55 protein-coding genes, 1 tRNA gene and 1 pseudogene (1 of these 57 running past the window's edge) are annotated in these 57671 nt (G+C 41.2%); 16 read left to right on the plus strand and 41 right to left on the minus strand.

Translation table 11 applies throughout. The features are described from left to right. The 15 genes and pseudogenes from LRM41_RS03510 to LRM41_RS03580 form a co-directional block, all read right to left on the minus strand. Window positions 1–190: pseudogene (locus tag LRM41_RS03510) on the minus strand (hypothetical protein); the annotation flags it as partial. Then, window positions 190–921: a DNA methyltransferase gene (locus tag LRM41_RS03515; protein ID WP_320414632.1), complete on the minus strand. Its 732-nt coding sequence runs from the start codon at window positions 919–921 to the stop codon at window positions 190–192. The gene LRM41_RS03515 and the pseudogene LRM41_RS03510, both read right to left, overlap by 1 nt. Window positions 922–957: 36 nt before the next feature. Next, window positions 958–2103, minus strand: a complete 1146-nt coding sequence (locus LRM41_RS03520) for a site-specific DNA-methyltransferase (RefSeq protein ID WP_243819482.1) — start codon at window positions 2101–2103, stop codon at window positions 958–960. Next, window positions 2087–2392: an STAS-like domain-containing protein gene (locus tag LRM41_RS03525; protein WP_243819483.1), complete on the minus strand. Its 306-nt coding sequence runs from the start codon at window positions 2390–2392 to the stop codon at window positions 2087–2089. The genes LRM41_RS03520 and LRM41_RS03525 overlap by 17 nt, the downstream gene beginning before the upstream one ends. Further along, entirely contained in the window at window positions 2389–3354 is a 966-nt protein-coding gene (locus LRM41_RS03530) for an ATP-binding protein (RefSeq protein WP_243819484.1), read from the minus strand. The genes LRM41_RS03525 and LRM41_RS03530 overlap by 4 nt, the downstream gene beginning before the upstream one ends. 144 nt (window positions 3355–3498) lie before the next feature. Further along, a complete protein-coding gene (locus LRM41_RS03535; RefSeq protein ID WP_243819485.1) occupies window positions 3499–4068 on the minus strand; it encodes a JAB domain-containing protein in 570 nt (189 codons plus the stop codon). Window positions 4069–4165: 97 nt separating this feature from the next. Next, window positions 4166–6109, minus strand: a complete 1944-nt coding sequence (locus tag LRM41_RS03540) for a hypothetical protein (protein WP_243819486.1) — start codon at window positions 6107–6109, stop codon at window positions 4166–4168. Further along, a complete protein-coding gene (locus LRM41_RS03545; protein ID WP_243819487.1) occupies window positions 6106–6768 on the minus strand; it encodes a ferredoxin--NADP reductase in 663 nt (220 codons plus the stop codon). The genes LRM41_RS03540 and LRM41_RS03545 overlap by 4 nt, the downstream gene beginning before the upstream one ends. Further along, window positions 6753–7493, minus strand: a complete 741-nt coding sequence (locus LRM41_RS03550; protein ID WP_243819488.1) for an anaerobic ribonucleoside-triphosphate reductase activating protein — start codon at window positions 7491–7493, stop codon at window positions 6753–6755. Before LRM41_RS03550 ends, LRM41_RS03545 begins: the two co-directional genes overlap by 16 nt. After that, a complete protein-coding gene (locus tag LRM41_RS03555; RefSeq protein ID WP_243819489.1) occupies window positions 7444–9570 on the minus strand; it encodes a ribonucleoside triphosphate reductase in 2127 nt (708 codons plus the stop codon). Before LRM41_RS03555 ends, LRM41_RS03550 begins: the two co-directional genes overlap by 50 nt. Window positions 9571–9729: 159 nt before the next feature. Further along, window positions 9730–10269, minus strand: a complete 540-nt coding sequence (locus tag LRM41_RS03560; protein WP_243819490.1) for a kinase — start codon at window positions 10267–10269, stop codon at window positions 9730–9732. Then, window positions 10266–11276, minus strand: coding sequence for a hypothetical protein (locus tag LRM41_RS03565; RefSeq protein WP_243819491.1), 1011 nt, complete (start codon window positions 11274–11276; stop codon window positions 10266–10268). Before LRM41_RS03565 ends, LRM41_RS03560 begins: the two co-directional genes overlap by 4 nt. Before the next feature lie 26 nt (window positions 11277–11302). Further along, window positions 11303–12295, minus strand: a complete 993-nt coding sequence (locus tag LRM41_RS03570; protein ID WP_243819492.1) for a sensor histidine kinase — start codon at window positions 12293–12295, stop codon at window positions 11303–11305. Next, window positions 12292–12966, minus strand: coding sequence for a response regulator transcription factor (locus LRM41_RS03575; RefSeq protein WP_243819493.1), 675 nt, complete (start codon window positions 12964–12966; stop codon window positions 12292–12294). Before LRM41_RS03575 ends, LRM41_RS03570 begins: the two co-directional genes overlap by 4 nt. A gap of 40 nt (window positions 12967–13006) precedes the next feature. Then, window positions 13007–13282 carry a MarR family winged helix-turn-helix transcriptional regulator gene (locus LRM41_RS03580; RefSeq protein WP_243819494.1) on the minus strand — a complete coding sequence of 92 codons (276 nt, stop codon included), beginning with the start codon at window positions 13280–13282 and terminating at the stop codon, window positions 13007–13009. A gap of 139 nt (window positions 13283–13421) precedes the next feature. On the opposite strand from LRM41_RS03580, the gene LRM41_RS03585 reads away from it, so the two are divergent. Then, entirely contained in the window at window positions 13422–14669 is a 1248-nt protein-coding gene (locus LRM41_RS03585) for a glycoside hydrolase family 16 protein (protein ID WP_243819495.1), read from the plus strand. Between the two features lie 244 nt (window positions 14670–14913). Next, entirely contained in the window at window positions 14914–16605 is a 1692-nt protein-coding gene (locus LRM41_RS03590) for a glycoside hydrolase family 16 protein (protein ID WP_243819496.1), read from the plus strand. A gap of 64 nt (window positions 16606–16669) precedes the next feature. On the opposite strand, the gene LRM41_RS03595 is transcribed toward LRM41_RS03590, so the two are convergent. The 3 genes from LRM41_RS03595 to LRM41_RS03605 form a co-directional block, all read right to left on the minus strand. Further along, window positions 16670–17101: a hypothetical protein gene (locus LRM41_RS03595; protein WP_243819497.1), complete on the minus strand. Its 432-nt coding sequence runs from the start codon at window positions 17099–17101 to the stop codon at window positions 16670–16672. A gap of 28 nt (window positions 17102–17129) precedes the next feature. Beyond that, window positions 17130–19778, minus strand: coding sequence for a mannosyltransferase YkcB-related protein (locus LRM41_RS03600; protein WP_243819498.1), 2649 nt, complete (start codon window positions 19776–19778; stop codon window positions 17130–17132). A gap of 65 nt (window positions 19779–19843) precedes the next feature. Continuing rightward, window positions 19844–20221 (minus strand): hypothetical protein, encoded by a 378-nt coding sequence (locus tag LRM41_RS03605; protein ID WP_243819499.1) that lies wholly within the window; start codon window positions 20219–20221, stop codon window positions 19844–19846. A 204-nt stretch (window positions 20222–20425) separates the two neighbouring features. Here LRM41_RS03605 and LRM41_RS03610 point away from each other — a divergent pair, with 204 nt between their 5' ends. After that, the gene (locus LRM41_RS03610; protein ID WP_243819500.1) at window positions 20426–20680 is read left to right on the plus strand and encodes a hypothetical protein; all 255 of its coding nucleotides are present in this window, start codon (window positions 20426–20428) and stop codon (window positions 20678–20680) included. Here LRM41_RS03610 and LRM41_RS03615 read toward each other — a convergent pair. The 5 genes from LRM41_RS03615 to LRM41_RS03635 form a co-directional block, all read right to left on the minus strand. Beyond that, window positions 20651–21751, minus strand: a complete 1101-nt coding sequence (locus LRM41_RS03615) for a restriction endonuclease, SacI family (protein ID WP_243819501.1) — start codon at window positions 21749–21751, stop codon at window positions 20651–20653. The two genes, LRM41_RS03610 and LRM41_RS03615, sit on opposite strands and share 30 nt — an antisense overlap. Further along, on the minus strand, window positions 21748–22812 hold the full coding sequence (locus LRM41_RS03620; RefSeq protein WP_243819502.1) for a DNA cytosine methyltransferase: 1065 nt from the start codon (window positions 22810–22812) through the stop codon (window positions 21748–21750). The genes LRM41_RS03615 and LRM41_RS03620 overlap by 4 nt, the downstream gene beginning before the upstream one ends. Before the next feature lie 14 nt (window positions 22813–22826). Then, on the minus strand, window positions 22827–23018 hold the full coding sequence (locus LRM41_RS03625; RefSeq protein ID WP_243819503.1) for a helix-turn-helix domain-containing protein: 192 nt from the start codon (window positions 23016–23018) through the stop codon (window positions 22827–22829). Window positions 23019–23519: 501 nt separating this feature from the next. Continuing rightward, window positions 23520–23594 (minus strand) — tRNA-Asn (locus LRM41_RS03630). Window positions 23595–23635: 41 nt separating this feature from the next. Continuing rightward, window positions 23636–23968, minus strand: a complete 333-nt coding sequence (locus LRM41_RS03635) for a LexA family protein (RefSeq protein ID WP_146424139.1) — start codon at window positions 23966–23968, stop codon at window positions 23636–23638. A gap of 34 nt (window positions 23969–24002) precedes the next feature. Here LRM41_RS03635 and LRM41_RS03640 point away from each other — a divergent pair, with 34 nt between their 5' ends. The 4 genes from LRM41_RS03640 to LRM41_RS03655 are packed head-to-tail and all read left to right on the plus strand — an operon-like array spanning window position 24003 to window position 29028. Continuing rightward, a complete protein-coding gene (locus LRM41_RS03640; RefSeq protein ID WP_243819504.1) occupies window positions 24003–25400 on the plus strand; it encodes an O-antigen ligase family protein in 1398 nt (465 codons plus the stop codon). Beyond that, a complete protein-coding gene (locus LRM41_RS03645) occupies window positions 25384–26805 on the plus strand; it encodes a sugar transferase (RefSeq protein WP_243819505.1) in 1422 nt (473 codons plus the stop codon). The genes LRM41_RS03640 and LRM41_RS03645 overlap by 17 nt, the downstream gene beginning before the upstream one ends. Next, a complete protein-coding gene (locus LRM41_RS03650) occupies window positions 26805–27947 on the plus strand; it encodes a glycosyltransferase (RefSeq protein ID WP_243819506.1) in 1143 nt (380 codons plus the stop codon). Before LRM41_RS03645 ends, LRM41_RS03650 begins: the two co-directional genes overlap by 1 nt. Beyond that, window positions 27931–29028, plus strand: coding sequence for a glycosyltransferase family 4 protein (locus LRM41_RS03655; protein ID WP_243819507.1), 1098 nt, complete (start codon window positions 27931–27933; stop codon window positions 29026–29028). Before LRM41_RS03650 ends, LRM41_RS03655 begins: the two co-directional genes overlap by 17 nt. A gap of 2 nt (window positions 29029–29030) precedes the next feature. Here LRM41_RS03655 and LRM41_RS03660 read toward each other — a convergent pair whose 3' ends face one another. The 3 genes from LRM41_RS03660 to LRM41_RS03670 form a co-directional block, all read right to left on the minus strand. Then, the gene (locus tag LRM41_RS03660; RefSeq protein WP_243819508.1) at window positions 29031–30074 is read right to left on the minus strand and encodes a mannose-1-phosphate guanylyltransferase; all 1044 of its coding nucleotides are present in this window, start codon (window positions 30072–30074) and stop codon (window positions 29031–29033) included. Between the two features lie 66 nt (window positions 30075–30140). Beyond that, window positions 30141–30956 (minus strand): sugar phosphate isomerase/epimerase family protein, encoded by an 816-nt coding sequence (locus LRM41_RS03665; protein WP_243819509.1) that lies wholly within the window; start codon window positions 30954–30956, stop codon window positions 30141–30143. 3 nt (window positions 30957–30959) lie between these two features. Continuing rightward, window positions 30960–31721, minus strand: coding sequence for an NAD-dependent epimerase/dehydratase family protein (locus tag LRM41_RS03670; RefSeq protein ID WP_243809742.1), 762 nt, complete (start codon window positions 31719–31721; stop codon window positions 30960–30962). 105 nt (window positions 31722–31826) lie between these two features. On the opposite strand from LRM41_RS03670, the gene LRM41_RS03675 reads away from it, so the two are divergent. After that, on the plus strand, window positions 31827–33941 hold the full coding sequence (locus LRM41_RS03675) for a hypothetical protein (RefSeq protein ID WP_243819510.1): 2115 nt from the start codon (window positions 31827–31829) through the stop codon (window positions 33939–33941). A 34-nt stretch (window positions 33942–33975) separates the two neighbouring features. On the opposite strand, the gene LRM41_RS03680 is transcribed toward LRM41_RS03675, so the two are convergent. Genes LRM41_RS03680 through LRM41_RS03695 form a run of 4 tightly spaced genes read right to left on the minus strand, consistent with a single transcriptional unit; the run spans window position 33976 to window position 38256 of the window. Next, window positions 33976–34800, minus strand: coding sequence for a glycosyltransferase family 2 protein (locus LRM41_RS03680; protein WP_243819511.1), 825 nt, complete (start codon window positions 34798–34800; stop codon window positions 33976–33978). Between the two features lie 4 nt (window positions 34801–34804). Further along, window positions 34805–35794, minus strand: coding sequence for a glycosyltransferase (locus LRM41_RS03685; protein WP_243819512.1), 990 nt, complete (start codon window positions 35792–35794; stop codon window positions 34805–34807). After that, window positions 35772–36902, minus strand: a complete 1131-nt coding sequence (locus LRM41_RS03690; RefSeq protein WP_243819513.1) for an FAD-dependent oxidoreductase — start codon at window positions 36900–36902, stop codon at window positions 35772–35774. Before LRM41_RS03690 ends, LRM41_RS03685 begins: the two co-directional genes overlap by 23 nt. After that, window positions 36895–38256 (minus strand): hypothetical protein, encoded by a 1362-nt coding sequence (locus LRM41_RS03695; RefSeq protein WP_243819514.1) that lies wholly within the window; start codon window positions 38254–38256, stop codon window positions 36895–36897. Before LRM41_RS03695 ends, LRM41_RS03690 begins: the two co-directional genes overlap by 8 nt. A gap of 60 nt (window positions 38257–38316) precedes the next feature. Here LRM41_RS03695 and LRM41_RS03700 point away from each other — a divergent pair, with 60 nt between their 5' ends. Then, on the plus strand, window positions 38317–40470 hold the full coding sequence (locus tag LRM41_RS03700; RefSeq protein ID WP_243819515.1) for a glycosyltransferase: 2154 nt from the start codon (window positions 38317–38319) through the stop codon (window positions 40468–40470). Here LRM41_RS03700 and LRM41_RS03705 read toward each other — a convergent pair. Both LRM41_RS03705 and LRM41_RS03710 read right to left on the minus strand, forming a co-directional pair. After that, window positions 40467–43130, minus strand: coding sequence for a COG1361 family protein (locus tag LRM41_RS03705; RefSeq protein WP_243819516.1), 2664 nt, complete (start codon window positions 43128–43130; stop codon window positions 40467–40469). The genes LRM41_RS03700 and LRM41_RS03705 overlap by 4 nt on opposite strands. Continuing rightward, entirely contained in the window at window positions 43127–43711 is a 585-nt protein-coding gene (locus tag LRM41_RS03710) for a hypothetical protein (protein WP_243819517.1), read from the minus strand. The genes LRM41_RS03705 and LRM41_RS03710 overlap by 4 nt, the downstream gene beginning before the upstream one ends. A gap of 93 nt (window positions 43712–43804) precedes the next feature. Here LRM41_RS03710 and LRM41_RS03715 point away from each other — a divergent pair, with 93 nt between their 5' ends. Further along, the gene (locus LRM41_RS03715; protein WP_243819518.1) at window positions 43805–44788 is read left to right on the plus strand and encodes a glycosyltransferase family 2 protein; all 984 of its coding nucleotides are present in this window, start codon (window positions 43805–43807) and stop codon (window positions 44786–44788) included. Between the two features lie 26 nt (window positions 44789–44814). On the opposite strand, the gene LRM41_RS03720 is transcribed toward LRM41_RS03715, so the two are convergent. Continuing rightward, window positions 44815–45996 (minus strand): ABC transporter ATP-binding protein, encoded by a 1182-nt coding sequence (locus LRM41_RS03720; RefSeq protein WP_146475631.1) that lies wholly within the window; start codon window positions 45994–45996, stop codon window positions 44815–44817. Then, the gene (locus LRM41_RS03725) at window positions 45997–46803 is read right to left on the minus strand and encodes an ABC transporter permease (RefSeq protein ID WP_243819519.1); all 807 of its coding nucleotides are present in this window, start codon (window positions 46801–46803) and stop codon (window positions 45997–45999) included. Between the two features lie 49 nt (window positions 46804–46852). On the opposite strand from LRM41_RS03725, the gene LRM41_RS03730 reads away from it, so the two are divergent. From LRM41_RS03730 to LRM41_RS03745, 4 genes are read left to right on the plus strand one after another with little or no spacing between them, the layout of a single operon-like run. Then, entirely contained in the window at window positions 46853–48001 is a 1149-nt protein-coding gene (locus LRM41_RS03730) for a glycosyltransferase family 4 protein (protein WP_243819520.1), read from the plus strand. Window positions 48002–48004: 3 nt separating this feature from the next. Beyond that, on the plus strand, window positions 48005–49138 hold the full coding sequence (locus tag LRM41_RS03735; RefSeq protein ID WP_243819521.1) for a glycosyltransferase family 4 protein: 1134 nt from the start codon (window positions 48005–48007) through the stop codon (window positions 49136–49138). A 2-nt stretch (window positions 49139–49140) separates the two neighbouring features. After that, on the plus strand, window positions 49141–50091 hold the full coding sequence (locus tag LRM41_RS03740) for a glycosyltransferase family 2 protein (RefSeq protein WP_243819522.1): 951 nt from the start codon (window positions 49141–49143) through the stop codon (window positions 50089–50091). Further along, window positions 50060–50494 carry a GtrA family protein gene (locus tag LRM41_RS03745; protein ID WP_243819523.1) on the plus strand — a complete coding sequence of 145 codons (435 nt, stop codon included), beginning with the start codon at window positions 50060–50062 and terminating at the stop codon, window positions 50492–50494. The genes LRM41_RS03740 and LRM41_RS03745 overlap by 32 nt, the downstream gene beginning before the upstream one ends. Here the strand turns inward: LRM41_RS03745 and LRM41_RS03750 are convergent. From LRM41_RS03750 to rpmH, 4 genes are read right to left on the minus strand one after another with little or no spacing between them, the layout of a single operon-like run. Then, entirely contained in the window at window positions 50475–50936 is a 462-nt protein-coding gene (locus LRM41_RS03750; protein ID WP_129636891.1) for a Jag family protein, read from the minus strand. The genes LRM41_RS03745 and LRM41_RS03750 overlap by 20 nt on opposite strands. 9 nt (window positions 50937–50945) lie before the next feature. After that, window positions 50946–51866: a YidC/Oxa1 family membrane protein insertase gene (locus LRM41_RS03755; protein ID WP_243819524.1), complete on the minus strand. Its 921-nt coding sequence runs from the start codon at window positions 51864–51866 to the stop codon at window positions 50946–50948. Window positions 51867–51890: 24 nt separating this feature from the next. Next, window positions 51891–52238, minus strand: a complete 348-nt coding sequence (gene rnpA, locus LRM41_RS03760) for a ribonuclease P protein component (protein WP_129631947.1) — start codon at window positions 52236–52238, stop codon at window positions 51891–51893. Between the two features lie 59 nt (window positions 52239–52297). Further along, complete coding sequence (gene rpmH / locus LRM41_RS03765; RefSeq protein WP_129635430.1) at window positions 52298–52435, minus strand: 50S ribosomal protein L34; 138 nt, start codon at window positions 52433–52435, stop codon at window positions 52298–52300. Window positions 52436–52658: 223 nt separating this feature from the next. Here rpmH and dnaA point away from each other — a divergent pair, with 223 nt between their 5' ends. After that, complete coding sequence (gene dnaA / locus LRM41_RS03770) at window positions 52659–54014, plus strand: chromosomal replication initiator protein DnaA (protein WP_243819525.1); 1356 nt, start codon at window positions 52659–52661, stop codon at window positions 54012–54014. Window positions 54015–54259: 245 nt separating this feature from the next. Further along, window positions 54260–55357, plus strand: a complete 1098-nt coding sequence (gene dnaN, locus LRM41_RS03775) for a DNA polymerase III subunit beta (RefSeq protein ID WP_178143072.1) — start codon at window positions 54260–54262, stop codon at window positions 55355–55357. Here dnaN and LRM41_RS03780 read toward each other — a convergent pair. The 3 genes in view from LRM41_RS03780 to LRM41_RS03790 are tightly spaced (at most 2 nt apart) and all read right to left on the minus strand, a layout consistent with a single transcriptional unit that may run on beyond the window. Further along, window positions 55347–55997, minus strand: coding sequence for a hypothetical protein (locus tag LRM41_RS03780; protein WP_243819526.1), 651 nt, complete (start codon window positions 55995–55997; stop codon window positions 55347–55349). The genes dnaN and LRM41_RS03780 overlap by 11 nt on opposite strands. A 2-nt stretch (window positions 55998–55999) precedes the next feature. Continuing rightward, window positions 56000–56611 (minus strand): hypothetical protein, encoded by a 612-nt coding sequence (locus LRM41_RS03785; protein ID WP_243819527.1) that lies wholly within the window; start codon window positions 56609–56611, stop codon window positions 56000–56002. Next, window positions 56608–57671: the 3' portion of a phage tail tip lysozyme gene (locus tag LRM41_RS03790; protein ID WP_243819528.1), read on the minus strand. Its footprint extends 157 nt past the window's final position; only the last 1064 of its 1221 coding nucleotides appear in the window; its start codon lies beyond the right edge, outside the window; its stop codon occupies window positions 56608–56610. The genes LRM41_RS03785 and LRM41_RS03790 overlap by 4 nt, the downstream gene beginning before the upstream one ends.

The raw sequence follows: 57671 nt of genomic DNA on the forward strand, positions 1-57671 counted from the left end.
CCAATATTGCCTGAAGACCTGTTTCCTCGTCGGTGATTTTTTCATTAAGCTCGGTGGCTTGAGCTAGGTATTCTTCAATTTTTTTCTTGATTTCTAAAACAGAATTATAAGTTGACTCAATATCCTCAACTTTTGTCTTAGATTGATGTTGAAGCTCCTCTAACCTTTTACCGTAATCTCGTGCATTCATCACACCACCTCCACCTCAACACCTTGCCGTTCGGCTTGCAGGAGTAGGTTTACTTTTAGATTTATGTCGTCACCGAAGGCTCGGTCGAGGATGATGATGGATGATGGTTTAGTGGCGAGGATGGCTGTAAATAGCTCCTCTGTCATGGAGTACGCCAGGCAAATGACGAGCTTTTCGGGCGGGATGAAACAGAAGCTATCATACTGCTCAATCTTCGCCAATGGCGAGATGCCACGCTTGAGCAGGAGCTCGATTAGCAAGTCGTCATCGGTCGTGCCCTCCTCCAGCGGATCGAGATTGGCGAGCGCCTGCTGGCGAATTTCCTCCGGGTCGGAAACCAGCTCGTTCCACTGCTTGAAATTGCTATCACCCACCCGATACGCCCGAAAGCCAAGGTCAAGCGGAGCATTACGAGATGCCAACCTGTCCGCCTGGTCAGCCCGGATTTTGGCACCCGCCCGACGGATACGCTCACGAGCAATGTCTGCGATGGTGTGGTAACCAGCTTTATACGCCTCCGACTTCTCGTCAGTCAGCTCAGGCAGCTGCACACAAATCCAACGACGGTTGCCACCATCTTCGGCATTAAGCTGGGCAACGGCATGAGCGGTTGTGCCAGAGCCGGAGAAGAAATCAAGGATGATATCGTCGTTCGTCGTTCCCATTTCTATAGCCCTTTTGATAAGTCCTATTGGTTTGGGGAAATTAAAAAACTTCTTGCCTTCAAATATCGATTTGACAGCAAGAGTACCTTTCTCAGTATTAACTTACTTATCACTCCAGACGCTTCTTGCCATTCTTGTAGTTTTTCTATATTTTTCAATTATTTGATAACCGCCATCTTGCATAGCTTTTGCCTTAATTTCTTTATTGAGAAACTTTTTAGCTTTTTCTTTTCCCCATCGCCATACAGTATAAAAACCTTGAGATTCCTTTGGAAAAACTTCTACTGCATAGCCGTCATGTTTCTCAAGTGATATAGCGAACAAATCATTTTTATCCTTTTTCGTAGGATCTACAAAAAAGGGGTAGTAGAGATTTGGACGATTTATCTTATTAAAGGCAATGTTTCTATTTCTAAGTTCTCTAACTTCAAACCCGCCGTTTTCATCACTATAAGGAAATTTTTTGCCTTCTTCCGTCAGGCTATTGATCTCATTAAGATACGACCTTTGATACACGAGCATATATTCATGCATCAGCGCCACGCCGCCATAGTCTCTACCCCTAGGATTGCCAACAACTGCTATCTCTGCTACAAAATTCTCCTCCCCGAATATCTCATTCATCATCAGTCGGAGATTGTGGACTTCGTTGTCGTCGATCGAGACGAAGATGACGCCGTCTTGGCGGAGCAGGTTACGTGCCAGGAAGAGGCGTGGATACATCATGTTCAGCCAGTTGCTGTGCTTGTGTCCGCCGGTATTGGTACGCAAGCCATCGTCACGCACAACATTACCCTCATCATCAGTAATACCCGCTTCCTCCTCATAGCTACGGCGTGTCTGCTTGAAGTCATCATTGTAAATGAAATCATTGCCGGTATTGTAAGGCGGGTCGATATAGATCATCTTAACCTTGCCATAATACGCCTTGTGCAAAATCTTCAGCGTCGCCAGGTTGTCGCCCTCGATAAACATATTGCCCGTCGTATCCCAATCGACGGAATTCGCCCGGTCGAGGTGGAGCGTCTGGACAGTCTTCTCCTGGATGGCAGCAAAGACGTCGCTCTTACCCTTCCAGCCAAGCCCATAGCGCTCACCCAAATCAACCGCCTCGCCCAGTGTCGACTGGAGTTTCTGCCAGTCAATCTTACCTTCGGTGACCACCTCGGGGAAGAGCTGTACCAGCTTGTCAATTTGTTGTTGATGTATATTGTCGTTATAGCCGTTCATTTTATTCGCCGCTCCCACCGTCTAGGCTTTCTTGCATGTATCGGTAGACCGTAGATACGATTTCTTTCACATCTTCGTTGATATTTTTATAGTACAACTTATCGTAGGCTTTGTCGCCATACTTGCGGATTGGATCGCTGATGAGAGCGTGAATAAACGACTGGGTTGCACCATCAACGCCTTTGAAATCTAATGTGACTTTTTTTCGCTGAGCTAGGGTTGGCATAATTTTGTTTACACGCAGCTCCTTAGCCTTTTCTTTATTCTCAGCAAACGAGCCGACAACTGGCTGTAAATGGATGATCATATAAAATTTGGCCTCCTGTATTTTATTCTCTTTCGTTCACGAATCGCTTCGCCGTATACGCTGCCAATATGAGACATGATTGCTTTAAACTCTGGTGTGTTATCCAGCGCGATGTCTACAGCAACTAGCGTGCCGTGAAAATCTCCCAAATCATTAGTCCGCCTACTATTGTCGCGAAACGGGTCGGCGTATAATGTAATCGATTTTTGGTCGGTCCTATTTTTCAGCAGCGTATATTCTGCCTTGCCGCTGTATATCGTAAAATAACTGCGGGTAATCTTGGCAATTGATTTAATAAAAAACAATCCGGCACCAGCATTTTCACTCGTACCACCCTCTCGCGAAGTTGTTCCTGTTATGCCCGGAGTAAGACTGTACCGTACCGCTTCCAGATCATCTTTTGGATGCCACGTCTCGTTCATGCTTTTCCAGATTCCTATACCGGTATCACAGATGGCGATACTGACTTTATTCGTTTTTTTATAGTATTGCGCGGCAACGATAGCGCCGCACTTCGCGTTAGCATGCTCTAAAACATTGCGCACCAGTTCGCCAATAATATATTTGATAACCATCGCGTCCTTTTCCGGCAGGTGCAGCAATGGTATCATTTCGGCGATAAAATAAGATTGGTCTTCGGGTGTTTTTATGACAGTTAGCGGCACAAATCGCCCAGCTGCTTCTTTTTCTTGATATATAAATGGCGATACTGTGCTTGCTAAGCTGTAAAGCCCCATTCTATCAAGATAAATACCGGTAGCTGGGACTGTACCAATAATTTTCGTTTTATTCTTACCAACTTGCATGGCCAAAGCAGCCACCAAGGCAAGGTTAGCCGGGTGAACTGTTATCCATTTATCGTGCGTCGCAATTTCTAGCTCTTTAGGTTTAGACCAATCAATAGACCGCAAAAAGGTTTGTATATTGCGCAAGTTCCCCTGATTCGACAGAAATACCCTCATACTATAAACAGTATACCCGTAGGATACATTTCTTGTCAATATGTATCCTACGGGGAAATATACGTAATTTTATGTAATTGACTTGTACGAATGCTTTGTCAATATAATATGGTCAACCAAACTAATTCCTAACAGTTCACCCGCCTAGCGTAAACGGTGCGTTACTTCCCGGTCTGCTTGACTCGCCTCCAAACTCCCGCTCGGATGATTATGTGCCACGATGATGCTGGCGGCACGATCGGCGATGGCGTCGGCGAAAACCTCGCGCGGGTGTACCAGACTGGCCGTCAACGTACCGATAGTCACCACCCGCTTGACAATCAAACGATTCGCACCGTCCAGTGTCAGGCAAACAAAATATTCCTGCTTTTTGTCGCGAATGTCAGCCAGTAGCTCGACCGCCTTTTCTGGACTGTAGATGATTGGCTGGTCGCTGTCCAGCAAGCACCGCCGCGCCAGTTCCAAACTCGCCAAAATCACCGAGATTTTCGCTTCACCCAAGCCAACCACGCTACGCAGATCATCATACGAAACATCACCGCCCTTTTGACGCAAAATTTTCAACACCTCGCGCGCAATCTTGCCGACATCAGCCCGAGCATTACCGCTGCCAATAATCGCCATCAACAGCTCCAAGTCGCTCAGCCGCGCCGTACCGTAACGTGCCAACTTCTCACGGGGACGATCAATTTTCGGCTTGTCGAGCACTTTCATAGTTTCATTATATCAGGCTTTAACTATTCATCAGCTGCCAATCTTCGCGCTATCATTTCGCGCAGCCCTATTTATCGCTTACACCACGCAAAGATCATCAGCTATTCGGAATCGCTCTAGCTTGTCGGCCGCGCGCCACACACATCGCCACCACCAACACACCAACCAGCCGCGATACCAATGATGAGTCATCCGCAGCCGATTGAGTCATTGTCACCAACCCCTCTTCTGGATTTAGCGGACTATCGTCTGACCATAAACCAGATGATGGATGGGTATTCATCAGCAAACCATCACCATTCGCGACACTTTCTTCGCCATTATAGACACAATCATCCAGAATATCGTTAAGTTCTGCTCGCTCTCCGGACAAGTTGATGCCTGATTTTATGTCACTAACATCCATAATTACACTTTCAATTTCATCATCACTGCGCAGCAAATCGCTTTTTTCCGATATTTTCACAAACTCCTCACGAAGCACGAGACATTCCTCTGGAATTTTCGTTGCCACCTCGTCCGACTCAACATCAAGTGTTGGCTCAATAATCGGTGAGGTGGAAATAATTACTTGTTCCACTGACTCAGAGTCATCAGTTTCTTCACGCACTGTAATCGTTTCTACCGGCAGTGCAATCGTCATTGCTTCAGCAGAAGACGCTTCCGACTCTACTACTGGGGACTCCTGCCGTTCGATAAAGAAAACCGCATCTTCTTCAGCCCAAAAATCATTATCCTTACCATGACTACGCTCTATCGCCGTACCACTATAGTCAAGTTGCTCAATTGACAAGACCTGTGTATCAGTGAAAATTTGATCCGCCGCCAATATGTCAATCTCCTCGTTTGGAGGATCAACCTTAGCTTCATCAACTATTGCGGTATCAACCAGCCGCTCATTATCAACAATGTCAGTCGATTCGACAGAATTATTATAATCCGGCGTCGCATCTATATTAATCTCGTTAGATTGAATGTATACTGGTGCTTTCGTACCAGAATTGTCAATTGGTACCGTAATCGCAGATTTATTCGCCCCTACTGCATCAAATTGTGCCGCCAAGTGCTGCTGCTCGGAAATTGATGTAAAAGCACTTTCATCATTTTCTGCTTCTCGGCTCGGCTCAGACTCTACAGCCTTAGCAGCAATCTTATTATCGCTAGCCGCAGGGTAAACAGTTTCATGTTCCAGCGAATTGCTATTATCATCAACGGTTTGGGTGTTCTTATCTATCACTACCGATACCGGCGCATTTTCCGTCTTTGTCGGCGCATCTAAGGACTCTGGTGCCGGCTTCTTGCTGTCATTATGCACTGCGTCAGAAATAGAATCAATAATGTGCGGCTTCATCTCCACCGAAGGGCTGACCGCCCCTATCTTCTCAATGCCCACATCCTCGCCCGAAGCTTCAACCGCCTGGTTAGTCGAAGTTTTATCTTCTCGTTCCTGCGGTATAAGTTTCTCAGTTGACTTATTTGTTTTAGTTGTCAAATCTATGGGCTTAGCCTCTGATACCACTGGCTCAGGTGCTTTTTTAATAATAGGCTCTTGATAATCGGTAGACTCTGAATATCCCGCCAACACCAATTCTCCGCGTCCATTTTCATCCAGACTATCGAAATCATCTGGAGCCAATAGTCTATCCAAATAGCTTTGTTTTGGTGTCATTTCCAACAAATTAGGAATCGCCTCTTCATCCGCAGAATTCATATCATCAGATACATTCTCCTGTCTTTCCGACTCCTGTTTCATGACTAACGCCTGAGGTTTTACGCACTGACTAAGAAATGAGCAGCCAACACATGTCGCACATGCCGTTTGACCAATTGACGCTGATACTTTCTCGGTAGAAGGTAACTCTGCTTCACCGCTAGCTACCGCCACCAAATCAAACCGACCTACACCATCAGTCACTTCTTCACCAACACTAGACGAAAAATCCTCGCTAATATTGCCATCTCTCAGCGACAAAAACACATCAAAATCATCACCGTCAATTACTGTCGATGATAATTCTACTGTAGTCGTCACCCCAATCATTGCTCAAAAAATGTCTCCGTTGAAATTTTCAATTCATTCACACCGGCGGCGGATAATTTTTGCCAAACATCTCTAACAAACGGCAAACTTCCACAGACCAAAAAATGCGCATCTTCTGGCGTTTCATGAACAATTTTTTCCACATTAAATCGACCATTAAACCAACCATCTTTTTCCTCAATCTGCTGGCGAGTACTAAACTTCTTCACTTTAATATTTGACGCCGCTAGCTCATTTTCAAAAACCATATATTCTGGCGATTTTTGGCTAAAATATAAAAACGTCGGCTGACTAGAACTTGCCATAACGCTCCAAATTGGACTAAGTCCGCAGCCCGCAGCAATTCCGACCAAAGGACTTTCTGTTTGCGGATTAAAATCGCCATAAGCGTGGCTAGTTTGTAATTTATCGCCAACATTCCGTGAACATAAATAGCTAGAAAATTCGCCACCAACATTCTTCACGGTAATTGACATTAGCTCATCGTCAGGAGTAGAAGAAATGCTATAAGCCTTCCCTTCACGCACGCTGCTGCCATCAATAAAAACCGTAATATATTGTCCGGCGGTAAAGTCAAACGGTCGCGCAAAATATAACGTCTTCACTTCAGGATTTTCCTGACGGACGCGCACAATTTCAACCTCTAATGAATCACGCATTCTCCAACGTACCTTTCCATTATTTTCTGAGCTTCTCTAAATTCTTCATCAGTAAAAGTGTGGTAATTCGCAAACTTTGGACTAATTGTCGTGCCAGTGCGAAAATGTTGCAAGGCAAATCTCTTCGCGCCCTTAACCAGCTCGCCAATCTTCTCAAAATCGCTAACTTCCAATTGCTCGCGGACAATCGTCGTACGGAATTCGTGATCAATTCCCGAATCAATCATCAACCGAACATTCTCCTTGATCGCTTCCAAATCAATCGGTCGCGCCGCAATTTCAACATATTTTTCCAGCGGACCTTTTACATCCATCGCAATAAAGTCAATCAGTCCTTCTCCAACCATTCCGCGAACTATATCTGGATGCGTGCCGTTGGTGTCCAATTTAATATCAAAACCAAGTTTCTTAATCATCCGACATAACTCCGGCAAATCTTCGTTTACCGTTGGCTCACCGCCAGAAATCACCACGCCATCCAGTCGACCAACTCGCGATTTTAGAAATATCATCACTTCATCAACTGGAATACTCGGTGCCAACCGTTCAGGTAAAACAAGTTCAGGATTATGACAATAGCCGCACCGCATATTGCAACCAGAGAGAAACAGAGCTGCCGCCACGTACCCTGGATAATCCACGAGCGACAGCTTCTGAATTCCACCAATTGATACCTTAAGCTGCCGCGACGGCGCCAAGTCGCTGGTGTTCGGCGGCATCGTCATAATGCTCCCTCATTTCAAATTCCGCTTGCTTGCCCTTATTCCATTGAGAAACTGGACGCAAGAAACCAACCACGCGTGAGTAAACTTCAGTCGCTTCACCACACTTTGGACATTCTGGATGCTCACCAACAATATAGCCGTGATTCTTACAAATTGAGAAGCTTGGGCTGAACGTGAAGTATGGCAATTTGTAATTTTCACAAATCGTTTTCACTAATTTTTTCAAAGTTTGAGGATCGTCCATACGCTCACCTAAGAAGAAGTGAATCACTGTGCCGCCTGTGTACTTGGTTTGCAAATTGTCCTGAAGATCCATCAATTCAAACAAATCGTCCGTGTAATTAACTGGCAAGTGGCTAGAGTTGGTATAGAACGGACATTTGACTTCCGCGCCAATTCCATTAGCAAAATGTGCTCGATCCGGGAAGCTGGCTTTATCAAGCTGCGCCAATCGATAAGTTGTGCCTTCAGCTGGCGTTGCCTCAAGGTTGTAATTATTGCCAGTTTCCTTTTGATACTCCACCAAACGATCGCGCATAAAATCAAGTGTTTTCTCAGCAAAAGCCTTACCTTTTTCCGTGCCAATATCAACGCCCAGCAAATTAAGCGCCGCCTCGTTCGTGCCGATCAAACCAATAGTTGAAAAATGGTTCTTCCAATATTGATTGAAACGCTGTTTAATGTTTCGCAAATAAAACTTGGTGTACGGATACAAATTAGCGTCGGTCAATCGCTCCAAAACTTTACGCTTGGTTTCCAAGCTGTCCTTTGCCATATCCATAAGTTCAGCCAACCCCTTAAAGAATTCTTTTTCGTTCTTAGATTTTAGCGCCAGTCGTGGTAAGTTTATCGTTACCACGCCAACCGAGCCGGTCATCGGATTTGAGCCAAATAAGCCGCCGCCACGATATTCCAATTGACGATTATCAATGCGCAATCGACAGCACATCGAGCGCGCATCTTCTGGATCCATGTCAGAATTGATGAAGTTCGAGAAGTACGGAATGCCGTATTTAGCGCTGGCTTCCCACAAACTTTCAATCACTGGATTATCCCAGTTGAAATCCTTGGTGATATTAACCGTTGGGATTGGGAACGTAAAGACGCGACCATTAGCGTCGCCCTCAGAAAGAACCTCCAGCAGCGCCTTGTTTAGCATATTCATTTCTTCTTGATATTCGCCATAAGTCGTGTCCTGCATTTCGCCACCAATAATCACTGGATTATCTGCCATGTGTTTTGGACATTCAAGGTCAAGTGTAATGTTGGTAAACGGCGTCTGGAAACCAACACGAGTCGGCACGTTGACATTAAAGACGAATTCTTGAATAGCCTGTTTTACTTCCTCGTAGCTCAATTTGTCAGCGCGAATAAACGGTGCTAATAGCGTGTCAAAATCAGAGAAAGCCTGCGCACCAGCTGCTTCGCCCTGTAATGTATAAAAGAAGTTTACAACTTGACCAAGTGCTGATCGGAAATGCTTAGCTGGCTTAGATGCAACCTTACCAGCCACGCCAGTAAATCCTTCTTGTAATAAGTCAGTCAAATCCCAACCAACACAGTAAACGCTTAGCAAGTTGAGGTCGTGAATGTGCAAGTCGCCTTCTTTGTGAGCCTTTCCAATCTTCGATGTATAAATCTTATCCAGCCAGTAAGTCTTCGTAATCTCCGCTGAAACATAGTTATTCAAACCCTGAAGGCTGTAGCCCATATTAGAGTTTTCATTAACTTTCCAGTCCAAATTTTTCAGATATTTATCAATCAAATCAACGTGTGCATTAGAGGTAATTTCGCGCAATTTTTTATGCTGATCGCGGTAAATAATGTACGCCTTTGCAGTCTTCTTAAACTTAGAGTCAATCAACGCATCCTCAACAATATCCTGAATATCTTCAACGCTTGGTAGACGCTTTTGGTTACGAGTTTCCAAAACGCCCAAAACTTTGTCGGTCAATTCAACTGCTTGAGCGGCGTCAAATTCACCAGTTTCCAGTCCTGCCTTTTTAATTGCTTTTTCAATTTTTTTCCGATCAAATTTAGCAGTTCGACCATCGCGTTTTTTAATTGATTTATACATTTCCCCTCCTTGTTTATAAAAATAGCAAACTAGCCCAACCTCTCCAGTGGGTACGTGTTGCAAAAAACGTTATTTATTTTCTAAAACACCATATGTAGTGCTTAATATTGAATATACACGCGATATATAGCGTCTGTCAATGAAAGTACATTGTATTATTTACATACGAGATGCGGAAGTATTTACTCCCCCTGATAATACCAAAACGTCGCGGTGAATCAGATCGACAATTTCTGCCTGAGATAGCTGTTCACCGATTCGCTGCTCGCCTGGTACGTTCAAAACATCTTGATCTTTCCACCACTGGCGCATTTCTGATTCGCCAAATTCATGAGCGTTTGGCTTGGTAGCGTGGCGGCGCACCGTTTCCTCAAACGATACGTCAAAATAATAAATCAGTTTTTCACCCTGAAAATCATCCAGCAGCCGGCGCAGCATCGCGCCGTATTTTTTATTGCTCAAAATACCCTCCAAAATCACCGTATAACCAACGTTATTGCCATACATGCATAGATCGTAAATCAACTGAATCGCCGGATTGTTTTCGCTATCTTTCACGCGCAGTATTTCCCGGCGCACCACATCCTGTGACACCAACATCGTGCCGTCGCCTAGTTGACACTGGAGTAAGCGCGCCGTGCTGGTTTTGCCGCAACCAGAATTACCACGGAGAATGATTAGCGGATGATAGTCCGTCACATAAGCTCCAGTAAATCGTAGGCAACAGCCGCTGATAACGCCTGCATTTGACGAAGATTATCACCCGGCTTGAGCGGTGGCTTGAGGCTACGTATAAGGAAAAATCCGACAAATGACGCCAGCATTTCCACGTTCAACTCACCTAGCCACGGCGTTACGTCATGACCATGGCGCGCCATATCAACCAGAAATTCTGTCGCACCAGATCCCTGGGGTACATAGGAAGCCCAGTTCCAGTCAACCAACTTCAACTCGCCAGTTTGCGGATTAAATGCCAAATTGTCACTACGAACATCCGAATGATTAAAGCAATCTTCCGTCTGCTTGGCAAATTCTTTAGCGCGCACCGAAATATCAATCAACTCATCGCGCTTTTCTAACAGCCCAATTATAGCCTGACAACGCCGCTTATTAATCTCCAACTGATTTGGCAATAGTTTTTGATAGTTATCAATCAACCGACGACGAATATCAGCATCAGCAATAATCTGATCAATCCCTTCATCTAAGCCAAGCTCTCTCGCCACAAACGGTTGTAGCTGCAATTCTTCAATTAGCTCCTGCGGCAATTTTATTTTTTCCAACTCGCGAACCGCGGTTATCACCGTCGAAATATAACGTTCCGCAACAGAGTTATCCGTCGGAGGTTGCCACAACCACCCATCTGACGAAGCGTAACTGCTCGTCATCAACACGTAACCGTCATCAGCCAATTCAGTCCAATCAGCAACATATTGCGGATAAGTTTTCTGTAACAAACGCGTCACTGCATAATCTTTTTTTAGCCAGCCTAGTTCCCGCTCGCCCTCATCCGACAATAAATTAGCATCAACTTCTTTAACGAAAATCGTTCGACCACCAGACGACACTAACGCTCGGCGATTAAGCGAAAAGCCGCCACTTACTGGCGTGATCCGTAATTCAGATGAATCAACGTTCAGCTCCGTCGCCGCACACCGCAAGGCTCTGTCGGTTAATAATTTATCGTGATCTGGCAATGTTTCCATGCGTAAATTGTAACATATTCTATCTGTTATTGATTTGGAATGACTAGTATAAATTCCGCGCCAGCTGACGGCTTGCTTTTGATGTGAATAGTATAACCACAGCGATCTGCCAAGGTTTTAGCAATTGCCAGCCCCAAACCATAGCCCGACGCGTCGGTTCGAGTCCGTGCTGCGTCTGCACGATAAAATCTCTCGAAAATGTGTTTTTGATCATTTGACGAAATGCCTGGCCCATTATCTTTAACTATAAATTCCACAGAATTTTTATTCAGCCTAGCCAAAATCTTTACTTCGCCGACTTTTTGCGGCGCGTACTTAATAGCATTGTCCACCAAAATTGATAAAATTTGACGAACCGCATTTACTTGCAAAGTTACCTTTTGACCATCTGGAGCGTTCTGTAAAATTTTAACCTGCTTCGCTTTTGCAATTGAAGAATATTGATCTACGACCTCACCAATAATATTAGACACATCAATTAGCTCTGGATCATTCAAAGCATTTTCCGACTTCGCCAAATCCAGCAGCGAATTGCTAAGGTTAGTCAGTTTTTTAATTTCCTCAACGTTTTGGCTCAAAACCTGACGAGCTTTTTCATCGGTCAGCACACGCTTACGCATCGCTATTTCATTACTCAAAAGCAACGCTGCCAACGGAGTTCTTAGCTCATGGCTAGCATTAGACACAAATTGGGCTTGCTGTTCAATTGACCGCTCAATTGGCGCCAGCGTTCTTCGTGCCAACACTAGACTCAACCAATAGCCAAACACCAACATCACACCATTTAACGCAATTAAAGATATCACCACCATTTCGCGCGTTTCATTGTCACGTCGCTCCAGCCGATGATGAAATTGATCTTCGATATCCGCTGATTGCTTAATATGGTCATCAGGCGGCAATTCTCGGTTAAGTTGCGTCGAGGTAACGGCATAAATAATCACGCTAAACACCAGTGACAATGTCATAATCACAGCCAAATAGCTCAGCGCTAGTCGCTTGACGCGTTGCTGTTTCATGATTTTTCCTCTAATTTATAGCCAAAACCAGAAACTGTGTGAATTAATTTCGACTTAAATGGCTTATCAATTTTTCGGCGCAGAAACATAACAAATAACTCGACATTATTCGGTAATACGTCCGCGTCAAAATCCCAAACGTGCGATATAATCTGTTCTTTCGATAAAACCTTACCTTTATTTCGCATCAAATATTCCAGAACACCATATTCCTTAGCGGTCAAGTTAATTTCTTGCGAGGCTCGCGTTACTTTTTTTGAGCTTGGATCAAGTTTCAAATCGCCCACTTGAAGAACTTCTTCCAATTTCTCATTCGGTCTACGAAGTAACGCCCTTATACGAGCCAATAGCACGTCAAAGCTGAACGGCTTAGCTAAATAATCATCCGCCCCCGTATCCAAACCTTCAACAATATCACGTTCTGCGTCGCGCGCAGTCAACATTAAAATCGGTGTTTTATTGCCATCATTTCTCAGAGCTCGACAAACTTCATAGCCATTCATTCCTGGCAACATTATGTCTAAAATAATGACATCATATTCGTCAGCCGTAGCAGTTCGATAGCCTTCACTGCCATCATGTGCCACATCAACCGCATAGGCTTCATCTTCCAAGCCTTCTTTTAATAGTCGAGCAATCGTAACGTCATCTTCAATCAGTAAAACTCTCACGTATATATTATACCTTTATATCTCAATAATTTCACATCCATTAGTACGTCGCTATCATTTGCGCTTCCGGCCAAATTCGCTGAACCAAACGTTTACCTCGTACCGTCAGCTTCACCCAAGCATCACCATATATCTGATCAATCGCCATCAAACCCTTACGACGCAAATCCGCCAAAATATTCATTACTGTTCGACGCGACAGCCCGACCTGCCCAGCTAAAATCGTAGCGTCGTCGCCACCATCTTCATATACTTGTTGTAAAATTAACGCCTCATTTGTTGTTAAATTAACTTCTTTTGATTGAATCTTGTTCATAACAATCCTTTCTTCCGTTGATAGTAGCCTCATAATAAATAAGAAAACTTTAATTTTGCTGTAAATTGATTAAGTTTGCTTTTATTTTTATTCTGCTTGTTGTTATAATTGGTGTCTAACATAAGTTTAAGGGGAGTGTATGTTAATAAGAAAACGCTTTTTAAATACAAAAGTTAAAATATTAACTGGAGTAATAGCCGCTGGACTATTCATTGGTGGATCACTACTTACCTTGCCGACTGGACAAGCTAAGGGTGTCGTCAGCGATGATTATCCATTAAATGATAGTACTCATTGGAACACAGAACCTATTTGGCGTGATGAGTTTAATGGCACATCGTTAGATAAAGAATCTTGGAATATATACGGCAGCGGATGGAGCGCTAATAACGTCCAAAGCTGCTATAGTAGGAGCGAAGAAAATGTGAATGTTAAAAACGGCAGTCTAAACTTAGTAGGACTATACAAGCCTGGCGCGCGTTGCAAAGGAAATGAAAAAAGCGGCAACTTCACCTCTGGATTCGTAGAAACGAAGGGCAAGAAGTCTTGGACTTACGGCTACATCGAGGCTCGCATAAAAATGCCAAATAATAAGAGCACCTGGCCTGGTTTTTGGATGAGTCCTGACAAACCTACATACGGCAGTTGGCCTCGCAGTGGTGAAATTGACATCGTAGAAACTAAAGGTTCTAACTTAGATTATGCCGCCGCAGACGCTCACTGGGGACTTTCAACAGGCAATAAAAAACATGCTCAAGGTAGAAATTTACCAGTTGGATTTAAAGACACTACTCAGTGGCACACTTACGGCGTAAAATGGACTGAAGGAAAATTGGAGTATTACATTGACGGCGTGAAATTCCACACTGTCAACGGATTCGGTCAGCCAAACGCAGCAAACACACCTTACGGTCCATTCGACCAGCCATTCTTCCTAAGGCTTAACTTAGCAATTGGCGGTGATTACATCGACGGTAAAGGCAGTAAATGGTCAAACGCCTACAACGCCCTAGCTAAATATCCAAAGTCATTCCCGGCAACTATGTCAATCGATTACGTCCGCGTATACGAAAGGCGAACAGCTAAGGAAATAAACGTGCCAGATAATAATTTACGCACTCAACTTAATAAAAAACTGTCAACAGCGCTTGGCACTAATCGTAAAGACGATCAAAAAATTACTGACGTAGAGCTTGAAAAATTGACAGATCTTAACTTGGATGCAGCTGACGACGCATCAGAAGCAGAAAAGATTCACGATTTAACAGGCTTAGAGGAGGCTAAAAACCTTAAGACTTTATCTCTTAAGAACAACTCTGTCTTCGACTTAAGAGCGGTTTCTGACATCAAATCTCTAAAGTCAATAAACCTAACGATTAATCGCTAATTCGACTTAAGTGTTTATAGAAAAATTGTCATCTCACTACGGGATGGCAATTTTTTATTTCAGCTTAAAACCTCAGTATTCAGCGTTTCCACAGCTCTATTGTTAAAATAACTACATAATATTCTTTACTTTTATTCCGCTTATTGTTACACTAGCGATGGATAAAAAAATATTTGGGAGAAAACAAAAAATGTTAATAAAAAGACGTTTTTTAAATACAAAAGTTAAAATAGTAACTGCGGTAATGGCTGTCGGTGTCGTTGTTGGTGGGGCATTATTTACTCTGCCAATGGACAACGCCAAAGGTGTGGGAAGCCCTTACCCGCCAACAGATACTGATAACTATATATTAGACTCACAGCACAGTGATGAATTTAACGGCACATCATTAAATACAAACCTCTGGAGTTACTACACTGGCGGCTGGAAGGATGAAAACCAGCAAGTCCAAAACTGCTACACGTCTGAAGAAGAAAACGTAAATGTCAGCGGCGGCAGCCTGAATTTGGTTGGTTTATATAAACCAGGAAAGACCTGTACAGGTAACACCAAAACTGGAGACTTTACTTCTGGCTTCGTACAAACAAAAGGTAAAGCAAGCTTTAAATATGGCTATATTGAAGCTCGCATAAAAATGCCAAAGAATAAGAGTACTTGGCCCGGCTTCTGGATGAGTCCTTCTGATAAGCAGTATGGAGAATGGCCTAACAGCGGTGAGATCGACATCGTAGAAGCAAAAGGCTCTAACTACAAATTTGCTGCTTCTGACGCACACTGGCGAGATAAAAATACACCAGCCGGTCAACCCGGAGGTCACAGAAGCCGCCAAGGTGTTATTCCATCAACCAAGTTCGACACCAATGATACTACAGAGTGGCACACATACGGCGTAAAATGGACTGAAGGCAAACTTGAATACTTCATTGACGGAGAGCTACACCATACAATTACCGAATTTAAGAATTCAAACTCCACAGGAAATCCAAATGGACCATTTGATCAAGACTTCTTCTTGCGACTTAACTTAGCCATTGGCGGTAACTACATTGACGCTCCGTGGAACGATGCGCACAATTCAGTAGGCGCTGCGAACGATTTCCCGGCAACTATGTCAGTCGACTACGTCCGCGTGTACAAAAGGCGAACAGCTAAGGAAGTCAACATGCCAGATAACAATTTGCGCAAGTTGCTTAATGAAAAACTGTCAATAGCGCTTAGCACTAATCGTAAAGACGATCAAAAAATTACTGACATGGAGTTGGAAAAATTTACAGATCTTAACCTAAGTTACTCAAACATTTACGACCTAACCGGAATAGAAGCTGCTAAGAATCTTCAGAACTTGTTGTTAAACAACAACTATATCTCAGACCTAAGCCCACTATCTGGTCTAACTTCTCTAAAAATTCTATCCTTAAGAAATAACTGCTTCGCCGATATAAGTCCGCTAGCTGGATTAACATCCCTAACTTCCCTACGTCTTGAAAATCAGCGAGTTAGTGTTAAGCCTAACGACAAATCATTCGCTTCACCGCTGAAGGATTTGGCAGGAAACGTAGTTTCCATAACCAACTCAGCAGACGTTATTAACAGCACGGCAACTCCTGGAAATATTCAATTGCTGTCACTGCCAGCCAGCGGAGCATCCCCTATCCTGAATGCCCCTTGGACCAGAAGCGTAACACTCGGAACAGCTTCAGCTACATTTAGTGGCACTCTAGCTATCGACACATCAGCAATCCCTAGGGCGGGTCAACCACAACCACAACCACAGCCACAACCACAGCCTGGAAATCCGTCAGCTGCCGCTCATAATCCAGCTAATAAGCCTCAGAGTGCTGTAAGCGGACTACTCGCAAACACAGGATTTAATGCCTTCTTAGGTGTTATCGCCACCCTAGCATTAGTTGCCGCAGGACTATTCATTCTACGCTAACCAGAGGCTACATAAAATTACCACCCCGTGATGAGGTGGTAATTTTTTATTAAAGACTAGGTTTTTATTGTTGAGAGGATTGAGAAGTTGATTGAGATGTTGAGCCAGATTGCGAGACGTCTGACGGTGGTGTATTTGTCGTACCGTTTTGAGACGACGGTGCTTGCTGCGATGAAGATGGACCTAATTGTCCCGACTGGTTGGATTGAGTCTGATTTGAAGTGCCATTTGCGCCAGATTGTTGCCTAGAACCGCCCGGACCACCTTGGCTCTGACTCATGCCTGGAGGACCGCCAGCCTGACTAGTCATTTGACTTCCGCTGGAGCCGCCAACTTGCATTCCAGCCACAAATCCTAGCCCACATAGTACTACTCCACCTATCGCTATTCCTATTGCCGCACCGACGCCAATGGAATGCTTTTCGCCCGAACTTCCTCCTGAATTATTAAAAACGTTTTCTGGCGTTGTTTGAGTTTCTTGATTTAATCTTGTCATAATAATTCTCCTTTGTTCAAATTACTTTCTATGCAGACAATTCGTATAATGTTACATCGCTACCTCCATAATTAATGACTTTACCGTTTTGTTTTATCCAATTTGTGATTTCGTTATTACCGCCACCAGGACCACCGCTACCGTGACCGCGCGAGCTGGCTGCGTAATATCTCAATTTTCCCGAAGCCACTAATTGCTTAAATTGATCAAGAGTCAATGGCGTATCACTACCATTAAATCCACCAATTGCCATGACGGGTTGGCCACTGGTTAGCTGGATTGCCGCAGATTCATTTGCGCTGTCCACCGCCACTAACCAAGTAGCGCCATTTTGGTTTTGTAAAAGGTACTGAACTAACGCGCTGTCTGCCTGAGATTTTTCATTATTACTTCCCTGCATCGCCGTTGAACTCGGGCCTGCTGTCGGAATACTGCCTGTGTGCGTAACATTGACAGTAGACAGCGTGTAGACAACTGGAGCGGTCATACACGCAGCCACAGAGGTAATAATCGCCAAGTTCTGAAGCCAACGTTTCGGTACATATAGATTGACCAATAGTCCAATCATACCGATAACCCCCAGAATACCAACCGTCCACATTAGCCAAGTCATCGTACCAGCGTAGCTAAGAATGATTATCGCAATCACCGCCGTCACGCCAACCAACATCGGCAAAATCCAAGCATACGACTTTCGCCTGACGTACGCACCCCACAGAAACGGCACACCAATTCCAACCAAAGCTGCCACAGCCGGTGCCATAACCACCACGTAGTACGGGTGAATCACGCCGCTAGTCATGCTAAATATTACGATATGAACGATCAGCCAAAGTATCCAGAATATCACCGCCGCTCGTCCGCGATTAGTCCGCGGAGTTTTGCGTAAAATCCACAAGAGTAGTCCGCCACTTGCCAAGGCTAACACCAGTAGCCATGCAATGTTCGGCCCAAAATCGTTATTGAATATCCTAAATATTCCCGTTTGTCCACCAAATCCAGTACCTCCAGGACCGTGACCACCACTGGGAGCGCCACCCATTCCGCCAGGGCTTACTATTGCCATTCCTCCACTCGGAGGAGTTCCGCCACCTCCGCCGCCGTGGTTTCCTAATAGCCGACCAAAACCGTTATAGCCAAAAATCAAACTCCAAATACTATTGTCATTCGTACTACCAACCCACGGTCGATTACCAGACGGCGTCAGCCAAACAAGCACGCTCCACCATAAAGTCGACACCGTCGTAATCACGCCCGCAAACATCAAATGTAGAAATCGCGTAACAATTGGTGGCTTAGCGAACGCCAGATAGACAATCACCATCGCAGGCAAAACCATTAAACCTTGTAGCATTTTTGTATTAAACGCCAGACCTGTAAATAACCCCGCCAAACCAAGCCACAGAAGTGGACGCTCACCTTCTAACGATCTAAGGAATGCGTAGCCGCTGGCGGTGAGCATAAACGTCAGAATAGCGTCTGGATTATTAAATCCGAACATCAACGCTGCAACAGGAGTTAACATTAGTGTAACTGCGGAAATTATCGCACTAGCAAAGCCGAATTGCCGTTTCACTGCCGAATATAATAGCCAGACCGAACCTACGCCAGCTAGCACGCTAGGTAAAAGCATTGAAAAGCTGGAAAATCCAAGTAGCCTAGCGCTAAGTCCCATTATCATCGTCGCTAGCGGAGGCTTGTCGATTGAAACATAATTCGCCGCGTCCAAACTGCCAAACAGCCACGCCGTCCAGTTTTGGCTTGCTGCCTGCACCGCCGCCGCGTAATAACTATTTGCCATGCCATTATGCATCGCGCCAAACATATACAACGCGCCCGTCGTAATTAACAGAATCGGAAGAGTCATTTTCTCAAACCACGAACGATTGTCCAATTCTTTATTAACTCGATGAAGCCCTTTTAAATCATCGACCGCAGTTTTTACAATCTTCACACGACTATCAGTATCTTCAATCCAAGTAACGGGTTGCTCATGAATCGGCACGCCCGCGCGCTCCGTTTTAATCAAAAGTTCGGTATCAAAGAACCACTCATTGTCCTTAATTTTTGGCAAAAATCTCTTCGCTACATCACGGCGAATTGCCTTAAATCCGCACTGCGCATCGCTAAATTTGGTTCGTGACGTCAATTTGATAATCTTGTTATAACACCGTGAAATAAACTCCCGCTTAAAACCGCGGCTAGTTTTTGACTCTTTCATCAATCGAGAGCCAATTGCCACGCCTGCTTCGCCCGCCACAAGCGGCTGAATCATCGGCAGAAAATCGTCCAAGCTAGTGGATAAATCAACATCCATATATGTCAGGATATCCGCCTGACTGCTTTGCCAGACCTGTTTCAACGCTCGTCCACGACCGCGTTCAGCCAGCCTTACGACACGAACTGATTGATGATTTTGTGCCAAGTTTTTCGCTATTTTCAAGGTATTATCTTGACTGCCATTATCTGCAATTGTTATCTGATAACGATATGGCAAATTTTCCATCATGTATTCGTCAAGCGTTTCAATGCTGCTTTGAAGAATTTTCTCCTCATTCAGCACCGGCACGACTATATCGACGGATGGATTAACTATCGCCCGAAACGGCGATGGGCTAGAATCGGACGTAATAAGTCGCGACCTAGCTAATGGTTGGGGTGTGGTTATTGCTCTCATGCAAACCACTATAAACAAGCGTTCTGTAAAAATGCTTTAAGACGTCTGCAAATATCTCAGAATGCCTACATACCATCAAAAATCAATAAAATCGCATCGCCGTCTACGTTATTAACGCCCAGCTCTATAAACCTCATCAAATCATCTATCTGCTTAACAATGTCAGCCTCTCGTCCCTCTTCCGCCAACTTTCGTATCTCTGGCAATTCATTCTTTACCAGACGAATATATGAGTAGCCGTCTATAGCGGTATGTCCATAAAGATCAATATGCGTAATCACTGGAAATCGCTGCTCAAAATCTTCAACATTCTCAACTAAACTACTAGCAAAGTTAAAAATGTCCTTTAAGTCATTACTCTTTGGGCTACTCTTAAAATCATCCCGTAAACATTGACTAGAAAGAAATCTAGCCCACATACCATCGCAATAAGTATTATTCATAGTCATTATTATCTCACCTATTCCGCGTTATTAGAAATGTATAACCGCAAAAACAATAAAAAAGACCTCAACTATATTTGTTGAAGTCTTAAAATTCGATTTGGCTCCCCTTGGCGGGCATATTTCGAATCGCCTTGTTTTCCTATGACATAAAAAGACTCGAGGAAGTTAAGGTTATTTTATATCAACAAGAAAGGAATATTAATGGATAATCTCATCGATAAAAACACGAAAAGCGAAATGGCTTATTGGACGAAACACTTTTCTTTTATGGAAGAAGCCGACTTTGACCTATTGGACACTGGCGAGTTTACGGTAATCCAGAGAATGTCATATAACTATGTCGAGCAATCAAAAACCGACACTAAGGTAGCAGATAAAGTGATGAAACGATGCAGTGGTATGATGTGGATACAAAGTGGGTATCACCTAGAAATACTTATCCATCAACATCTTTAGAGCGACCTTATGCTCTGTTTGCAATTCAGTATCACTCTCAACCAGTTCAACGTATTTATTCAGGAAATCTTTAGGGTTGGAAATGAGCCTCAAGTAATATTTCAAGGATTGGTATAGACCATTGATGATGACTTGGCATCCGTGTTCTTGCTCAATCTCAAATACCAACTGATTATTCTCAGATACATCGCCAGGGTTTTGCTCTTTGCCAGACAGGATGTAATAACGCTCAACCCCAAATTTATTAATCTTTTCATACGCAACTCTTACAATCTGTGGGGTTATTGGCTTATCAAGTTTGACCTCGACCGCCTCGAAAATGTGATTGTCTTTTTTCACTTCTATATCACCAGCACTCCTAGACGTTCTATCTGATGCCGTATGGCTTCCGAGGGGCAACAATATACATCCTCTGTATCGACCCATCTCTGGGACTAAGATTGAGTAAATAGCGTAAAAAGCCAACACGGGCAACTTTGAACCGCCGTGAGTTCCGTAATTTGTAGTAAAGTGTCTTTCCAACATATGGATGATTTCTGAGATAGATACATCGTCTGACGAAATCTTCGCAATTTCCACTTTATTGTCTTCACGGTATTTAATACCACCCCTTAGTAGTTCAATTAACACATTTTCAGCATTTTGCTTTCCTTTCTGTATTTCATGTACTATTTCTAGGAAAGATGTTTTAAGGACTTCAGGGGTAATTTTACCGTTGAAATTAAAATCATATGGGTAATCTTGCTCCAGGCTCCTAGTAAGCCAACCACTCTCAGCCATTGAAGGAAGGTTTTTCTCTTTAAGGAATGGAGTGATATATTTCGTGTCGAAACTTCTTCCAGAAAAACCGCCTGGTAAATCGATTTTATGATAACGGATATCTTGGGCTGGATTTAGTGTTTTATAAAAAGCCAACGTTATCAAGACGGTATAAACACCCTTATTCACGTTGATTCTTTCTAAGACGTAATCAAGATAGTTTTGGATTTTTGGTTGAAAGTAGATTGATTTATTTTTTGATGCCTCATTGTAATAGGTATTTAATTTATTTTTAATATCTACGTCTGTCATAAGTTATACTGCTCCTTAATTTGTTTATAAACCGCCTCAATCATTGGGATTGCGACAGAGTTGCCAATTTGCTTGTAGCAAGAGGTCGTATTCTTACTTTTCTTAAAACTCTTTGGAAAACCTTGAAGTTTATAACACTCATCAACTGTCAATTTTCTGACGATTTTGCCATCATAAATCCAAAATCTTCCAGTAGTTTCTTGAGATGGTAACGTTGGATGAGTTCCTTCTATGTAGTATATGCGGTTCGGTTGCTTATGTACCCTAGAAAGATGCTCAGTATTTGGTCTAACACCAGCCTTCCTTATAGATTTATTGCGATATCCGCAGAATATTAAACCCGACTCCTGTTTCTTCCACAATTCCTTCGGAATAATAGTGTAATCTTTAGGGTCAAGAATTTCAAAATTGCCATTTTTATCGAGAATATCTTTGATTAACTTCGACTCCTTTGTTTCCAGTTTCGAAAAATCAAACTCTTTCTCTTTATTTGCAATGATAATAATTCGTTCACGGTTTTGGGCGGTTCCGAAATCCTTAGCATTTAGGATTTTCCAAGATGTCTTATAGCCAATATTGTTCAACTCTTGAAGAATTACCTTGAGTGTCCTTCCGCCATCGTGATATTTTAAATGCTTAACGTTTTCAAGGAATATAACCTTCGGCTGTTTAGCCTTGGTTATTTCTAAGACGTTGAAGAATAAGGTTCCTCGTGTATCGGCAAAGCCACGCTGTTTACCAGAAATAGAAAAAGGTTGACAAGGGAAACCGCCACACAATACATCGTGGTTGGGAATAGTTTTTGGGTCGACCTTAGTGATATCGCCAGCGAATAGTGGTTGGTCGAATGATGCCTTACCAGAAGAGGATGGCTCAAGTTTAAAGATATCTGGCGATGTACTCTTAAAGTTATCTTCGTAAACCTTTCTGCATTCATTGTCCCATTCGGAAACGTACACACATTCGGCTCCTTGTTTGCTTAACGCAAAATGAAAACCGCCAATGCCAGCAAAGAGGTCAATAAAAGTCGTTTTCTTGCCATTACTTTCGTTTGTTTTCATTACTTATTCTTTCTTTAGTTAGATGATTTACGGATAAAGTCATCAACATCTGATTTGCGATATCGTCTGATACGTTTTACTCCAATTCTGACTGCTTGTAAGGCGCCATTCTTATCCCACACCCTAAGCGTATTTGGATGAACTTTTAACATCCGACTCACTTCTTGCAAGGTAAGATACTCAGGTAATTCCTGCTCACTTTTCATATATTTATTATACAATATTTAATAGAATTACGGGAAAAAGTAATAACTAATTCTAAATGAGTAAATCTACAACCAGGGTAGATAGCGGCTATGCCTAGCCTGAAAGCCTGAGTAAAATTTCTGAAATAATGACTACTCAAACGCCTAGGCTTCAAAATGTAATCCAAAGCGTAGTCGACCAACAGAATAGGCTTTTTGCAAATACTGTTCTAACTCCTAGTCTAGAAGAATACTGTGGGCGACTAGGATAGAAGCAGGAACTAATAAAAAGAATAACAAGTTGATGGAACTTACAAACAACTATAAAAGTTTCGAAGCATACCGTTCCTATCTGTTAGGACTAGCCTCAAAGACACGAAGGATATTTGAAAGTTCGAAACCAGAGCAAAAGAACAAGATTTTGAAACTATTATTTTCGAACCTTGAAATCAACGAAAAAAGGCTCAACTGTAATCCGTTAGAGCCTTTCAATGCGTCATCAACGATGCCAAAATCTCGATTTGGCTCCGGGGGCGGGGTTCGAACCCGCGGCCTATTGGTTAACAGCCAACCGCTCTACCGCTGAGCTACCCCGGAATATGTGTTGTATTATAGCGAGTTTTTGAATAGTTGTAAAGTTACTGACGGACAATTTCTAATGCTTTTTTTAAAATCTCCACTTCCGAGCGTGATTTTTCGTCGTCCTCGGCTTCTCTCTTCTTAATTTCTTTCGCTAAATTCTGCCACCAAACTTCTTTTTTCTCACTGCTCAGCGTCAAAGACCTAACTTCGCCATCCTGCTTCTCTAAAAATCCCGCAGCCACCAAATTATCAACATGTTTTGCTACCGTCGATACCGATTTATAGCCCAAGGCGCGCATAATTTCCCGAAGCGTCGGACTGTAGCCATTGCCCTTTATAAATCCATCGATAAAATCCAACATTATTTTTTGCTTTTTCGTTAGTTTCATATCTAAAGTATACACCATACGCTATACTTAAAGTATGGCAAAAAAATACATTAACGACGTTCGATTCTGGCTATTGGCTATTGTTATTTTTGGTGGCGGCTTTGCCCTGCATCCCAGTGTCGGATTATCAATTCTGGATTTTTCATCTTTACGCGTAGGATTATATCAAATCGCAGCAGTCGGATTGATGATATCTTCCTTGCCTCTAATATTCGAAAAACGGCAATCATTATTTAGAAACCGATGGCTAATCGGCGGATTTTTGGCAATTTTTATCGCCATCACCGTCGGTGTATTTTTCGCAGAAGCACGCCTGCGCACCGCATTATATTCGTTATCGCTATTATTCTTACTCAGCGTCGGATTATCCGCTGGCTTAATTTACAGCAAATTGTCAAAATCAGAAAAACGCAAACTCATCAAAATCGGATTATGGAGCGGGCTGGTTTTTGGGATTTTAGCAATCATTCAGCTCATCGTCGCCACTTTTGAACCAACAGGATTTGGTACGCTTTGCGCTGGCTGTAAAGCCGACGTTTTTGGATTTCCACGAATCAATTTATTCGCCGCCGAACCGCAGTTCTTCGCCAATTCTCTACTTCCAGCATTCTTCCTTGCGCTCTTTCAGTCAAAATCTCGCTTAGCCAAATTTAGCCTATTTTTCACAACTCTCGCCATATCTTTAACATTTTCCCGTGGCGGATTTTTGGCAATTTTTATCGCCATCATAGCCTTATTTATAATCGCTTTCGTAAAACGAATTGACGCATCTTTTATTCGTAAAAAACTTCCAATCATCTTCGCTGGATTACTATTCGGATTCGTCTTATTGTTCTCGTCAGCCAACATTAGATACGCCAACACGCCTTTCATTGCGCACAATACCTTTGTCAGTATGGTCGATCAATTATCTCTCGGGAAAATTAAGATTCCGCAAAAATCCGTCACCAAAAATCCATCACCAAAACCCGCCGAAAACGTTCCGTCAAGCAACAATTCTTTCCAGCCCGCTGGTTTTGTTGAAGCTTCCGCCAACGACCGACTCAGCGCCAGTGATCTAGCCATAAAATCTTGGCTGTCATCGTCACGAACATTCTTCTTTGGTGTTGGACTCGGCAACCTCGGTAATTTCATCCAAAAACACCTTCACGTAAACGTCCCAGCAGACCAAACGGTCTACGTTTTTTACATATTATTACTCAGTGGCTTAGGAATTGTTGGACTATTTATTCTTCTAATTGCCCCGTTAATAATTATATTTCTCGCCATAAAAAACATCCATAAAATTAAAGCTCAGTTTATCTTGTCGCTGACCATCGCGATGTTTATACATTTCTGGTTTTTTGGCAGTTTTATAAATACGATTCATTGTTTTGCTATAATCGGCATATTTTTGTATAATTACCCCAGAGATTATGCGGAAAAAGTCTGATTTTTACTTCAAAATTGCTCTGGTCATTCTTGATATCTTAGCTTTATTAAGTGCATTTACTATTGCCTATATTTTGCGAATTTCCCTGGATCCTAGACCATTCCATATCAGCATCAATGCCATGGATTTTATCACCTCCATTTTTATGACGCTGCCGTTGTGGATTGTAATGTTCTACTTCTTTGGCTTATACGACCGAGAGGTTTACACACACCCATTGCGAAACTTCGGACAAATACTTTTGGCGTCAATAACTGGAATTATGATTATGATTTCTGTGGCGTTCTTTACTAACACTCCGTTATTCCCAGCCAAGCTTGTCGCGGTTTACGCCACCGGAATTGGTTTTATTTTACTAATGATTTTCCGCAGCGCCGCCAATATTGTTCGCCTGAAGCTCTTAAAGCGCGGTTTGGGCGCACGTCGTGTTATATTAATTGGCAATTGTGACTTAACTCACGTTTTGGCTGATTTTATAGAAACTAATCCGTTAACTGGCTTTAAGATTAGCGGAATTGTTGCGCAAACCCAGTTCATTCCTATTGAATTAAAAAAACTTCGACGCTCGTCATTAGAATCGGCGCTCACCATGGATAAAATTGATGTTATTATCCAAACCGACTCAAAAAACGTTAGCGAACATTATCAAATTGCCCAGAAACATTATCTGGATTTTTATCAAGCGCCGGAATTCGATGGAATTATGACCACCAAACACACTATTGATATCATCGACTCCGTACCACTAATTCACACTCATCCGACACCGCTAATGGGCTATGGGCGAATTGTGAAGCGCATTATGGATGTTGTGGGCGGGACAATTGGGATTATCATCGCCTCGCCAATTATGCTTTTAGTGGCAATTGCCGTAAAAATCAGCGACCCAGCAGGACCGATTTTAATGCACGGCAAACAACAAAAACGCCTCACTCGTTATAATCGACCGTTTAAGGTCTACAAATTTCGCTCACATTATGCAAAGTTTGATGGCAAAACCGACGAAGAAGTCTTTCAAATGGTTGGTAAACCTGAGCTAATTGAAGAATACCGTAAAAACGGCGACAAACTTGATCATGATTTTCGCGTGACGCCAGTTGGTCGATTCATTCGTCGCTTCAGTCTTGATGAATTGCCGCAATTATTTAACGTCGTAAAGGGCGACATCAGCCTAGTTGGACCGCGAGCGCTGGTGCCACACGAATTAAGCGCCTACGACAAAAAACATGTTTTATTAGCGGTCAAGTCTGGGTTAACTGGACTTGCAGTAGTATCTGGCAGGCGCAGCATCAGCTTTGAAGAGCGTCGACGAATTGACCTATATTATGTTCAAAACTGGAGTCTCTGGCTGGACATTACAATTTTATTAAAAACATGTTTGGTTATTTTCCAGAAAGATAATTAATGAGTAAGCCAAAAATTGCCATAGTTCATGACTGGATTTACGGTGGCGGCGCCGAAAAAGTCGTTTTGGAAATTCACAAATTGTACCCAGATGCGCCAATTTACACTTCTTTTTGTAGCGACGAATGGCGAGAAAGATTAGATAATAAAGTCGTTACCGGCTATTTACAGCGATGGCCATTTTCAAAAATTCGACGATTGCTGCCGCTTCTTAGACAGCGGTGGTTCGCTAAGCTTGATCTTAGCGAATTTGACATTATCATCTCCAGTTCAGGAAATGGCGAGGCAAAATTTGTCCGCAAATCCAGACCAGATCAACTTCATATTTGTTATTGCCACACGCCAACGCATTTTTATTGGCGGCACTACGACGAATATATCAAACGACCAAGTTTCCGTCCGCAATGGCTGGCGCGTTTGGGTCTGAAAACCCTAGTTCGACCACTGAAAAAACGAGATTTTAACGCCGCTCAGCAAGTCGATGTTTTTATCGCCAACTCTACGGGAATTCAGGCTGACATTGAAGAGTTTTACCAGCGAAAAAGTACGGTTATTTTTCCACCAATTGACGTATCGAGCTTTTCACCACTTGCTAAAAATCGCAAGCAAACGTCCATCCCAAAGAAACCTCGCTGTCTGATTTGGGGGCGAATCGTACCGATGAAACGGCTTGATATTGCTATTAAAGCTTGTCAGAAACTTGGCTGGCAATTAGATATTATCGGAAAAGGCCCGGATGTCGACAACCTAAAAAACATTGCCAACAAACATACAGATTTCCTGGGATTTGTTAATGACGCCACAAGAGAAAAATATATTAAAAAAGCAGATTTGTTTATTTTTTGTTCACACGAAGATTTCGGGATTGCGCCAGTCGAAGCGTTGGCGTCTGGTATTCCAGTGGTTGCGTATGAAGCTGGTGGCGCACTTGATTATATAAAACCCGAAAAAAACGGCTGGTTCTTTTCTGAGCAAACAGATTCTTCGCTAATAGAAGTTTTAGAGAAACTGTCAGAAAAGAAAGTTTCACCAACAAAAATCTCAGCCACAGCCAACGAATTTTCAGCCGCAATTTTCCATAAAGCGATAAAAAATATAGTTGATAAATCATGGAAGGAACATTATCGTGAAAATCGTAATTGACGCCCGAACATTAAGGACTAGCACTGGTCGGTACATCGAACGGCTGATTCATTATTTGCAGAAAATTGATAATAAAAACGATTATGTTATTCTGCTCAAGCCAAAAGATTTCGATGGTTGGCAACCAAGCAATCCAAGATTTCAGAAAGTTATTTGCCCATATAAAGAATACACTTTTGCTGAGCAAATCGGCTTTAAAAAGCAGCTTGAAAGTCTTAAGCCAGACTTAGTACATTTTGCGATGGTTCAGCAGCCTGTTTGGTATAATTCCAGCCCAGTTGTTACTACGATGCAAGATTTAACCACTGTCAGATTTAGAAATCCAGATAAAAATCCTGTCGTTTTCTGGATTAAGCAGCAAATTTATAAATGGGTCAATAAAAAAGTTGCGAAAAAATCTTCACACATCATCACAATTTCTAACTTCGTAAAAAATGATTTGATTAAATTCACCGGCGTAAACCCAGAGAAAATTACTGTAACTTTGGAATCTGCGGATGAGTTACCAAAAGGCAACGAACCTGTTGATGAGTTGATTGGTAAAAAATTCATTATGTATATCGGTAGACCAACGCCACATAAAAACCTTCGACGACTAATTGACGCTTTTGCCTTATTACAGAAAAAATATCCAGATTTAACACTGGCTTTGGCAGGTAAAAAAGATAGTAATTACGCTCGCCACGAGACATATGTAAATGAGCATGGAATTAAAAATGTTGTGTTTACCGGCTTTATATCAGACGAGCAATTACGCTGGATGTACGAAAATACGGCAGTTTATTGCTTCCCTTCGCTCAGTGAAGGATTTGGCTTGCCAGGTCTAGAGGCAATGTTACACGGCGCGCCAGTCGCATCAAGCACAGCCACTTGCCTACCAGAAACCCACGGCGATGCTGCTCACTATTTTAACCCTTTCAGTGTCGAGGATATAGCAAAATCAATTGACGACATCTTATCTGATGACAAGTTACGCAATGAACTCGTTAAAAAAGGCAAGAAACACGTTAAGACATTTTCATGGCAACGCATGGCCGAGCAAACTTTGGCTGTATATGAAAAATATGGTCGGAAAAGCTGAGATTAAGCCTGAAGCTTCTTAGCTATATCGCCACATTTAGCCGCAACATCCCTGCGCGCCACTAGTATGCCATCGGGCGTATTAACGACCACCACGTTGTCAAGACCGATTACCGCTACTGGTTTATCTGGTTGTTCATTGCGAATGTAAGTGTTGTCGATGTCGATAGTATGAATATTCTCGCCACGAACATAATTGTCGTTTTCGTCCTTAGCTACCGCATTGTGCAGGTCCTTGAAATTGCCAATATCCATCCAGTCAAAGTCAGCCGACACTACCGCCAGCTCAGCCGCTTTCTCAATAAGAGCAATGTCAATAACTTGATTATCAAGCTCTAAGTACGTCCTATTGTATTCTTCACCACCAAACTCAGCAACGGAAGCTAAGGTTTGATAATTTGACCACAAATCAGGAGCACTTCGTTTCATCTCATTCATAAAAACGTCAACTGAGCCAACAAAATAGCCACAGTTCCACAAATAGTTCCCCGACTCAACATACTGCTTCGCCGTATCATAATTAGGCTTTTCTTTGAACGACTCAACATTATAAACACCCGCTCGAGCATCAATCACACCATCGCGTTGAATATAGCCAAATCCAGTCGACGGAAAAGTAGGCTCAATACCGATAAGCGTAATACAGCCGCGATCACTAGAAACGCGCGCCGCCGTATCGAACGAATGAGCAAAACCTTGAATATCGCGGACGTTGTGATCGGAATGAATAAAAGCAATAGGCTCAGTGTGATCGTGATTACGATTGATATAATCTAAGGCAAATATAATACAATGCGCAGTCCCTCGTCGTCCTGGCTCAATCAAAAACGCTTCATCTGGCAATTCTGGCAGTTGCGCTCTAAGCGCTTCAGCGTGACTGGCTTCAGTTACCACATAAACTGTATCACCAAGCTTCCTCGCTCGATCATAAGCTTGCTGAACCATAGTACGTTCGCTAGTTAGCTCTAAAAGTTGTTTCGGTTGAGTAGAAGTTGAAAGCGGCCATAAACGCGTGCCTGAGCCACCAGCAATTATTACAGTTATCATATTACATATTATAGCGATTTAAGCACATAAATGCTATCTGTTTCTAGGTAAGAGCTTAGAGTGAAATTATTCAAAAATATTCCGCACAAACAAAACGGCATCTTCTACGCGCTTCACGTTCTCACCCTGCTCGCCTGGACGCATCTCAATTGAAACAACACCGCTATAATCAATACGTTTTAACGCATCAGCTGCGGCACGATAATCAACATCATCACGATCGTAAACCCGATCCAACATAGGAGCGCTAATATGGAAATGTTTCAATATATCGCCATTATCTTGTATTGATTTGCTAATATCATCGCCCGCTAGAGCCATACATGCAGTATCAAGATGCAGGCCAATTCCTTCCGAGTTGATTGTGTGAACAAGTCGTGCGCCCTCATCCGCCGTTGTTATATAATCACAGTTATATTGAGGAGCATTCGGCTCGATACAAAGCATCGTATTATATTGCTTAGCGACATCACCAAGCTCAGAGAAAAAGCGATTGGCAATATTATCTGCCTCTTCTGTCGACATTCCGCCTCGCTGTCTATTCTTTGGCGAGCCGAAAACTAATCGACTAGCGCCCATATCGCCAGCTAATCGCAAAAAATCAGCGAGGTATTGACGTGTTTCATCACGAAGCTCGCTTGATTCAAACATTTTAAGATCAGGTCGCGCAAACAACATCGACTGAAAAGCTACAATCTCAATATCGTACTTCTTCCACCATTCGATATACTCATTGATCTGTTCAATAGTAGCCTTAGTTGGATCACTCCAAATCTTAGTTGGCGCAATCTCAATATAACGCACGCCAAGCTCTTGCAGTTTCGCCGCAACGTCCGCCTCTTCTTCGTTAGTCCAGGCAATATTTGATATAGCTAATTTCATACCTTACCTACTTCTTGCAACAAACTTTTTAATATCATCTAGCTCTTGTTCTTTTGTATAGAGATATTCTCCTTCACCTCCATAAACAGACGCGTATTTACTATGCATATCCCAATATGCAGGATTTATTCCCTCTGGCTTGTTGGTAAAATCTATGCCAAAAGCAACCTTCGCAACTTCTCGCGTACTGACTGGTGGCGTAGCAAGGTTGACCAATGGTAAATTATTCTCCAGAGCAATGTTAATATCTCGCCAGATGTTATCAAGATTATAATATTGGTACATACCATCAGCGTGTATTTTTTCAACCATATTGTTATTCATCAGATCATAAATAACATTCTTCTTCAAACCATCACCAAATAAACCCGGCAAGCGGACAATAGTCGTGTCAAAATTCTCGCGACAGAATTGCTCAAGATAATACCTGTTAACTCCGTACGGCAATAGACCTTCTGTTTCGATAGGCGTATCTTCATTAGCACCATTTGGATTTTTATAAACTCCAACTGTTGAAATTAATACAAGTTTCTTAATTTTCGCCTTTTCGATGTGCGATATAAAATCTTCAATTTCTGCACGATCAACTTCTGGCTCTTGATTAATTCGCCACATCTCAGCACGATTCGCAGCGCTAACCACGAGATCATACTCTTTACCTTCAATATCAGATATGTTCTTACTATTATAATAATCGTCAAACTCGTGTTGGTTCTTAATATTTCCGCCAACAAATCCAGTGTATCCAATCAGTGCAGTTTTCATTAATATAATTCCTCCTACATTTATTATAGTAGATTTTATATAAAAGACATAACACTAGTTAGTATAGACATATCCCTGATATCAATTTAGAATAGTTTAGGTAATATGAATATACGTAAGACTCTAAGTAATATAAATCTTAAACGAGCGCTGCTTTTTACTGCAGTATTTGTAAGCGTCGTTTACATACTAGTTTTTGTAATTTTCGCTACACTTGCGGCATTGGGAAACGGCTTAGCTATGGATTCGTATGCAGCCAATGGAACTTTCCAATTATACAACCCGCTCCGTCGCCTACTGGACGGTGAAGTTCTGGCACGAGATTTTCCATTCTTTCACGGAGTCGGAGTTCCACTTCTTCATTTTCCATTATTTTATATTATGGGACACAATTTATTCGCCGTGGAAGTTGCAAAATTATTAATATCGCCAATATTATTCCTCGTTTCATCCTTTTTCTTGTTTTGGGCTTATTTTAGAAATGTTAAAAAATCCATCTTCGCAACTAGCATATTCACAATAATCTCTATTGACGCTATTGACGCTATTTGGGCAGGCAATTCTCTTCTCGGTCTCAGGACAACATTCCCGTTTATCGCTGCAGCTTTCATGTTATGGCATCCAAATTGGCAGATAATTGCTGGCAAAAATAAAATTAACCTCTATTATCCTATTTTATATACAATTATGGGGCTTTCTGTCGCGTGCGGCACCGAACAAGGACTAGCCTTTATTCTTGCTTACGTTATCATTAAAGCCATTCGATACATTCGCTCAAAAGAAACCACAAAGAAAAAGATAATGATGTTTTTCGGAGAGTTGTTTGGTGTGGCAATTGCAACTTACGCCATATTATCAATTATGACGCTCGGTCATGCACACGACGCGCTTCGTTACGCATTGATTGAAGTCCCTAAAGACCAAGGGTGGTATTTTGGGGCTCCTCCAAATAGTTTCCTGCAATTAAATACCCTTGACCAGCTCGTCACAAAAAGAATGTTACTTTATATGCTACCTGTTATGATAGGTGGAGTTGTCGCATATATAATAAGCATAAAGAAAAAGATATTATCCAAAAAAGAATTTTCCACCTTTTCTATATTATTGCTGTATGGAATTATAGTGTTCGCCGTCTCCATAACTGGCTACTGGGCGCCTGGCGCACAACTTATACCATTAGAAAGAGCTGCAGGATCTATTCTTATAATGGTCTTAATTTACACAGCGGATAAAATAATTCAAGCAAAGAAGCCGAACGTTAATGCTATAAATAAGAAAGTTTCGTTTATAGTGTTCGGACTACTACTCGGCTGCGTAGTTGCTATTGGATACAACGCAGCAATATTCCTGCAAAAAATCAGCTGGATGCCAGTAAAACATATTATCGCTGAATCAAGAAAGGCTAGACATTCTACTGACGACTCTGAATATGTGAGCGTTGCGTGGAAAAAGCGGTTAGAGGCTTTTGCGCCGTACATTAAAAATGGTGCTAGTATCTGGTCTACTTATACCAGCGTTTATGACTCTATTCACAAGCAGAAAAACGGATCTTCGGGAGGTGAAGACTACATTATACATGCATTAGGTCCTGATAGAAGAGATAAATACACTAAAGATTTTATAGAGCAGAAACCCGATTATGTTATAACATTAAACCCGTCATATTTCGTTTACGAAGAATGGCTATGGTCGCGTCATTGGCAATTTTACAAAGAACTTTTGAATAATTATACCGTAATTGCGACAAATGATTCTCACGTATTATGGAAACGCCAATCTGATAGCGCAAACCAGAAAACCACGATATATCCAGAACATCGCGTGCAAAAATCCTCAAACGGAGATTACGTCATCAATGCCGGCACTGGCAATAATATTAGAGTATTTGAGATATCTGTGCGTTACAAGGCAAAAAGCATCTTACCTATGACTTCTAAGTTGCCGAGATATCTACTGGAAATATCTGGATCGTCGCTACAGGAATATCCAATATCACTGCCACCGTATAGCACTAGTTGGAGTTTTCCGATAGCGCTAGGACCAAACGACTCATCTGTACGAATTTCACCTAAAGCCTACAGTTTGATACCGGGAGTTTCGTTTGAAATACAAGACATATCTTACCGCGAGATGCCTGTTAAAGAAGATAACTTATATATCTATAAGAGTAACTTCTGCCTACATAACGCCGATAAATGCGCAGAAACTAATAAACACTAACTGCGAACTGTTCTAGCAACATTATCGCAAGCGACTATTTTTTAGGCTTGCGATATTTTCCAGCCACCGCACGAAGTAGTACGTTCATAACGTGCATATTCCCCTTGATTGGGCTAATCTTCGTTGGTGTCTTACCCTTCTTCGGATATGTTCGCACAACTGGCGTTTCAGCTGTTTTATACTGCTTACGACGACTACTTTCAATAGCGAGATAGTAATGAAGTTCGTACGTTTGAAATATATCACGGAATACAGCAATATCTGGATCTTTGAGCAATTTTGCGCTATAAGCACGGAATCCATTTGTCGTATCGGTATGTCTTTTTCCAGCCGCAAGACTTATCAACGGCGCGTGAATAAGATGAAGACCAACCTCCCTCGAGAGCGGCGTATTTACAGCCTTACCGCCTGGTATAAATCGTGAGCCTTGGACGTGATCATATCCTTGGTCAAGCAATCTAATGAAGTTGGGAATTCTTTCTATGCTATCCTTGCCATTTCCATCAACGACCACAACGCCCTCATAGCCTTCAGAGAGAGCCCAAGCAAACGCCATTCTCATCTGTGCGCTCAGTTTACCCTTACCTTTTTTCGTCAATAAAGCTCGCACGTCTTGAGACTTTAGAAAATCAACTCCAAGCGATCCATCAGTACTTCCACCGTCAGCCACCACGATATCGATTTGGTCAGCTAGCGGTTTCATCTTCTGTAACTGCTTTTGGATGCGCTCTCCTTCATTGATAACAAAAACACACACGCAATATTTATGCTTCTTCTTGTTTATCTCATCAATTTCAAACTCTGGAAATTCCCATTCTGGATGCAATTGGTTTATTTTCTCAGAAGTTATTTTGCCCATATTATTACTCCGAAAGATTTTTTCTTTCCGTATCGGCAATAGATACCGTACTACTTAATTCATCCATCACTATATATGAAGCATCGTCTCGCGCCTCTTTAAGTATTTTTCCAACATATTCCGCTAATACAACCAAAAACATAAATAGCAAGAAAAACATCACAGAAAGCTGTAAGGACATAGTTGTCCACCCCGCAGCCACGTCGCGCTTAAATACTGATACGCAAACAACGTATAATGCGTAAATTAGATTAATAACACTAGCACCGACGCCAACCCACGACATAGCCCTTAGCGGTTGGGTGGAGTGGCTAGCTGCTATATCTATAGCCTCCAACACTCCCGTGCGCAGTTTACGTGTCTTTACTGGGTCTACTTTCACTTCATAGCGATATTCCGCACATTTATATCCAATTTGACGAATTAAATGACGAATATGCCCATCGTGCCTATTCGTGGTAGAAACAGCTTTTACTGCGCGCCTACTGAGTGCGATAAAATATGTCGCGGCAGCAGGAATATCAACACCAAGATATCGACGGTTATACCAATAAAACGTTCGCCTACCTAAATCATCTTTCTTTGTATGGTTAGTTGCTATTCCATTAACGATGTCGCATTTCTTGTTTTCTTCGACGATAGAAGGTATGGCGTCTATCGGGTCAATTGCTGGGTTAGTCAGTACTACATAATCTCCGATTGCCCCCTGAATCCCAGCCATAAGAGCGATATCATAGCTATATTCCCTAGATAGACGGATTAAGCGTATGCACGGCAACACCTTCAATATATCTATTACTTCTTTTGCAACTTCTGGCTTCAATTCATTATCTATCACGATGATTTCGTAATTTTCATAACTACCACCAAGTAATTTCGATAAATCCGTTAAATATTCGCCCAAGCCAGTATAGTTACGATCAACTCCAACCACAACAGATACAAAAATATCTTGTTTCTTTACGGTTTTATTAGTTTGCTTTTTCTTGACCATATATCCTCCTCAATTCCTCAAAAGCATCATAAATATTATCTAATTTTCCGCCCATAATACAAATATATCCATCGTTGCCAAAGTCATTTCTGAACAATATCGGACGACTATCATCGTCTTCGCTCTTCACTAAAACTGTCTTCACTTCAACGATAGATTCACGATATTTCATATTTTTCAAGGCTGGAATAAACCTCACAACATCATTATACATCTGCCTATAGTTTGATTTAAAGGGGCGATTTTTCAAATATTCATGAGTTTTGATACGCTCGGCGCTAGTATTTTCATCATCAATCCACGATTCATGTGGCGTGTAACGAACGTGTGAAAGAGTATATAAATTCTTCGAAGGAAATGGCATAATCGAGAAAAACGGACCATCCATCACCGTTATGCTAAAATCCTTAAGCTGCTGAGGTAACTCAACAAGACACATCTCGGTAATTTCATGCTTAAGTCCAACTAGCGGTAATCCAGATGCACGATGCAGTGTATTAATATTTGAGTAAGTACAGTTTAAAACAAAATCCGCTTCATAATTATCACGATCAGTAACAACATTTATTTTACCAGCGCCGCCAGCAGGCAATTCAATTTTACTGACAGATTCTCCAGTATGAATACTAATGCCCTTATATTTATTAATGCGCTCTACCAAAAGCTCTCTTAGCTTGCGTGAATTGAACGCGTATTCTTTAACCTTAAAAACCTCTTCGATTAACGACGGATTAAACATTTTTTCTATATCATGCGGAGCACGCTCAATTTCAGAACCAATCTTCTCGCAAAAATGTTCGAATTGCTTAGCGTTAACCTTTGAAAGATGCTTAGCAATTCCATAATATTTCTCAAAATTAGATACTACAGCTGGACCGTATTCATCAACAAAAACTGGGAAGTTAACAGCTGAGCGAAACCCAGTCAAAACACTGCGAGGATAATGATATCCATTATGGATGCGCGCCTGATTCACATAAGAGGCTCTATCCATCAGCGCAGTTTCTTTCTCGATAATAATTATATTGTCCACACCAAGTTCTTCGTGCAGATATAGCGCTATCCTTAGCCCATAAAATCCACCGCCAATAATAACTGTACTATTCATATTTCACCGTCCTTTTTACTACATAATCAGCCCACAGTCCAATCAATACATATACAAACAATAGTAGAGGTATATAGAATATAATGCCGTTTATATGAGCGTGCGGCAATGCGTGCCCCGGCATAAGAGCAAGCCAACAAAAAGCTCCAATAACAGAGAAATTCATAGACCAAAGGAAAGGTCGGCTGTATTTCTTACCAATAATCTTTCTGGAGCTAAGAATAATCAAATACCCAAGGATAGTCCAGAATAGAATAGACTGTATAAACTCGCCAAACATACCATTAATGTGTACGGGTAAAGTAATTGCTGGAAGTAGCAAATAATTGACGACATTTACAATAATATACTTATATGTTTTTCCGCTATTATTAGCCATATTGTCCAGGTTAACTAATTGATTTATGAAGTTGTAAGTTTCAGGTCGTAAGATTTTAAAGTTACCGACGGCGTATGCCCTCATAGAACGTATACCAGAAATTCCCCTATCTGACGCCCTGGCGTTTATAGCATTTGCGGCTTTATCAGATGATCCGTAATAATCAGTAAGCGACACAAAGTTTACCCAATAAGCACCGAAAAACGCAACAACCGTAGCAGCAAACACGGGCGCCGCTTGCTTCCAAAGATTAATGATTTTCACGTTTTTATGAACTAATTCAAAGAATATTATAGGAACTAATACGGATATAGCGATTGTCGATACGTATTCATATCCATTTAGCAGCTTGAGGAACATAGCTACAGATTCAATAATGTAAAATAGCCAAAGTTTTTTTGATTTCTTAAAATATTGATAGCCAACGAAAGATATCACAAACGGAGCTATTAGCATCGGTTCTATCCAATATATATTGCGAGCATACCCAGCAATCCAAGGACTAAACGCCAGCATTACAACAAAGACAGAAGCGGTAATTCCGCCAAACAGCGCTCTTATTTTTTGAACAACTAAGGCTAATAAAAATGCAGTAAGCACAGCCAGGAATATAGATACTCTTTTGATGTAAGCTGGGATTTTGGAGGCATCATTAGGAGATAACCCAGCTATAACCCTCGCTTGTAAACCGTATTGAGATACATAAGGTTTTACCTGAGATGGATTACAATCTTGGCTCATCATTATTTTATTGTAATCTTTACTGTCGGCTGCTATTAACGGACCTTTATAATCATATTTATTTTTGCAATAAGCAGTTTTCTCTACTATGGCAGACGAATCTTTCTGAAAACCGTCAAACCAGCCGTTCCATAGTCCTGTTCCAAAAAAATTACCAATAAATGATATTGATAATATAAACCAGACTACAAAAAAGAAAACTACCCCAGGTTTATTCTTACTCCACTCTTTCATTACAAGTATCATAATAGCACAAAATAGACTAAAGAAGCTACCTAGTCTATAATCTGAATTATGAATAAGAAAGATTGTGTATTGTCTATTATTATAACTGCCCACCGCGAGGGTCTTGTTGCGCATAAGACTATGAAATCAGTCGAGCGTGCTGTAAAAAAAATTGAGGAAGCGTCCATACCTTATGAAGTGATAGTTTCTATAGACAGAGGTGATGATCAAACTATTGATTATTTCAATAACTATACCGGTCTGCCTATACACATATACCAATGGGATCATGGAGATCTTTCAAGTTCTAGAAATAGCGCCATAAAAAAAGCGCATGGTCAATTTGTTTCTTTTATCGACGCTGATGACTTAATGAGTGAAAATTGGCTGCACGACAGTGTTCAATTGCTATTAAAAAAACCTTACGGCAAATATGTTGCCCACAGTGCTTATACCATAGAATTCGAGGGCGCGGACTCTATTGTCCAAAAAACTGGTTGCACTACTAAAGACCAAGATATCTTATTAAGCGTTCTATCTGGACGCTGGAATTCCGTTATTATTGCGCCGATTACACTTCTTAAAAAATTCCCGTATGCACCAAATAGCCCAGGATATGGGTATGAAGACTGGTACTTAAGTTGTTGCTTGATTGAAAATGGCGTAAAAAACATTCTCATTCCACAAACAGCCATATTTGTACGTCGTAAGTCATCAGGATCAGAGTGGGCGCGCCAAAAAGCTAGTCGATCATTACTGCACGCACATCCAATATTTAAGCCGTCCAATTTTCGCTCTATAGATATCAACAAAATTCGCGTTCCTCAATCAGAGCAACACCGTCAAACAAAAAATACAATCAAAGAATTAATCATACGATCGCGCATACCGTTAGGATTGATCCGCCGACCCCTGGCTATAATACGCCGTGGACGCAATGCATTACTGAAACGACCAGCACATTCACAAACTGCAGAATCTATACCAAAATGGCTGAGAACAGAATGGAAAGCTCTTCACTCAATAGAAAAAGAAATTTTTCCACCATCACCACTACCAAGTACATACCACACAATCACCGACGACCATTATCGAGTTGGTCTTGTGTATTGGGAAATATGTAAGGAATTACGAAGCGATAGCTACGATTACGCTCTATTTGTGCCCTGGCTTAAGAGAGGCGGCGCAGATTTATTTGCTGTCAATTACGCAAACACCGCGGCTTCAATAGGAAAGAAAGTACTCATTATCTCCACTAATGAAGTTCCTGCTGAATATTCAGAATGGAGGTCACAGCTAGATAAGAGAATAGATTTCTTACAATTTGGGACAATAACTCGGTTCTTTAGTATTGACCAAAAATACAGACTACTTGAACAATTGATCGAAAACACCAATATTAAAACTTTACACATTCTTAACTCTGAGCTGGCTTATGATTTTGTGCGTGATCACGAAACATACATAAAAGCTACCAACAAGCGAGTGATAGCTACTGCATATAGTCAGAGTACTGATGAGACAGGACGAATTTTTGGATTTTCGCACAGTCATATACCACAGGTATATCAACTTCTTGATTTAATTACGACAGACAACGAAGCAGTAAAATCTATGTGGGTCAATGAATATGCCTACGATCCTCAAAAAATAGTCGTACATCATCAACCACTGACAAAAAATCATTATCCTGTAGTAGATAAATTGCCGAATAGCCGTAGAATATTATGGGCTTCTCGACTGGCGCCAGAAAAATTGCCTAAATTAGTATCGGAAATTGCAGATCTTCTTCCTGAAGACGTTCATATAGATATGTACGGAGATCCTTCACCAGAGTTCCCTGCAAATAGTCTACCGCCGCATCCACGTGTTCATTATATCGGTGGATTTAACGGAGTAGCATCTTTGCCAGCCGAAAAATATGACGCTTTTCTATATACCTCACTTTTTGACGGTATGCCAAATACACCAGTCGAGATAGCTTTGCGCGGACTGCCAATAGTTGCAGCTAGAGTGGGCGGACTTCCTGACTTTATAGGTGAAAACGGTTCCATAGTTGACGATATCACTAATCCAAAAGCATATGCGAAATGTATTAAGCAGACTCTGGATGATATAGAATCATCGTTCCATAAAGCCAAAAACTTGCGGGAGAAAGCATCCCGCGAGTTCTCGGAAGATTCGTTTATAGGCGAAGTTAAGGGTATATTCTCGAATAATTAAGCAGAAACCCTCATCTCAGCCTTCACCACCTCTTGTCCAGTTTCGAGGGGTGGTGTTTTGTAGTCTTGCCACCTTCTACCGTCAAATGTAGAGAAATATGCGTTATATGTGCCTACTGGGAATGGACGAGTTGCTTTGAATTCTAACTCTTGATTTGACTGAATTGTTGATGGAGAAAGACATCCTAGGTCGTAGTTTTGTCCGCTTTGGTTACGTAGGATTAGACAAGTGTATTCACTGGTTGTTATTGGTTGATTAGAGGAGTTTTTTAGTTTGAATGTAGTTGTTACTGAATCGCCAGATCGAGGGTTAGCACTAGAGAATGTTATGCCTTGAGTGAGTGTTAAACTAGGGAGAACTGTGAAGGTGGTGCGAGAAGATTCCTTCCCTGTAAGTCCTGGAGGATAAGCTCCTTCGCGCCATACTCCATTGTCATAAAGCGAAAAGAACGCTTCATATTCACCAGGTTCATTAAACGTACGACTCAGAGAGAAGCTTGATTGGCTCTTAGGTGGAATTCCACTCGTAGGCAAACATCCTAAATCATAGTTGCCACCCTGCCGCCTGCGAATGATATAGCATAGTTGTTGATTATGATTAGATACACTAGAGCTAAGATTCTCTAATTTGAAAGTACCTGTCAGTTGCTCGCCGACATGTGCAGTAGTGCTACTAATTGATAATCCTTCAGAAAGAACGACGTCAGGAAGAACCCTCATCTCAGCCTTCACCACCTCTTGTCCAGTTTCGAGGGGTGGTGTTTTGTAGTCTTGCCACCTTCTACCGTCAAATGTAGAGAAATATGCGTTATATGTGCCTACTGGGAATGGACGAGTTGCTTTGAATTCTAACTCTTGATTTGACTGAATTGTTGATGGAGAAAGACATCCTAGGTCGTAGTTTTGTCCGCTTTGGTTACGTAGGATTAGACAAGTGTATTCACTGGTTGTTATTGGTTGATTAGAGGAGTTTTTTAGTTTGAATGTAGTTGTTACTGAATCGCCAGATCGAGGGTTAGCACTAGAGAATGTTATGCCTTGAGTGAGTGTTAAACTAGGGAGAACTGTGAAGGTGGTGCGATTGCCAGCACTGGCGTCCGTAGCTACAGGATACTGGGTTTCTGTCCACGTCCTACCACCGTCAAGAGTCCCGCTAATTCTTGCTCGATACAGTCCTTCTTCACGCGGCAAAAATTCTTTGTTGTAATTGTATACAGCGCCTGGGGATAATTGATTAACCGTGTCAAAGACGACGTCAGCATTCTTTCCGCTTGGACTTGTTATAGCTAGACCAAAGTAACCAAGATCAACAGGTTTGGCACTATTATTTTTTACCTGAAAACCTACGTTAACTGGTTGATTTTTATGAATGCGTGAAATCTGCGCTGTGACGGCAGACACTACCGTTGGAGGCGATTGAACAAATGTTGTTACTTCACGAACATTTCCCGCTGAAGATTCTGGATAATTGTCGCTCCACCCACTACCATCACGATAATTACTGATCCAAAACTTATAATCACCTTCCTTATTCAATCTAGTTGACGCTCGATAAGTATATGATTGCCACGGCTCAAGAACAACGCGCTGACTGCCAAAATCGTAATTATTCGAATTGCTATCCCGACCTACAATTACCATCACACCTAAGTCGCGACGCTGATTAGTAGAATTGCGAATAGTGAAAGATGCCGTTATTTCCATATTCGTAAACAATTTTGATCCGGTTTTTTCCGTCTTTATGGATAATGGTGAATCAATTTTGACAGAATTTAGCGGAGAACCGAACCACTCATTGAAAAACCTCCAGAAGTTTCGATTGCCATAAGCTCCACAATGTGCAGTTCCCACACCAGCGTCCAAAGCCCCTTGATTCGGCTGATATGGCGTATAGTTATACAGACTCGCGGTCGCTTGGTTCTCAATATATACCCAACTTCCGCCACAAGCTGCATCTGGATTGTATTGGATGTAGTTGGTTCGTCCTGCCTTGTAACGATATTCATTTGGTCTATTCGCATAAAGTCGTAGTTGGCGCGCAGCCATACGTAACTGGTTGTATAGTCCAGCATATTCGCTTGAACAATTTGCAGTATTTCCTGGGCCATTATCTGGGCAAGCAAATCCCATGGCATATTTATATTGGCTCTTCAAAGGCCACGAGTCAGTAAACAAAGACCCCTGTTCCTTCTTCAATATCACTAACATGACCTGTGGGTTAATGCCAAATTCTTTTGACACATTCCAAATAATTTGTGCAGTAGATAATCCACCACTAAACCAGCCGCCGCCTTTTTCAAATGAGGTTTCTTTAGTGTTTGGATTCTCGTGATAATTACGCAGACAAGCATACGGCGGACCATGCCAGCCGCGATTAACAGCATATTGCGCTCGCGTACCGCCACCATATTCAGATCGTCCAGTTCCCCATGTATCACAGGCAGGAGTGTGGTCGTTTATAAAATTCTGAATATCTTGAACGCTAGCAAACGTATTTGTATCATAAAAAACATTATCATCGATAATCCTACCGGCATTCCAAGGAGATAGCGCTCCGGTCCTCGGCCAAAAAATAAACCCCAAGACAATAACACTCACCACAGCTAACGTGCAGCTGACATATTTTAATCTCGTCCATTTCGTACGTCTTATTTCAATCACCGCAAGCTCTCCTTACGGAATGACGGATTGTTCGAAGACTCTCCTGTATACAATTTTGATGAATAACTCACCTTTACCGATATATCTACCCCTGATGGCAATTCCGACAATGACACCTCAATCATATGGCAACTCGTCGAACTTGGACCAGCAAATGAACTAGATTTACGAGAAACACTTCCACCAGACCAATACAGTGTAAATTCACAACTACCACCGTTCTCAACAATAGAGTTAACTCCTCCATCAATCTGTAAATATTGCTTATCCACACTCAATCCATATCCGCTCACAATTGGAACTACTGATTTTTTTGACCCTGACGACTGCTGATCTCCAGTATTAATTGGTTTATCAGGACTATATCCATCGCGTTTTTCTGGCTTTGCGCTGTTGTCATCAACTTTCTTAGAGTCTTCTTTTTTATCTGTAGACTCTTTTACTACGGGATTATTAGCGTCAGTATTATTTTGTTGCGGCTTATAAATATACGCAACTGTAGCACACGCCACTAAAGCCAAAGCCAGCGTAGAGGCAAGTATAATTCTAGTTTTTTTCTTCATTTTTTGTTTGATTTTCACGATCTAATCTCTCGTTTTATTTTATTGCTTATAATAATAACATTTCGGCAATAAGATTTCAACGCCGCTATAAAAAATGTTATAATATCACATATGGTAAAAAATACTTCTGAAGATAAAACACCGCTAGTATCAATTATTACTGCGACTTATAACGATGAATTGTATATAGAAAATTCTATTCGCTCGGTTCTATCTCAGGACTTTACTGATTTTGAATATATCATCATAAACGACGGCTCCGTTGATAATACAAAAAAAATCGTTCAGCGCCTTCAAAAAGAAGATGGTCGCATTCGCCTCATTAACCAGCAGAATAAGGGTCTTGTTGCTTCGCTTAATCGTGGCATAAATGAGGCCAGAGGAAAATATATCGCTCGAATAGACGGGGATGACGAATGGCTGCCTCATAAATTAAAAACTCAGGTTGATATGCTGGAAAATGACGACGAGTTGGTTCTCGTTGGCGGTGGCGCAGAAATTATTAATCAAGACAGCGTACCTACTGGTTTTATTATTAACGTTACTCGCGACAAAGATATTCGGCTTGGTCTTTGTATTTTTAACCAATTCTGTCATTCATCAGTAGTTTATCGTAAACAGACAGCAATTGAGGCGGGGCTATATCCTAATACATGTCCAGCCGAAGACTATGACCTGTTTAGTAGTTTTGCTAAATATGGCAAACTAGCTAACGTCGCTTATCCTATTTTTAGATATAGAATTAGCGATGGCAGCATATCAGCTCAAAGACGCGACGAACAAAATCTCCTTGCTAAAAAATTATCGTATCGCAGCTGGGATATTATTTCCCCAGAGGTTACATCTAGATCAGAAATCAAACAGTCTTTTAATTATTACATGAAAAGTTCGGTTACTGATGACTTTGGAATAAGCCTTAAACATGCATATATATTTATACTAATGCGCGTCGGGTATCGTATGATTAAAAAAGGCAATGTTCTACAAGGATTACATCAATTGTGGAATATCGCATCGACTGGACGAACTGCCGCGAGAATAGTCGTTAAATGGGGTCTTGATATTATTAAAATCAAGCTTCACCCATCAAAATAGATTTAATAAATAGACTTTTCTCTATATTATTTCTTACTAGTATGCCACTTGCGCGGAATCATAGTTAAGCCGCCAAATGAATGCTCGACTGCGGAAAAATCATTCGTAATAATAAATTCTTCAGCACGATACATCACATCATACTTCACGGTGCCGTTGTGATTGAGCAGATTAATGTCGACATAATACGACCCTGGACCTAAATTTGCCTCAATATCAAGAGTTAATTTATTATCGCTAGGCAATTTAGGAAATCCCTCTCTGTTGGTGATAAAATTCGATACCAAATTGCTATCTTTACGATACAAATCCACCATAATAGCCTTAGTCTTATCATTATCCCATGACAAGTCAAGAGAAATCGTTTCTCCCACTTTAAAGCTGCGACGCTTCTTACCTGTTTTATCGTGTATGGCGGTTTTAATATTTTTACCTGTATATTGATGTCTTTGGTCTACAGCTTTATCTATTACGGCTTGATTGAGTCTACTATATTCATCCGCAACCTGCACTGGACTACCTTCTTTAATAATCTTGCCCTCGTGAATTAACACGGCTCGATTACAAAACTTTTTAACAGTATCCATATCATGCGTAACCAATATAACCGTTTGCTTGCTGGACTTGTATTGTTCAAAAACATCTATACACTTACGCTGAAAAGCTTCATCACCAACAGCCAGCACCTCATCAAAAATCATAATATCATTGCGCGCTTTTATTGCTACTGAAAACGCCAAACGGACCTGCATGCCCGATGAATAGTTCTTTAATTTCTGATCCATAAATGGCTCAAGCTCCGCGAACGAAACGATATCATCATATATCAGTTCCATTTCCTTACGCGTAAATCCAAGTAGAGCACCATTCAAAAAAACATTATCTCTACCAGACAGTTCTGGATTAAACCCAACCCCCAACTCTATGAAAGGTGTTAATTTACCGTTTATTTCAATGCTTCCGCTCGTTGGCTGATAAACTCCAGCTAACATCTTAAGCATGGTACTCTTACCTGAACCGTTTCGGCCAACAACACCAAAAAAATCACCTTGATTTACGTTAAAGCTAACACCATCCAACACTTTCTGAACTGTCTTTTTATTCTTCTTAACAATGTTAACAAAGGCGCTTTTAATACTAGAATTCTTTGACTGTGGAAGAATAAATTCCTTATGTATATCTTTTACTACAATTGCAGGTTTTGTCATTTAAATGTCCTCCGCGAAAAATCGTTGTCTACGCTGAAAATACCAACTTCCTAAACCAAATATCACAATAACTATAGTGATTGGAATAAACCACAATAACGGATTATGAAAAGTCTGCCAAATAGTTTGAGATGCGGGATTATTAGGCATTAAAGCGTGTCTAGCGTCTTGGATAATCTGTGTAATTGGATTTAAAAATGCAATCTTTTGTATAACTGACGGCATAGAAGTAACCGCAAAAATAATACCGCTCGCATAAAGTCCTGCCTGCAATAAGATTTCCCATATATAAGCAATATCGCGAAATATCACATAAAGAGCAGAAAGCAGCAAAGATAATCCAACGGATAATATAAATAACTCAGCTATAGCTGGAATAAGTAGCAACCACGAAAAAGTAGGAAATAAACCACTAAGAAACGCAAAAAGTATCACCACTATCATCCCTAAGCCGAGGTTAATAAGCGCCGACACACTGCTTGCAATAACCAGAAGATGTCGCGGAATTGCCACCTTGCGAATCAATTGCCCATTATCAACAACGGAACGCGTACCTATCATAGTAGCCTCAGAGAAAAAGTTCCACAACACAATTCCCATCAGCAGCCAAACCCCATAAGATTCGATCCCTTTACTACCCTGAGGAAATGCATATGTAAACAACACATACAAAATACCAAACATAAACATAGGTTTTAAGAGAGACCAAACATATCCCAAAACTGAACTTTGGTATCTGACTTTAAAATCGGTACTGACTATTGCGCGTAAAATCGCCTCATTTTCTTTATTCACAAGAATACGCATCTCCTTACGATTATATCAAATTGCATAAAAAAGATATATACTCTATAGTATGAGTGCTTTACGAATCGTCTTAGTACGCAACGCCGCATCTTATGATTTCGGCGGGGGTGAGCGTTTTCCTATTTTCCTAGCAAAAGAACTACAAAAATTAGGACATTTTCCAATAATTTTAAGTCACCATAAAAAGTTGCGTGATTACGCTGAGCGCGAAAACATCCCACATTATCGATCTTGGTGGTGGTCTAAGCAAAATTGGAGCGGAAAAAATGCCCTGCTCGTGCCGTTTTATATATTGTGGCAATTATTGCTGACTATATATTACGCCATTCAGTTTAGTAGATTTAAAGCAGACGTTGTACACTTGCAAAGTAAAGATGATTTCATAGCTGGATCTATTGCCGGAAAACTTGTTGGTGCTAAAGTGATTTGGACCGACCATGCCGATCTCAAACATGTCTGGAAAAATCTCTACGTAAAATATAAGAATCCAACAGGCAAGTTGGTCGCATGGTCAGCTCGCTTTGCCGACGCTATAACCGCAGTCAGTAAAAGTGAGCAAACTCTTATTTCCAATAATCTACCCGCAAACTCGCCAATTCGCAATAAAATAATCGTTATTTACAATGGAGTTGAAGATCAAAAGCAAAAATACGAATCGCCTAAGAATACGACATTCACTTTCTGCATATCCGGTCGCCTTGTCATAGACAAAGGTATTGGAGAAGCGATTACTGCTTTTAAAGAATTTAACGCTACGTATAAAAATTCACAATTAGTACTTATTGGTGACGGCCCTGATCGATTACAGTTTGAGCAACAAGCCAAAGGGCTACCTGTTACTTTTTATGGATATAAGACAAATCCCCTACCTTATGTCGCATCCGCTGATATATATCTACACCCAACATATCATGAGGGATTTAGCGTTTCCTTAATCGAAGCTAGCATGTTAGGACTGCCTATCATAGCAACCAATGTTGGTGGCAACCCAGAAATTATTCACAATAATAAAACGGGGCTTCTCATTCCTTCTAAAAACGCATCAGCATTACGGGATTCTATGAAAAAATTATACGAGAACGACAAGCTCAGAACCAGCCTATCTATGACAGCTCGACAGCAATATTTAGACCTATTCGTATTTCACAACATAGTAAAGACGCAATTTATTCCTATATACGAAAATGGTATACTTTAATATATGAAGATTCGTATTGAAACTGCTGCATTAACTGCCCCAAATATATCTGGAGTAGGTCATTACACACGAATGCTCACTAATAGCCTGGCTACCTATTCTCCATCAAATACGGAAATATCCGCATTTTACTTTAATTTTCTTAGCAAACATAAAGACCCCGAATTAAATAAAGCCGTCAAGCATGAAAAGCATATTTTTATGCCGCAGCGCTTGTTCACAAAACTTCAAAGTTACAATATTCCGCTGCCGTATGATCTATTTTCCCCTCGCGTAGACGTATCAATATTCCCAAATTTTGACCTATGGACAACAGTAAAATCCTCCATCTCCGCCGTAGTTATTCACGACCTTGGATATTTATATTTTCCTGAAACCATCGAGCAACGAAACTTGGCGCATCTTAGGAGATGCGTTCCTCGCTCTGCCAAAAAAGCCGATATCATCATTACAGTTTCAGAGTCAATCAAATCAGAGATTATCGCCGAGTACAAAGTCCCCGCATCAAAAATTGTTGTAACACCTATACCAGCAGACCCAATCTATCGCCAACCTAGCACAATAGACGTTGCAACCAAATATAACTTACCAACCAAACGATATATTTTTTCAATCGGCAATTTAGAGCCGCGCAAAGACTTACCGACAATGATATCCGCTTTTCGATCACTACCGAAGGAAATTCGCGAAAAATATTCCCTAGTCCTAGCAGGCGGAAAAGGATGGAAAACGGAATCCACTGAACGCGCCATAAAGGAAGCTCAAGCTGCGGGAGAAAATGTTATACGTCCAGGATATATACCTCAAGAAGACGTTCCTGCATTCTATCAACAAGCCGACCTTTTCTGTATGAGTTCTATCTATGAAGGATTTGGAATGCCTATCGTCGAAGCCTTAACGAGCGGAACTCCTGTTGTCGCTTCAGATATCCCAGTATTGCGTGAAGCTGGAGGTGATGCTATTTTGTACGCTCAACCCAAAAATCCCGAAGACTTTGCTGAAAAGATTTTATCTATATTATCCAATCCGAACAGCCGTAAAGAAATGAGTGAGCGTATGCAAGCACAGGTGCAAAGAATTTCATGGAAAAAGAATGTAGACACCTTAATGAAATCATTTGAAGAAGCTTTGAAATAGTTATGAAAACCATCACTCTTCTCATTCCTGTCTACAACGAAGAATCCGTTTTGCCGCAATTATTTAAGCGCTTGGACGAATTTACAAAAAACACACCCAATTATCAATTCGAATTTCTCTTCATAAACGACGGTAGCACCGATAAATCTTTTTCAATCATAGCCGAGCAATCGAAAAAAGATTCTCGTATCAGCTATATAAATCTATCGCGAAACTTCGGTAAGGAAATTGCCATGATAGCTGGAATTGACCACGTAAAAAGTGACGCTCTGGTGATTATCGATGCAGATTTACAAGACCCGCCAGAGATCATCCAGGAAATGATTTCGTATTGGGAAAATGGTTACGATGACGTCTATGCTCGCCGCAACAATCGACAAGGCGAAACCTGGCTGAAGAAAAAAACCAGCCAATGGTATTACAGAATATTACAAAAATCTACCAACATCCCCATTCAGGTCGACACTGGAGATTTTCGCTTACTGGATCACCGATGCATTGAGGCTTTGCAAAAATTCCGCGAATCTCAACGTAACACAAAAGCAATTTTTAGCTGGATTGGATATAAGAAAAAAGAGATATTCTATGATCGCGATCCCAGATTAGCTGGTCAAACCAAGTGGAATTACCGAAAACTACTCAACTTGGCAATTGACGGAATTACCAGTTTTACTACCACACCGCTACGAATGGCAACTATTTTTGGATTTATCATTTCGTTTATTGCTTTCATTTGGATTATATATCTTTTAGTTCGCCCTTTGTTCGGAGTTTCTACTGGTACTGGATATTCTTCACTAATGGCAGTTATCTTATTCCTCGGAGGAGTTCAGCTACTATCCCTGGGTATAATTGGCGAATACGTAGGACGGATATTTATTGAGACGAAAAACAGACCATTATATTTAATAGAGGAGTATCATGCAGGAAATATTAAAAAAACATGCCGATAAATTCAGATTTCTTATCGTTGGCAGTACTAATACAGTGCTAGATTTTGGCATACTTTTTAGCCTAACAATCTTTTTAAATATACCAAAAGAGTTTGCTAATTTCATATCAACATTCGTTGCCTTTTTGTTCTCGTTTTTTGCAAACAAAAAATACACTTTCAAGTCAACATCTCAAAACTTGAAAAAACAATTTCTTTTATTCGCCGCAGTTACACTATTTGGTTTATGGGTAATTCAGACAATTATTATCGCTATTATTACACCGATATTTATAAACTTCGGATTAAATAAATCACTTGCCCTATTGATTAGCAAGCTAGCCGCCACAGTGGTCAGCCTCGTTTGGAATTATGTTCTATATTCCAGAATAGTCTTTAAGGATACTAAGAACTCTTCTGACTAATAATCAGACGTCGTTCGCGACCTTCACCTTCAGAATGCGTATCAATATCGCTATATTCACCAGCCAAGTGATGCACTGTCCAGCGATCAGCAGCATTCAAATCCACCACCTTTGATTCGCCAGTTCGACGGACTTCTTCAATCCAGCCGCGCGCCTTTTCGGCAATTTTTTCAGCGTGCTGCTTTTTATAGTCCGCAATGTCCAAATTAACTCGAACAGTTGAAGCTTCTTTATGATGAAGAGCTGTCGACAAAAGGTTCTGAATACTACGCAATGTTTCCGCATTTCTACCGATTAAAATACTGCTTCGTTCGCTATGTGGAATTGAAGCTACAACAATTCCATCTTCGATTTTTACCGAAACTTCCAGATTCAAGTCAAAGAACGTTAGTAAATCCTCTAAATATTTTTTTACAAATTCAACCGTTTCAATTTGGTCCATAAATCCTCCTTAATCCTTAGCCTTGATCCGAGTTACCCTGGCCTCTGTAGCCTTTTTAACACGTTTGTCGATTTTTGTCGATGCTTTAGATTTTTGGGATGATTTTTTATCTGCAATTTCTTGCATTTCTTTAGAGTCTTGCTTGAAGATGATATAGTTCTGGAGATATCCCACGGCGCTAGCTGTCGTCAAATAAAGCGCCAAAGCTGCCGGCAAATACACAATCACGAAGAACATCATTACTGGCATAAATTTCATCATTTTTCGCGTCATAATAGCATTTACTTCCGCCTGATCTGCCTCTTTTCCATCGCCAGCCTCAGCTAAAATGTCACGCAACTTACGATTGCTGTCAGATTGGGGTGACAATTGTTTTGAAGTTAAATATTGCAAATATGCCGCAACTGCCGCCAAAATAACCAAGCCAACAACAATTCCATTCTTTGATATCGCGTGTTGCGTCAAATCTATAATTCCCAGGAAATTCTGATTAAATTGATCCGGATTATTCACTAAATTATTAGCAACCGGCAGATTTTTCATAAAATCATAAACATATTTTCCTAAGTCGGCGCGGCTAGAAACGAAAATCTGCACCACTCGATACATCGCAATCAAAATTGGTAACTGAATAATCATAACGCCGATTGAGCCAAAGGCACTGACGTTGTGTTTTTTATAAAGCTCCACCATCGCTAAGTTACGCATTTGTGGATTTTTTGCGTACTGTTTTTTGATTTTCACTAGCTCTGGCTGCATTTTACGCATTGCCTTTGCTTGATGAAGCTGCTTCTTAATTAGCGGCCAAAGTAAAAGTCTTACAATAATCGTAAAGATAATGACACTAACACCAAAATCTGGGATTAGACTATAAATAGCCATTAGCAAATTTAAAATCGGTCGAACAATAAACTCATCAAAAAAACTCATGTCTTAATTATAGCAAAAAAGCGCCTATTTATACAGTTGAGCTTGAGAGAAAAGATTCTTTATTGTCTGTTTTAGATCTTTATGTGGCATCGATAAAACTTCCGCCGAAAATATAATAACAGCCACATCTTGGTCATTTTTCATATTAGGCAGCTCCAGGCGAATAATTTCATAAACACGTCGACGTATACGATTCCGCCGCACCGCTGATTTTAGAACTTTTTTACTAACAACAACCGCAAATCTGCTGTGATTTCGATACGGATTTTTTACGTATTTTATTGTAGCTATAGACGAACGAACCGCTTGTCCATTTTTATAGACAAACTTAAGACTGCCATGACCATGAAACCGATTACATTGTTGTAACATATTTTACAATTATATCAAAAAATCCCGCCTTCATCGACGGGATAATTTTTAGCTATCAATTAAATAGCAATTTTAGCGCGGCCCTTTAGGCGGCGGCGCTTCAAAACCATCCTACCAGCCTTGGTAGAAACTCGTGCCCTAAAACCGTGCGTCTTTGCGCGGTGTCGGGTGTGTGGTTGAAATGTTCGCTTTGGCATATCAATGAATAGTATATATTCTTTCAGTACTTTTTGCAAGTCGACAATAACTTTTCCACTATCGACGTATATTTTTCCACAGTTTTAACAGATGAAAATTTTAGTTGTGGAAAACTCTACCCCTGTTTTGAATAGTAACCTTTCTACTCCGTTTATACTTGTGGAAAACTCCCCTTATTTGCTATAGTAAAGACAGTTAACAGAATTTGAGGGAGTAATTTTCGTGGATAGTCATGCGGTTTGGCAGGGTGTTTTAGGTGAGATTGAAGTAACTGTATCGTCTTCGTCGTTTACTGCGTGGTTTAAAAATACCAAATTGGAAATAATCTCCGAAAAAGAAGTTCTTATAATTGCGCCGAATATTTTTGCTAGAACTCAACTTGAAAAGCGATTTCACCCGCAAATATTAGAGGCCTTGGCTCACAACGGCATCAATGCTCCGTCTATTTCTTATAACGTCGAATCTAGCAATAAAAAACCGCGCGTTAATCGTGAAGTTGATAAAAGTGGACAACAAGAAACAGCGAAGCCGCTGATTTTACCATCGAGGAAATCTCATTCAAGTAATCTTAACCCCAGGTATACGTTTGACAACTTCATCGTTGGCTCAAGTAACGATTTGGCCTATGCTGCCTGCCAAGCGGTCGCCGCACATCCAGGAGAAAAATATAATCCGCTCTATCTTTACGGCGGCTCTGGACTTGGTAAAACTCACTTAATGCAAGCTGTTGGTAACGAGATAGTTAAAAAACAATCTTCGGCGCGCGTGCTTTACATTACTACAGAAACGTTTGTTAATGAGTTTCTAGATTCTATTCGATTCAAGAAAAAAGGTTTTTCTGATAAATATCGCAATGTCGATGTATTGATTGTCGATGATATGCAATTTATCGCTGGGAAAGAAAAAACTCAGGACGAATTTTTCCATACATTTAACGATCTTCATCAAAACAACAAGCAAATCATTATTAGCTCAGATAAACCGCCAAAAAGTATTCCTACTCTAACCGATCGTTTGCGTAGTCGATTTGAATGGGGTATGGCGATTGATATTCAGATGCCTGATTATGAAACTCGTTGTGCCATAGTCAAAGCAAAAGCTGAACTCAGCAACACTGAACTAGATTCCGATGTCGTAGAGTATCTGGCGACCAACTTTAAGACGAACATTCGCGAACTGGAAGGCGCTTTGAATCGACTGCTTGCTTATGCGGAAATGCAGAATTTTACGCCTGATTTGGCGGCGGCTGAAGGAATTTTGGGAGATATTAAACGCAATAGACCGCAACATATAACCGCCAAACAAATAATTGATAAGACGGCGCGCTATTATAATATTGATGTAAAAGATATGTGCTCATCCAGGCGAGATAAATTTATCGCCATGCCAAGGCAAATTGCGATGTTCCTTCTGCGTAGTGAGCTGAAAATGAGTTTTCCGAAAATTGCCCAAGAGCTTGGACGAAAAGACCACACAACCGCTATGCATTCAATTGAAAAAATCACCAAAGAAAGCCTTACAAATGTCAGTATTCGCGAGCAAATTAACGACATTAAGGATAAATTATATGTTCATTAATTGTGGAAAAGCTGTGCAGATGTTGTGTTTTTGCGGCGACTTACCAACACACAGATCTGTGGAAAGAAAACGACAAGTCAGCAGACAGTGGAATAATACACAAATATCCACTATAAAGTCCACAAGTAGCACACAGAGTTTTCCACCTATTTTATCGCCACTTTACCCCTGTTTGAACACATTTTTTACCCAGTTTCCACAGCACCTATTACTATTAAGACTAATTAAAAATTAAGGAAAGTATAATGAAAGTATCAGTCACCCAAGAAAAACTCGCAAAAGCACTTAATCTAATCAAAGATATCGCATCAAGTCGTAATGAACTGCCGATATTGAATAATATTTTACTTCGCACTGATGGAGGAAGATTATTGATTGCTGGAACGAATTTGGAAATTGCTTCCACTCAATACATTGGCGCGAAAATTGAGGATCATGGATCCATTACAATTCCTGCCCGATTGGTGTCAGAATTCATTACAAACTTGCCAAGCGGTCCGGTGGAACTTGAAACTAAAAACGAACATTTGCATATAACTTCGGGCAAGTTTTCATCTGTTATCAATGGCGTGGTAGCTGATGAATATCCTGAGCTGCCTACAATTGACGAAAAGACCGCTATGCAATATGAAATTGATGTTGAGGATTTAAAGAAAGCCATAGTCCAAACGAAGTTGGCTGTTAGCTCTGACGTTACGCGAGCAGTGCTTACAGGAGTTTATTGGCATAATTATGAAGGATCGCTATATCTGGCTGCTACTGATGGCTACAGGCTGGCAGAAAAGCGTCTGATAAAGTCGGATAATGAAGTTTCAGCGATCATTCCTGCCTCTACATTGGCGGAAGTCAGTAAAAGTGTCGGCGATGAGAAGAAAATTACGGTTCTCTTTGACGATTCTCAAGTTTGTTTTAAGACGGGAGATATGGAAATTGTTAGCCGATTGATTGACGGGAAATTCCCTGATTATCGCCAATTGATTCCAGCGACTGCCGAAACTGAGATTGTCATTAAGAAGTCTGATTTTAGTCGAGTTACGAAAATTGCGGCGTTATTCGCGCGTGAATCTGGTGGTGGAATTACAATTACCGCATCAGAGGAAAATTCCCTGCTTTCTATTCATTCGATTGCGTCTGAACTTGGCGAGAACACCTCAGAGGCAACAGCTAAGATATCCGCAGACGGTCAAGTAACGCTTAATTCACGCTACCTAACGGAAGTTTTGAATATTATTGACGCGGATGAAATTGTATTCTCGTTTAATGGTAAATTGTCGCCGTGTGTAATTCGTGAGCAAGTAAAAAATCCTGATTATACGCACATTATTATGCCGCTTAAGAGTTAGCAGAAAACGGAGATAATCTGGAGGCTGTTTCTGACAAAATATCTTCTGGTATATCTTTGGTGTTGTATATAGTATTGATTATTTGTGGCTTAGTTTTAATCACCCATTTGTTATTTTCTTTCTTCAGAATAACAGTGTAGATATCGCCGGAATTTCTATCTATGACACCTCTCTGATAACTGGCCGCATACCAGTCCGCGTTATTTCCTAGGATAATTTCTTTCTGGAGGATGAAAGATGATTTTAACTCTGGATATTTGGCAAATAATACCTCTGAAATATCACTTCTATATTCATTTATTTTACTAGACATAAATTTTTGGCTATATTCAGTTTTTACAGATATATTTTCATCCGATCCTTTTACGGTAAATTCCGTGGAATTCTCATTGATAGAACCAGATTTAGATGACGTCTTTATTATGTATTTGCCGTCTGATAACTGTATCTTAGAATTACCGTTTATCGACGTAATTTCGGAAGTGCTTTTGCCTGTGTTGCGATATATTTTCGCTGATAGGTTTTCCTTGTCGAAAGTTATAGATATAGTGTGTGTTGGCTGGATGAACATAATCGCTAGCAATATTAACGTTAATATTACCAATGTAATGCTGCCGATGATGATATTCCTTCGATTCATAATTACTCCGTAAATGTATTAGCGTAGTTTCTAAATGTGATATTTAGTTTTGACGGGTCAAATCCCTGCTCTTTAATCTTATTGAGAGCAGCATTTCTATATCCTTCTACAGTATCGATTTCTACGATAACTCCATTCTTACGGTTAGGGTCTGCCTTATATCCAATTGAATAAATTAAGTTTTTTATTGGCAATTTTTTAATTATAGGATTGGCGTCTTCTAACTTTTTTTGTTCATTAGCAAGTCTGTCTGTTGTAGCTCTGTCTATTTCTGACGTTTTAGAGGAAGACTGTAATTCTTTAATAGCCTCCTCTGTCGTGGGTGTGAGTGCAAAAATTATCCTTAACGGATTACCCTTCTTCACTTCAACATTAATATTCTCATCTTTAAAGCCACTTCTTGATGCTTTAAAATTGTATGTTCCTGGTTTTAAATATACGACTTGCGAGCCGATAAATTTTTGATTGCCAGTAGTAATTTCAGCTTTATCGGGCGAGGTCAGTAGATAAACTGGAGTGGTGTCATGCCTATTTACGTAGGTTATGGTGCCATATACTAATGTACTGACTGATAATAATATTAATATACTGCTAATTATTTTTTTATTCATCATTTCTTCCTAAACCAAGTTACGCTTGATGATGTTAAGCTCTCGCCGCCTGCTTTTGGGGCGTATTCGCACAATGAGGCGGACGCTATATTTGAGTCAAATCCGTCTATATTGCCAACAAAAACAAATGTATGTCCTGGACTATGGGCGACATCACCAGGTTTAAGGTCTGCTACGTTGATTGAGCTACCGTTGCCAAGAGTTTGCCAGTTGGCTTCCGCCCACGCTCTCTGCACGCCAGTCGGCCCAGCTTTACCGCCCTCACCTCCGTAGTTGTAATTTTTATCAAACCCACTGTCGTTCAAAATCGTTGTTACAAACGCGCCACAATCAACACCGCCGCCAAAACACGTACCGCCAGTAAATCTGTTCTCTCTTTTCGCTTTTTCTATAGCTTCTGCATATTCAGGTTTTTTATCTGTACGAACCCTTTTTTCTGGCCAGGCATAACGTTTGACATAGTCGATAAAGTCGCCGTCACCACTTGATGAAGAACATCCTCCTCCACTTCCGCCTGTACCATTAAATCTTTCATAGATTTTTTGTGCGGCGGCACCGCGTATATTTTTAACTTCATCTTTTGTCATGGCTGATTTTTCAAAATCGTCATGCCAAAAAACAGTGGCATCATCAACTGTCTTCAGGGTTTTTAATAATTCCCATGAATTTGAAGCGGTACCAAATCCACGAGCAGTAACGGGTCTTTCTGTCCCCTCTTGCACTAAATACTCTAATTCAAAGATCAATAGCTTGTCGTTGTCTTCTACTGGAATAGAATCGACCATACCCTTGTCGTTAGGTGCGCCACCATACTCTTGGCTGTAATATTTTTTTAACTCAGACGGTATTTTATTAGCTATCTGCGTTCGCCTTCCGAACGTCCACTGGGCAAGTCCCCAGCCACCAGACCCCCATCCTTGACCTACTTCGTGTCTGGTAGGACTAAATCCTGACTCTGCCTGAATATTAGCCATCACACCAGCTGTTTGTTCGGCGCTTAATCCTGCGTTGCGTAGATATCCCCAAATCTTTTCTTGGTTATCAGATCCTGATACTCCATTAG

The sequence above is a fragment of the Candidatus Nanosynbacter sp. TM7-087 genome (genome assembly GCF_022828365.1).
Lineage (GTDB): Bacteria > Patescibacteriota > Saccharimonadia > Saccharimonadales > Saccharimonadaceae > Nanosynbacter.

Excerpts from the sequence above, each read along its gene's own strand:
- LRM41_RS03525 (WP_243819483.1), bottom strand. The coding sequence starts at position 2,392 with ATGATCATCCATTTACAGCCAGTTGTCGGCTCGTTTGCTGAGAATAAA.
- LRM41_RS03530 (WP_243819484.1), bottom strand. The coding sequence starts at position 3,354 with ATGAGGGTATTTCTGTCGAATCAGGGGAACTTGCGCAATATACAAACC.
- LRM41_RS03535 (WP_243819485.1), bottom strand. The coding sequence starts at position 4,068 with ATGAAAGTGCTCGACAAGCCGAAAATTGATCGTCCCCGTGAGAAGTTG.
- LRM41_RS03540 (WP_243819486.1), bottom strand. The coding sequence starts at position 6,109 with ATGATTGGGGTGACGACTACAGTAGAATTATCATCGACAGTAATTGAC.
- LRM41_RS03545 (WP_243819487.1), bottom strand. The coding sequence starts at position 6,768 with ATGCGTGATTCATTAGAGGTTGAAATTGTGCGCGTCCGTCAGGAAAAT.
- LRM41_RS03550 (WP_243819488.1), bottom strand. The coding sequence starts at position 7,493 with ATGACGATGCCGCCGAACACCAGCGACTTGGCGCCGTCGCGGCAGCTT.
- LRM41_RS03555 (WP_243819489.1), bottom strand. The coding sequence starts at position 9,570 with ATGTATAAATCAATTAAAAAACGCGATGGTCGAACTGCTAAATTTGAT.
- LRM41_RS03565 (WP_243819491.1), bottom strand. The coding sequence starts at position 11,276 with ATGGAAACATTGCCAGATCACGATAAATTATTAACCGACAGAGCCTTG.
- LRM41_RS03570 (WP_243819492.1), bottom strand. The coding sequence starts at position 12,295 with ATGAAACAGCAACGCGTCAAGCGACTAGCGCTGAGCTATTTGGCTGTG.
- LRM41_RS03580 (WP_243819494.1), bottom strand. The coding sequence starts at position 13,282 with ATGAACAAGATTCAATCAAAAGAAGTTAATTTAACAACAAATGAGGCG.
- LRM41_RS03585 (WP_243819495.1), top strand. The coding sequence starts at position 13,422 with ATGTTAATAAGAAAACGCTTTTTAAATACAAAAGTTAAAATATTAACT.
- LRM41_RS03590 (WP_243819496.1), top strand. The coding sequence starts at position 14,914 with ATGGCTGTCGGTGTCGTTGTTGGTGGGGCATTATTTACTCTGCCAATG.
- LRM41_RS03595 (WP_243819497.1), bottom strand. The coding sequence starts at position 17,101 with ATGACAAGATTAAATCAAGAAACTCAAACAACGCCAGAAAACGTTTTT.
- LRM41_RS03600 (WP_243819498.1), bottom strand. The coding sequence starts at position 19,778 with ATGAGAGCAATAACCACACCCCAACCATTAGCTAGGTCGCGACTTATT.
- LRM41_RS03605 (WP_243819499.1), bottom strand. The coding sequence starts at position 20,221 with ATGAATAATACTTATTGCGATGGTATGTGGGCTAGATTTCTTTCTAGT.
- LRM41_RS03610 (WP_243819500.1), top strand. The coding sequence starts at position 20,426 with ATGGATAATCTCATCGATAAAAACACGAAAAGCGAAATGGCTTATTGG.
- LRM41_RS03615 (WP_243819501.1), bottom strand. The coding sequence starts at position 21,751 with ATGACAGACGTAGATATTAAAAATAAATTAAATACCTATTACAATGAG.
- LRM41_RS03620 (WP_243819502.1), bottom strand. The coding sequence starts at position 22,812 with ATGAAAACAAACGAAAGTAATGGCAAGAAAACGACTTTTATTGACCTC.
- LRM41_RS03625 (WP_243819503.1), bottom strand. The coding sequence starts at position 23,018 with ATGAAAAGTGAGCAGGAATTACCTGAGTATCTTACCTTGCAAGAAGTG.
- LRM41_RS03635 (WP_146424139.1), bottom strand. The coding sequence starts at position 23,968 with ATGAAACTAACGAAAAAGCAAAAAATAATGTTGGATTTTATCGATGGA.
- LRM41_RS03640 (WP_243819504.1), top strand. The coding sequence starts at position 24,003 with ATGGCAAAAAAATACATTAACGACGTTCGATTCTGGCTATTGGCTATT.
- LRM41_RS03645 (WP_243819505.1), top strand. The coding sequence starts at position 25,384 with ATGCGGAAAAAGTCTGATTTTTACTTCAAAATTGCTCTGGTCATTCTT.
- LRM41_RS03650 (WP_243819506.1), top strand. The coding sequence starts at position 26,805 with ATGAGTAAGCCAAAAATTGCCATAGTTCATGACTGGATTTACGGTGGC.
- LRM41_RS03660 (WP_243819508.1), bottom strand. The coding sequence starts at position 30,074 with ATGATAACTGTAATAATTGCTGGTGGCTCAGGCACGCGTTTATGGCCG.
- LRM41_RS03665 (WP_243819509.1), bottom strand. The coding sequence starts at position 30,956 with ATGAAATTAGCTATATCAAATATTGCCTGGACTAACGAAGAAGAGGCG.
- LRM41_RS03670 (WP_243809742.1), bottom strand. The coding sequence starts at position 31,721 with ATGAAAACTGCACTGATTGGATACACTGGATTTGTTGGCGGAAATATT.
- LRM41_RS03675 (WP_243819510.1), top strand. The coding sequence starts at position 31,827 with ATGAATATACGTAAGACTCTAAGTAATATAAATCTTAAACGAGCGCTG.
- LRM41_RS03680 (WP_243819511.1), bottom strand. The coding sequence starts at position 34,800 with ATGGGCAAAATAACTTCTGAGAAAATAAACCAATTGCATCCAGAATGG.
- LRM41_RS03685 (WP_243819512.1), bottom strand. The coding sequence starts at position 35,794 with ATGGTCAAGAAAAAGCAAACTAATAAAACCGTAAAGAAACAAGATATT.
- LRM41_RS03690 (WP_243819513.1), bottom strand. The coding sequence starts at position 36,902 with ATGAATAGTACAGTTATTATTGGCGGTGGATTTTATGGGCTAAGGATA.
- LRM41_RS03695 (WP_243819514.1), bottom strand. The coding sequence starts at position 38,256 with ATGAAAGAGTGGAGTAAGAATAAACCTGGGGTAGTTTTCTTTTTTGTA.
- LRM41_RS03700 (WP_243819515.1), top strand. The coding sequence starts at position 38,317 with ATGAATAAGAAAGATTGTGTATTGTCTATTATTATAACTGCCCACCGC.
- LRM41_RS03715 (WP_243819518.1), top strand. The coding sequence starts at position 43,805 with ATGGTAAAAAATACTTCTGAAGATAAAACACCGCTAGTATCAATTATT.
- LRM41_RS03720 (WP_146475631.1), bottom strand. The coding sequence starts at position 45,996 with ATGACAAAACCTGCAATTGTAGTAAAAGATATACATAAGGAATTTATT.
- LRM41_RS03725 (WP_243819519.1), bottom strand. The coding sequence starts at position 46,803 with ATGCGTATTCTTGTGAATAAAGAAAATGAGGCGATTTTACGCGCAATA.
- LRM41_RS03730 (WP_243819520.1), top strand. The coding sequence starts at position 46,853 with ATGAGTGCTTTACGAATCGTCTTAGTACGCAACGCCGCATCTTATGAT.
- LRM41_RS03735 (WP_243819521.1), top strand. The coding sequence starts at position 48,005 with ATGAAGATTCGTATTGAAACTGCTGCATTAACTGCCCCAAATATATCT.
- LRM41_RS03740 (WP_243819522.1), top strand. The coding sequence starts at position 49,141 with ATGAAAACCATCACTCTTCTCATTCCTGTCTACAACGAAGAATCCGTT.
- LRM41_RS03745 (WP_243819523.1), top strand. The coding sequence starts at position 50,060 with ATGCAGGAAATATTAAAAAAACATGCCGATAAATTCAGATTTCTTATC.
- LRM41_RS03750 (WP_129636891.1), bottom strand. The coding sequence starts at position 50,936 with ATGGACCAAATTGAAACGGTTGAATTTGTAAAAAAATATTTAGAGGAT.
- LRM41_RS03755 (WP_243819524.1), bottom strand. The coding sequence starts at position 51,866 with ATGAGTTTTTTTGATGAGTTTATTGTTCGACCGATTTTAAATTTGCTA.
- rnpA (WP_129631947.1), bottom strand. The coding sequence starts at position 52,238 with ATGTTACAACAATGTAATCGGTTTCATGGTCATGGCAGTCTTAAGTTT.
- rpmH (WP_129635430.1), bottom strand. The coding sequence starts at position 52,435 with ATGCCAAAGCGAACATTTCAACCACACACCCGACACCGCGCAAAGACG.
- dnaN (WP_178143072.1), top strand. The coding sequence starts at position 54,260 with ATGAAAGTATCAGTCACCCAAGAAAAACTCGCAAAAGCACTTAATCTA.
- LRM41_RS03780 (WP_243819526.1), bottom strand. The coding sequence starts at position 55,997 with ATGAATCGAAGGAATATCATCATCGGCAGCATTACATTGGTAATATTA.
- LRM41_RS03785 (WP_243819527.1), bottom strand. The coding sequence starts at position 56,611 with ATGATGAATAAAAAAATAATTAGCAGTATATTAATATTATTATCAGTC.